The following is a 57671-nucleotide window of genomic DNA, read 5'->3' as shown; positions in this document are numbered from 1 at the left end:
ACTACTGGTTTGTTGGACTTGTATGTGCATTAGGTTCTATATTTATTGCCAGACCATTGGGTGTGCTTATTGCAACATCATTACCGCCCAGTAATCCATTAAAAGAGAGATTATATTTTGCATTGGAAGGTCCAAGAGGAGTAGTTCCTGCTGCATTATCCGCAACAGTATCTGCTGAAATTATGAAAAATCCTCATATAATTCCACAAGAAATCCTAAAATACATGCCAGCACAAGAGATTGCAGGTTCTATACTTGTGGCAACATTTATGACAATATTATTAAGCGTTGTTACGGAGGCTTCATGGGCAGAGACCTTAGCTAAAAAACTTTTCAAAGAATAAGGTTCAAAGAATAACGCTAATATATCTAATGCATATCTATTTATTTTTTCAATACCCTTTAATTTTGATATAATCAATAATGATAATAATAATACGCATAATTTCATAATATATCGTTTAATAAATTATTTAGTAAAATTATAGTAAAATTATTTTTAATAATATTGGTGATTAAATGAAACAATTGGAGAATATTGGAACTAAACAGAAAAATATTAACAAAATTTGTGTTATTGGGTTAGGCTATATTGGATTACCAACAGCTTCAATGCTTGCAAATCATGGCTATTATGTTGTAGGGGTAGATATTGATGAAAAAAGGGTAGAATTAATAAAAAACGGAGAATTAATAATTGATGAACCGGGCTTAATGACACTTGTAAAGGGTGCTATAAACTCTGGAAATTTAAATGTTAAAACAGAGCCTGAAGAGGCTGATGCCTTTATAATTTGTGTTCCAACTCCTGTAATCCATGATAAAAATAATAAAGATAATAATAAAAATAATAATAAAGATAATAATAATGAAACCCCAAAGTGCGATTTGACCTATGTTCTAAGTGCTGTTAATGGTATAAAACCCTACTTAAAAGACGGAAATCTTGTGGTAATAGAGAGCACAATCCCTCCCAAAACAACAGAAATGATTTATAAATTAATTGATAAAAATATACATATGGCATACTGTCCAGAGAGAGTGCTACCTGGAAAGATATTAAAGGAGCTCGTGGAAAATGACAGAATAGTTGGGGGTATAGATGAAGAGTCATCGGAGTTAGCAAAAGAGGTATATAAATCTTTTGTGGATGGAGATATATATTTAACAAATTCAACCACAGCAGAAATGGTAAAATTAATGGAAAATACATTTAGAGATGTAAATATAGCACTTGCAAATGAATTTGCAAAGGTATGTACTGAAATGAAAGTTAATGTTTGGGATGCCATAAATCTTGCCAACAAGCATCCAAGGGTAAATATACTAAATCCTGGACCTGGAGTTGGAGGGCACTGTATAAGTATAGACCCATGGTTTATAGTGGAAAAATCTAAAAATGCCGAGCTCATAAAGAAGGCTAGGGAATTAAATGACAATATGCCAAAATATGTTTGCAATTTAATAGTAAAGGAATTTAAAAAATTAAATATCAATAATCCAAAAGTAAGTATTTTTGGAGTTACCTATAAGGGAAATGTGGATGATACAAGAGAAAGTCCTGCAAAAAAAATAATAGAATGTCTTTTGTCAAATGATTTTAATGTTTCAATATATGACCCCCATGCAAAGGTATTTGAATATCCATTGAATAAATTAGAGGATTGTATTAAGGGTTCAGACTGTATTATAGTCTTAACAGACCATGACGAATTTAAAAATTTTGAAAAAGAGGACATATACGAAATATCCAAATTAATGAAACACAAAATTGTAATAGATACCAAAAATATTTTAAATCATAATCTTTGGAAAGAGTCTAAATTTGAGGTTAAGTTATTAGGCGATGGAACCACATGGAACGTTAAATAATTTGGTGCTAATATGAAAATTGGGGTAATACTTGGAACTCGTCCAGAAATAATAAAATTATCTTCCATCATAAGGGAATTGGAAAGATTGAAGAATTATAAAGAATTAAATAGTATTTACAAAGACATTGGCAGTATAAATTATTTTATCATCCATACAAATCAGCATTATTCTGAAAATATGGATAAAATCTTTTTTAAAGAGTTGAATCTCCCCATTCCAAATTATAATTTAAATGTAGGTTCTGGAAGTCATGGGAAACAAACGGCAAAGATGCTTGAAGGTATTGAAGAGGTATTGATAAAAGAAAAGCCTGATGTGGTAATTGTTCAGGGGGACACAAATACCGTTCTTGCAGGAGCTCTTGCAGCATCAAAATTAAAAATAAAAGTAGCCCATGTTGAAGCAGGTTTAAGAAGTTTTGATAAAAACATGCCTGAAGAAATAAATAGAGTTCTTACTGACCATTTATCCGATTATCTATTTGCTCCAACGGATATTGCAAAAGAGAACTTATTGAATGAGGGTATTAAGGAAAAGATTTTTGTTGTGGGTAATACCATAGTAGATGCCACCCTCCAAAATATTGGAATTGCTGAGAGAAGGGAAGATATAAAAAAATTCGTAAAACTATTATCCAATGGAGATGAATATTTTTTATTAACACTTCACAGGGCAGAAAATACCGACAATAGGGAAAGATTAAAAAGTATAGTCGAGGCAATAGTTGAAATATCAACAAAATACGATAAAAATAAAATTATATTTCCCATTCATCCAAGGACTAAAAAGAGGTTAAAAGAATATAATTTATTTGATAAATTAAAAAATGAAAACATAAAAATAATCAAACCAGTAGGATATTTAGAATTTTTAATGCTTGAAAAAAATGCAAAATTAATTTTAACAGATAGTGGGGGCGTTCAGGAAGAGGCTTGTATTTTAAAAGTTCCATGTATTACATTGAGGGACAATACAGAACGACCTGAAACAATAAATGTTGGATGCAATATTTTAGTTGGTGCTAATAAGGAAAAAATTATAAATGGGATTGAATCAATGTTAAAAAACGCTGGAAACTGGGAGAATCCATTTGGTGATGGAAAAACTGGCAAAACTATTGTTAAAATACTTGTAAATCAAATATAAAATTATTTTTTGTTATTTTTATTTATTATTTTATTCACAATATAAATGCTCAATACCAATAATATAATTGTATATACAAATATAAGAATGTATTATATAAAATATTATGTATGGTTGTGTCAATATAATACATATATCCAAAAACTTTATATATTTTAACACATATGTGTTATATTGAATATAATAACTATAATTAAAAAATATAAAAAATTAAAAAGGTGATAATAATGTTTGGATTTGGAAGAGGATTTGGATGCAGAGGATTCTTTGGTAGAAGATTTTTTGGTAGAGGATGTTATGCAGAAGATAGCTATGTTGCAAGAGCTCCTTTATCAAACGATAAATATGAATATGTTGGAACATGCAGATGCGGACTTGGACCACATGCATATTACAGGGATAGAGAAACTGGTAGAGTAGTTCCTGCTGCGGCAATGGTATATGGCTATAATGAACCTGCAACAGTTCCTGAAACTGATTTATCAGATAGATTGAAATACTTAGAAGAAGAGAAAAAATATTTAGAAGAAGAAATAGCCAACTTAAAAAAATCTCTAAAAAAAGAATAAATAATTATATTAATTATTAAAAGGCGATATTATGACAGATATGAAAAGATTTAAATGTGCAAAATGTGGCAAAATTATTGAAGTTCCTTATGGTGTTCCAAAACCTGAGGTATGCCCATATTGCGGAGCTCCATGCACCTATATCCACAGAATAGATGAGGGGGGAAGAGGTTGTGGTCCTGGAAGAGGTAGAAGATGTGGAGCAGGAATGATGAGGAGAATGTAAGAGTTAAATAACCGTAATTCTTTTATTTTTATATTTTTTTAATTTATATAATTTTTTTATTATTTTTTATTATTTTTTATTATTTTTTATTTTAGGGTATTTTAAAGCTAATGAAATATATTTATATAATGAACAATAATATTAAACAAAAATTATTTTTGGTGATGTGATGGCAGAATGTGATGGAAAATGCGAATCCTGCTCTTCAAGTAGCTCATGTTCGGATGCTAAAAAAGCTATGGAGATGCAGAACGCAAAAATAAGAGAAAATATGGGAAAAATAAAGCATAAAATAGCTATATTAAGTGGTAAAGGTGGTGTAGGTAAATCAACCGTCACAGTAAATTTAGCAGCAACATTGAATGCCATGGGCAAAAAGGTTGGTGTATTGGATGGTGATATCCACGGTCCAAATATCCCAAAAATGCTTGGTGTAGAAAATGTGCAGCCTATGGGTGATGAAAATGGGATATATCCTATTACTACAAAAGATGGAATAAAAACCATGTCTATTGGTTATTTTTTACCAAATAAAGATACCCCTGTAATTTGGAGAGGTCCAAGGATAAGCGGTGCAGTTAGACAGTTTTTAAGTGATGTTATTTGGGGAGACCTTGACTACTTATTAATAGATACCCCACCAGGAACAGGGGATATTCAAATCACAATTATGCAGGCAATTCCAGATATAGATGGGGTAGTTATTGTTACAACACCTGAGGATGTGGCTGTTCTTGATGCAAGAAAATCCGTAGCAATGGCAAAAACCACAAACATTCCAATTATAGGCATAATTGAAAATATGGGCGGTTTTGTATGTCCGCACTGTAATAAGGTTGTTGATATATTTGGAAAAGGTGGCGGTGAAAAAGCTGCTAAGGAACTTGGTGTTGAGTTCTTAGGTAGAATACCACTTGATGTAAAGGCTAGAGAGGCTTCTGACAAAGGAATTCCTATGGTATCTCTTGACTGCACAGCAACGAAAGAATTTAAAAAGGTTGTTGAGAAAATCGTTGAAAAAATCGAAAATAAATAATTATTTCTATCATTTATTTTTATTTTAATTTTATTTTTTAAATAAATATATCTTTTTTAGTTTTATTTTTATAGGTGTAATTTAGTTTTATTTTTTTATTAATTTTATTAATTTACATACAGGTGTAATTATGCTTCCAAACAAAACTGCACTGAAATTAATTAGAAAATATATAACCATATTTAAGGAACAGAGAGATATTGAAGAATTTAAAGAAGAATTAATAAATAATCTTATAAATAATAGAATGCTTGTTAAAACTGACGATGGAACCTATACTTTGGTATCAGAAGAAAAAGATGAGCTCATGCACTCACGAATCGGAGCTCTGACTGAAAGTGTAGAGAAATTTGTAATACCTTCAAATTTAAAAGACATGGATAATCCAAAAATACTTGATTTATGTAGTGGAATGGGGTATAACACAATAGCGGCACTCCATTTTAATAAAAATTGCAATATTGACATGGTAGAATACAGCGAAGAAACGCTTTTTCTATCATTATGTTTAAATATACCTTATAAAGAGCATGAATTAATAAAAGAATTAATAAAAGATTATTTTTTAAAAAATAATAATTATAACAATAATAAAAATAATTTAAACAGGACAAATAATGTGGGTGCATGCAGTAAAAACGATAAAATAACACTATATTTGGGAGATGCTAGAAAAATCGTTAAAAATCTAAATAAAACATATAATATCGTATTTCATGATGCATTTTCACCGCAGAGAGACGCCGTTTTATACACTGTGGATTTTTTGAAGGAAATTTATAAAAAAATGGACAATAACTCTGTTTTAATTTCCTACTCTTCTTCTATTCCATTTAGAAGTGCTTTGGTGGAAGTTGGCTTTGTGTTATCAGAAGGAGCTCCTATTGGAAGAAAAAGAGGTATAACACTTGCATATAAAAATCCTTCATTAGATAGGGATTTAAAAAGAATTTCTGAGGTTGATGAGAGATTAATAGCTTTATCAACTGTTGGTGTTCCTTATAGAGATGATAACTTAAATTTAGACCATGATGCAATAGTAATAAATAGGGAAAATGAGAGGAAAAAATTAAAAGAAGAATTATCTAAAATAAATAAATACTATTCTACAAAAAAGGTAAAACTTGGCAAAATAGACGAAAAATTTCTAAATATTCAAAAACTTGATTTAAATTCCTCAGAAATAATAAAGAAGATGAAAGAAGAATTAAAAAACTAAAAAGTATTATATTAAAAAATTAAAAATTAAATTAAATTATTTAAAACATAATCTATTAATTTCTCAGTTATATTTACATCTGAAACCCTTGAAAGTCCTTCCCATGAAGGAGCTCCATTAACTTCAATTACCTTCAAACCATCACTACTTTCCATTAAATCCACTCCACCATATACCAATCCAGTTGCATTTTTTGCTTTAACTGCGAGCTCTATTATTTCATCGGTGAGCTCACATTTTTCTGCCTTTCCATTTTGGTGAATATTTGTTATCCAATTGTCAGAAACTCTATACATTGCAGATACTACTTCATCTCCAATAACAAAAGCCCTAATATCCCTATAAATATTATTTGGATTATTTATAAATTCTTGGATATAAAATACACCATATTTCTTTTTAAATTCGTTTAATATATTTATCTTAGAAATTAGATTTTTATTATTTAATCTAACAATGCCCTTCCCTTGATTTCCAAATAATGGTTTTAAAACACAATCATTTAACTTTTCTGACCATATTAATGCCTTATCAATATCCTCTGTAATAACTGTTTTTGGGTGAGATATATTATTTATATTTAGCAGTATGGAAGTTCTATATTTATTACCTGCATTTTCAAGTCCTTCTGTTGGATTTATTAATGGAATATAATATTCTATATATTTGAGAACATCGAATCTATAATAATTGGATACATTACCGAGGTTTCTAACAAATGCACATTTTAAATCCATGATATTTTCTTTGTTATGCTTAAATTTAATATCCATTCCTGTAAAAGAAGCAATTTTGGATGGTTTAATATATATGGGGGTTATATCCTTTTTTATCATCGCCCTTTCTAATTCGCAGGTAATCCAATCTTTTTCTTCTGATATTATTCCCATTTTCATATTTTCACATTAAAATATTTTTATAAAATTTAAATAAAATATTTAAAATAAAGTATATATAAAACATATTGTTGATATAGGATAATAGCTATAATGATAACATAATAATATCTTTAATCCTATATCAATAACACTTAAAAAATAAATAAAAATAGAAACATATATATAGTAAATTATAGATTATACTAATAGTAGTTATTGAACGAAGAAATTATATTAATAAAATTATATTAATATTATATTAAACACGGGATAACATAAGTAGTAACGCGTAAATAATGTTGTCGTTATTACATCTATGTTTATTTAACTAAAAGTATATATAGGAGTAATTGATATATTGGTTTAAATTTTTTGCAGAGGTAGTCTAGCTCGGAAAGGCGTGGGACTGGAAATCCCATGGGGCTTTGCCCCTCGGGGGTTCAAATCCCCCCCTCTGCGTGTTTTATTTTTTTAATTAATATTATTGCTAATGGCAAATAAGAATATATGCTAATATGGCTAATGACCTTAGCAGTGCTATAAAACACGATTATCTCTCGGAGGTGCAGACATTGACTCAAACAGAATTCAAACACAGAATTAGAATATCAAAGACAGATATTACTGGTGAATTTCCATTGGAATATGCCTTACAAGATATAAAAGGAATTGGTAAGGCAATGGCCAAGGCAATATTGAGAATCACCAAATTAGATGGAAAACAACAGGCAGGTTATTTATCAGATGAAGATGTTCAAAAAATAGAGGAAGTTTTAAACGACCCTGCAAAACATGGGATTCCATCATGGATGTTCAACAGAAAAAAAGATACCTATACAGGTGAAGATAAACATCTTATTGAAACAGATTTAATGCTCACAGTTCAAGAAGATATAACAACTATGAAAAAGATTAGATGTTATAGAGGAATAAGGCATGAATTAGGATTGCCATGCAGAGGACAGAGAACAAGAGGTTCATTTAGAAGAGGTTCCATAGTAGGAGTTAAAAGAAGAAAATAAAATCATAATATAAATAATATAATAATATTGCCATAAAAAACTAAAAATATTAATTTCAAAACTTTATTTTCATTTAAATATTATCAACTAAAAAAGGTGAAATAATGGGTGACCCAAGAAAATTGAGCAAAAAATACGATACCCCAAATCATCCATGGATTGGAGAAAGAATTAAAAGAGAAAGAGAATTGGCAATAAAATATGGATTATTGAATAAGAAAGAATTTTGGAAAATGGAAACACGATTAAGGACATTCAGAAGACAGGCTAGAAAATTGATAAGTGATACAACAGAACAGGGTGCAAAAGAGGCTGTTCAGTTATTTGGTATTTTAAAAAGATACGGTATATTGATTAAAGAAGATGCCTCATTGGATGATGTTTTATCCTTGAATGTAGAAAGTATCCTTAATAGAAGATTGCAAACACTTGTATTTAGAAAAGGACTTGCAAAAACACCAAAACAAGCTAGACAATTTATAGTTCATGGCCATATTGCAGTAAATGGAAGAAGAGTAACTTCACCAAGTTATTTGGTTCCTTCTGATGAGGAAGATTTAATAACATACATGCCAACATCACCTCTAGCTTCTGAAAGTCATCCTGAAAGAACAAATGTAGTAAGTGAAGATAACTAATTTATTTAAAAATTTATTAAAATTTATTTAGGCATATAATCCATATATAGTCATGACTGATATAAAGTAAAATAAGGTGATTTAATGAGTGAGAAGTGGGGCGTAATCCATATTTATGCGTCATACAACAACACAATTATACATGTTACAGATATTACAGGAGCAGAAACAATTGCAAAAATTTCTGGTGGTATGATTGTAAAAAACCAGAAAGATGAATCTTCACCATATGCTGCTATGCAAGGTGCATTTAAAATAGCAGATATGATAAGAGAAAAAGGAATAGAAAAAGTTCATGTAAAGGTAAGAGCTCAGGGTGGAAATAAATCAAAGAATCCAGGTCCAGGAGCTCAGGCAGCCATTAGAGCATTGGCAAGAGCAGGGATAAGAATTGGAAGAATAGAAGATGCAACACCAATTCCACACGATGGAACAACTCCTAAAAAAAGAAATAGATAATTTAGCACATTTCCTGTGGTTTGAGGATGATAAATAATATATACCTCACATAGGATAATGAAACTTGGTGGTATCTTTGATAAATAACATTCAAAAAGAAAAGACAAGGATTGGGGAAAGACTTAAATTTAACTTAAAAGCCCCATTATCTTTTTCCAGTGCATTGAGGAGGATAATGATTTCAGAAACTCCAACTTATGCCATTGAAAATGTATATTTTTATGAAAACACGTCCTCAATGTATGATGAATTAATTGCACATAGGTTAGGGTTGATACCTATAAAAGGAAAACCAGTTAGCAATGATGAGGTAATAATTTTTGCACTTATAAAAGAAGGTCCTTGTGTGGTTTATTCTGGTGATTTAGAGTCAGAAACTGGGGAAGTGGTATTTAAACATATACCAATCGTTAAATTAAAAGAAGGGCAAAAATTGGAATTGGAATGTGAAGCTTTAGTAGGGACAGGAAAAACCCATGCAAAATGGCAACCATGTAATGCAGTTTATAAACTACTAAATAATGATGAAGTAGAGTTTTTAGTGGAATCTTATGGAAATATGGATTCTGAGGACCTCTTAATATCATCGGTAGAAATATTAAAAAATAAGGCTGAAAAATTTCTATATGAATTAGAAAGTCTTGAAGTAAATGATACAGAACAGGCGTAAATATAACATATAATAAATATAAAATATATATAATAATGGTGAAATCATGAGAAAATTGATGGCTACCAATCCAAAAATCGTTGAATTGGTTCAAAATCTTAAAGTAGAATCCTACAAAAACGATGCGAAAATTTGGAAAGACATAGCTAAAAGATTGTCAAAACCTGCTAGAAGAAGAGCAGAAGTTAATATAAGTAGGATAAATAGATATACAAAAGAGGATTATGTTGTAATCGTTCCAGGTAAAGTTCTTGGAGCTGGAAAGTTAGGACATAAAGTAACTGTTGCAGCATTTTCATTTTCAGAAAGTGCTAAGAAAGCAATTGAAGAAGCTGGCGGAAAATGTTTAACCATTGAGGAGTTAGCTAAGGAAAATCCAAAAGGTTCATTAGTAAAAATCATGGCTTAAATATTAAATTATTAGATATATTAAACACGAAAAACCAATTAGGTGAAATTATGGTTGTTATAGATGCAGAAAATGCAGTTGTTGGAAGATTGGCATCTTATGCGGCAAAATTAGCTTTATCAGGGGAAGAAGTAGTTATCATAAACGCTGAAAAGGCAATAATGACAGGAAATAAAGACTATATATTTGAGAAATACGCTCAAAAAAGAAATAGAAAAAGTATTACAAATCCTAAAAGAATGGGTCCAAAATTTCCTAGAAGACCTGATGATATTGTAAGAAGAATTATAAGAGGAATGGTTCCATACAAAAAACCAAAAGGAAAAGACGCCTTTAAAAGAATTAAAGTTATGGTAGGAGCTCCGAAAGATGTAAATATTGATATAGTATTAAATGAAATGCCAAATACAAATAAATATGTAACAGTAGGGGAGCTCAGTAAATACTTAGGAGCTAAATTTTAATTGAGGTGATTAGGTGAAAGTTATTCATACAGTAGGTAAAAGAAAAACTGCTATTGCAAGAGCTACTGCAAAGGAAGGTAAAGGCAGAATTAGAATAAACAAAAAACCAGTAGAAATAATCGAACCAAAATATGTCAATGCAAAGTTGATGGAACCGGTAATATTAGCTGGGGATGCCATTGACAATATAGATATCGATATTACAGTTAAAGGTGGAGGTATTGCAGGTCAGATGGATGCAGCAAGAACCGCCTTAGGTAAAGCAATTGTGGAATATACTGGAAGCATGGAAATAAAAGAAAGATATTTAGAATATGACAGGACTATTCTTGTTAGCGATGCAAGAAGAACAGAGCCACACAAACCAAGTAAATCCACAAAAGGACCAAGAGCTAAAAGACAGAAATCATACAGATAAAATTATAACTTTTATATATTATCTATTTTTAAGAATTCTTATTTATTTATTATTGATTTAATAATTATGGATATATATGGTTATTTTAGTATTGGTGATATATTATGGTAATGTTCCCAATTAGATGTTTTTCATGTGGTAATGTAATATCAGAGGTGTATGAAGAATACATTTCACGATTAAAAAATGGTGAAAAACCAGATGAAATATTGGATGATTTAGGAATTAAAAAATACTGTTGTAGGAGAATGTTTATATCCCATAGAGTAGATAAAGACGGAAGGGAATTGTTCGATGATATTATGGAATACTAAATATATATTATTTATTTATTATTAGGGACTGTGGGGTAGCCTGGTCCATCCTGTGCGTCTGGGGGGCGTGCAACCCGAGTTCAAATCTCGGCAGTCCCACCATTTATAATAATATTATAGTTTATTTTACTACTGTCCATAATATACTATTTATATGTTTAAAATAACATAATTATTTATAAATATGGCAATATAAAATAAAAGCGTGATTCTATGAAATGCACAAAATTTGAAAAGGCAAGAATAATTGGTGCAAGGTCTTTGCAGATTTCTGATGGAGCTTTTTTGACAATAGATACAGAAAAATATTCCTCTTTGGATATAGCTATGGAAGAATTTGAAAAAGGAAAAATTCCACTGAAAGTTAAGTCCAATAAACAATAAAAAGTTTTACTATTTTATATAATACATATATATCTACTTTCTAAAATATGTAGGGGATTTTTGTGGAAGATGAGACCACTATTGAAAGAATTACTGCAAAAAAAGTTTTTAAAAATTCAAAAATAAGCGTGAAAATAACAACCCTAACAAGGACTGGAATAGGCTATGATATTATAGATGTGGAAAATCCTGATTATGTTATTTCAGATATAGAGAATATAATAGCGCCTGAGCTCTTAGGATATCCTGCATCAGACCAAGATTTTATAGATTCCATTATCTGCGATACCTCAATAGATAGTCCCAACATTACAATGGGAGTTTCTATAAGCATATCACGAGCTGCTGCCAATAGTCTTGGTATGCCTTTGTTTAGGTATATTGGGGGACCATTATCCACAGAATTACCAGTTGTAGGCTGTTCTCTTTTAACAGATAAAAATAACAACGAATTAATTGCTATACCTATGGCTGAATCCATTGATGAGATGATAACCTGCTATGAGAAAATACTATCGGAGCTCTCTTTAAAATATGATATAGTAAATATCCATGGTAAATATGTATGCAATAATATTTTCGATGAGCTAAATAATTTTAGGGATGTATTAAATTATGTATCGGAGGAAGAAGATATTAAAATACTTATTGGAGCTTCGATACTTAATTATACTAATATCAAAAATCAGAACATTTATGAAAAAATTTCTAATTTGGATTATATGGAAAGTCCCGAGCTCGTGGAATTTGACGGCACACTTGCCATCGATGGTATAGATGAAGCAGCAGATTTTTCTAAGATAGAGCCATATACAATGGGAACACTAACTGAAATGTATCATTATATAAATTATATACTTGACAAAGGACTTACACCAATAATTGTAAGCAATAATACTTCATTCTCTCATATAGCAGTAGGATTGAGAGTTCCATTTTTAAGAAGCAATATAAACTCAAATGTTTTGAATGAATTATGGGACATTGAAAGGATATTGAATAATCCGAATATAAACAGATTTTAAAAAATAAATTATAAAACCATAAAATAAAAAAATATAAATACCAATATATTATATGGGAATATATTTCCTATTTATTAAAAAATAAGAGGTGTATTAATGAGTGTAACAATTGATTATAATAAATGTAATGGTCCAGAATGTGCAGAATGCGTAAATGCATGCCCAATGGAAGTATTTGAAATTCAGGGCGACAAAGTAGTGGTAGTTAGAGAAGAAGACTGCACATTTTGTTTAGTATGTGAGGATGTATGTCCAACAGGTGCAGTAAAGGTTAAAGAAGATTAAATTTATTTTTAATTTTAATTTAATTTTAACTTATTCCGCAAGAAGTCCCCTTCCGTAAGGGAGGGGATGAATCCTCAAAATCCCTTCGGGATTTATACGGTTTCCTCGCTATTGCTCGGAAATGCGGGCAAAACATTTATATAGTAGTATTATCATATATAACCATGTAATTATAGAAGTATCTACACTATTATCATTTGAGAAGGCTGAGAGTGCTACTCAGATGATAAATTATTTTATAACCATTCTTTGTTTGAGTTCTCTAAAACGGTATTAAGTCAGGGCTGGGAGAGTCCGTTGTGCCTGCGGAGGGGAAACCTCTACTCAGAGTTATATCTTATATAAGGGTAATCTCTGGGCAAGTATCCCCTATGAGTCAGGAAGCCCCTCCCGTAAGGGAGTGGTACTTCACGTTTATATTAATTATTTTTTTATTAAGTTATTTTTTATTTTTTTAGTTATTCCACATTCTATATTATTATTTTTAAATTATAATATTATACATCCTTTAATTATTTTTCTTCTGCTTTAATTTTATCCATTTCATCAAGGGCTTCGAACAGTTCTTCCCAAGTATCTAAGCTTATTTTTGCATCCTCTTCACTCATAACCTCTAATGCATATCCTGTATGTATCAACACATAATCCCCTATATGGACATTTTCAAGAAGTGCCAATTTTGCCTTTTGTTTAACACCTTTATATTCTGCAATGGCGTATTTTTCTCCATCTTCTTCGTATATTTCTACAACTTTGCAAGGTATTGCCAAACACATAAATTATCACCAAATAAATGTAATAATACAGTAATATAATGATTTTATATATATGGTATTTAATTATTTATCTAAATATTTTTATATTGATATGAAGTTAATTTATTAGAGTTAGTTATATTTTTTAATTATATTTCATAGTATAAATATTATAATTTACCAATAATTCTATAAGTGTATATGACCTAAAATATATTTAAAAATATCGGATATATTTGTAGAACCCCATAATACGAATGGTAATACAATTAAACCATGTTTTATTACCCTACTCAAAAATACCGCTAAAATGTATTTTTTAAAGGGCATTTCAAAAGCACCGCAGACCCAGCACATAATTTCAAATGGTAGTGGTGTGAAACTTATGACTATAAATCCTAAAATCCCATATTTTTTAAAAAAATTCTCTCCTTTCCTATATTCTTCTTCTTTAAATAATTTTAATGCTAATTTTTCCCCATATTTAGAGGATAAATAATAAGTAACCACAGAACCTGCAACAGTGCCACATGCACCTGCAAGTAAAACATATATCCAATTAAGCCCAAGGGCTATTCCTGCTATCATGAATATTTCAGTTGGTAATGGTTGGAATATTGGTTCTGAAAATCCTATTAAAAATATACCTAATATTCCATATTCATTAACAAGTTTAAACCCTATGGCTTTGAATATTTCAAAATCTACCATGTTTTTCCTTTTTATATAATTTCATACTTTTAAGATTTATTATTTATTCCATATTTTATTATTTTGTATAAAATATTATAGGATATATTTATAAAATATGTATTAATTCATATAAATGAATATTATTATCTCCTAAATATGCTGTAAAATGGGTCAGTTGATGGATGAATTTCCACAAAATCTTTATAAATATCAATACCTTTTAGATACTGTGCAAAATATGGCATTATTTCCATAGAGGGAGACATGGAGATAGCACCAACTACCCTATTATTTTCATAGTATATTTTATTTATTCCAATATGGTTTGAAACTCTGAAAAAATCCCCTTTTCCAACACTATTTGGAATTATTTTATAATTATTTGTCTGTTTCCCGACATAGGATATATTTAAATCCATTCGTATTGTATGAGGTATAAGCTCATATTTTGGTTTTATAAGGGGTTTGTTATTTAATTCATTATATATATTCTCAGCCACAACCCTTCCTTCCATTCTTGCTATTGGAGTAATCCCACCTTTTCCAGCAACACAATCACCACAGGCATAAATATTTTTTTCTATTTCATTGGTTTTTTCATTAAAATTTTTGTTTTTATTATTATTCTTATTATTACTTTTATTCCCATCATTATCTATCTTATTCTTATCATTTTTACCATTATTATTGTTTTTATTAGTTATTATCCTCATATAGTCATCTGTTTCAAATTTAGGTTTTCCACCAATTGCAAGTATCTTTGTATAGTCTTCATCATTTAATAATTTAGTTAATTCGCTGTTGTTATTTGTAATCCTAAAATCAATAAATTTATAGATGTATTCCCTAATATCTTTATCTTCTATCATCTTTAAAAATTTAGAACGGACATATACAACAACCTCACTTCCAAAGTTTGAAAATAGGGAGGCATATTCCGCAGCCACTGTTCCTCCACCAATTATCAATATCTTATCAGGGAGCTCCTCCAAATTTACAATATCGTAATAACCCAAACATTTTATTCCATTATACTCTGAGGTATAGGTTTTTCCAGTGGCATAAACTACATAATCATAGTTATTTTCATATCTATCCTTAAATTCTTTGTAATATATATTTATATTTGGGAGCTCCGTTACACTGTTTTCAAGTTTTAATCTTATTTTGTTTTGAATATCTGAAATCTTTCTTTGGAGTTCCTTAAATGAAATAATATCTTCTAAAACTATTTTTTTATTTTTATCATAATTATTATTTTTTATTAAATTCAAATTATTAATTATATCAGCCATTTCCCGCAATCCATTTATATATGTGCAGCCGTAATTTAAACAGGTGCCCCCTACCTTGTTTTTTTCATAAATATCTACATCAAAGCCTTTTTTTGCCAATTCAATAGCACAGGATTTTCCAGCAGGACCGCAACCTACAACAGCTATTTTTACATTTTCCATATTTTTCATATATCCCACCAAATAGGTATATTCATTAATAATCGTATTCACTAATTATATCCATCTCCATTATATTTATTATATTTAAGTAATAATGTATTAACCTAAAATATGAATATATTAATTTAAAATATGTATTAACCTAATAATATATTAATTTAGTAGTTTGATATATAAATTGCCTATAAAATGATATAAAAAATTAAAAAGTGATTATATGCACCCTACAAAGAAATTAAAAGGTTCAAAATCGAAATTACTCTATGGAAAAAAGATAGTAGTTGCAGTATCTTCATCCATAGCTGCAATAGAAACCCCAAGATTGATGAGGGAGCTCATACGACATGGAGCGGAAGTGTATTGTATAGCCACGGAAGAAACTAAAAAGATTATTGGAGAATGTTCATTGGAATTTGGTTGTGGAAATAAGGTATTCTACAATATCACAGGAAGTATAGAGCATGTGATGTTATACGATATATGTGATGCCATGGTAATTTACCCTGCCACTGCAAATACAATAAGCAAAATATCATTAAATATTGCAGATAATATTGTAAATACCACATCTACAATGTTTTTTGAAAAAAAACCTATATTTATAGTTCCAGCAATGCACCAAAATATGCTTGACACTATAAGTAATCATTTAACCAATTTAAAAAATAAAAAAAATGTATATATTGTATCCCCAAAGATGGAGGAAGAAAAGGCAAAGGTTCCCTCTATTGAGGAGGTTGTATTGGAAGTAATTAAAAAATTAAATGGAAATGAAAAGAAAAATAAAGATGGTAATAATAATTATAAAAATACTTATAAAAATACCAATAAAAAAGTTTTAATATTGTCAGGAGGAACTACTGAATTCATAGATAAGGTTAGGGTTATAAGCAATCTATCCTCTGGAAAAACAGGCTATCTACTTGCAGAGGCATTTTGTAGAGATGGCTTTGATGTGGAAGTAATATATGGTTCAGGGATAGAACCACCATATTATATAAAATCTCATAAAGTTCTTACTGCAAAAGAAATGCTAAATAATGCCTTAAAATATGGAAAGGACGCCGATATTATTATATCTTGTGCTGCAATATCTGATTTTATACCTGAAAAGCAGATTGAAGGAAAGATTAAATCAGATAAGGACATTGTGATAAAATTAAAAAGAAATCCAAAGGTATTATCGGAGCTTCGAAAGGCATTTCCAAATAAAATTATAGTAGGATTTAAGGCAGAATATGGACTTAATAAGGATGAATTACTAAATATATCTACAAAAAAACTAAAAGAATATAATTTGGACTATATTGTGGCTAATGATTTATCTAAACATTATTTTGGAGATGACTCCAACGAAGTAATATTAATTGGTAAAAACACACTAAAAGAATTTAAAGGAAAAAAATCAGAGATTGTGGAAAAAATTAAGGATGAATTGGTTAATAACTTATAATTTTATATATTTTTTTATTTATTGTTATAACGATAGCCAAAATATCAATAAAAAATAAAAAAATAATTAAAGAATAAAATTAAATTAAAATTAAATTAAAATTAAAAAATATACAGAAATATACTTAATTAATTAAAACATTATAAAAAGTCTAAGTCATAAATAATGATATACGGTGAAACTGTGAAAAACATTGGTGTAGGATTATACGGTGATTTTAAAGATGCAGGAAAGAACTTAGGAAAAAAGGGAACTTCAACAGATATTACAATGTATAACTACAAACAGGGTGATGATGCAGTATTTTTTGTAGAACCTACAAAATACCCTGAGAAAATTACACCATTGCTATATACCATAAATATGACGGATTATGCACTTGTGTTTATCGATGAGATAAAACCTGAGCTCGCAGAAACTTTACTTTTATTGGACATGATGGGTGTAGATAAGGGTTCTTTTGTTGTTGGTGAATATGTGGATATAGAGCAATTGAAGGCTATAATATCCAATACATCCATGAAAAATTTTGAAATTAGAGATAAGGATTATATCAAAATAAGGGAAGATATGATAACACTTCCACAGGAAATTGCAGGAAAACCAGATTTGAGCTTTACAAAAATACCAATAGATAATTTTTTCACAGTGAGAAGTGTGGGGACTGTTATATTGGGTAGAGTTAAAAAAGGGATTGTAAAGATTCACGATAATTTGAGGGTTTATCCAATGGAGCATAATGTAATGGTAAAAAGCATACAGGTAAATGATAAAAATTACGACGAAGCACCAACATTTTCAAGGGTGGGGCTTGCATTGAAGGGTATAAAATCCGAAGAGCTTGAAAGAGGTATGATATTATCAAATGGCGATTTAGGGGTATCCGATGAACTTACACTTAATATGAAGTGGAATCCTTATGTTAAAAAGGAGCTCGGTGTAGGTGAAGGTTATCAGGTAGCAATTGGATTACAGGTTGTAAGCTGTAAGGTAATAGAAAAAGAAAAGGATAAAATTACATTAAAATTAATTAAACCAGTAGTTTATGAACTAGGGGAAGAAAAAGCTGTTCTTATAGATGGAAGTGCAAAAATTAGAATAATAGGAGTGTCTGAATTGATTTAATTTTTTATTTAACAATTACATATCACATTTAATTATATTAATATTTTTATCATAATTATTATTTTTTATTTAAATTAATACTTATATTAATTACTTAGATTATTTTAGAAGGTGATATGATGTTTCTTACAAAGGAAGAGGAAAAAATATACAACGGAGAATATGGTGAGGTCCTTGAAACCTGTATGAATCTCCTGGTATCTCTTGGGGATATATACGGTGCAGAAAAATTAATTCCCATATCATCTGCTCAGGTTTCTGGCGTATCCTATAAAACAATAGGAGAAAAAGGTTTAGAGTTCCTAAAAGACATATCTAGTAGTAATGTTAAGGTATCTGTTCCCACAACATTGAATCCTGCTGGGATGGACTTAACCAATTATGAAAAATTGGGTTTTCCAAAAAAATTTGCTAAAAAACAGCTTGAAATAATTAAATGTTTTAAGAGAATGGACATAGAATTAGGATGCACATGCACACCTTATTTATCAGGAAATGTTCCATTATTTGGTTCTCATATTTCATGGGCTGAATCCTCAGCTGTGGCTTATGCAAATTCAGTAATCGGAGCTCGCACAAATCGTGAGGGGGGACCTTCTGCACTAGCATCCGCCATAATTGGAAAAACTCCATATTATGGGTATCATCTTGATGAAAATAGATTGCCCACACATATAGTTGAGGTAGAGGCAAACATAACAAAATCATCCGATTACGGAGCTCTTGGTTCTATCGTTGGAAGAATTGTAAAAAATGGGGTTCCATACTTTAAATTTAAAAAGTTAGATATTAATAATGTGAGCTCATACAAATCATATAAATTAAAAGCTCTTGGAGCTGCCCTTGCCGCAAGTGGTGGTGTTGCTCTGTATCATATTGAGAATATCACACCAGAAGCCAATATTGTATTAAAAAGGATTGAGAAAATTGAAGGAAATAATTGTAATATTGAAAAGATAACCATAACTGAGGATGACATTAAAAATGAATATGAATCATTAAATTCTGCTGAATGTCCAGATTTAATATGTATAGGATGCCCACATTGTAGTTTGGAGGAAATAAAGGAAGTTGTAGATTTTATATTAAAAAATAACCTAAATAAAAATAATAAATTTAAATGCGATTTATGGATATGCACATCGATTTACATAAAATCCATATCCGATAGAATGGGATATACGGAGATTATAGAAAATGCCGGTGGAAAAATTGTATGTGATACCTGCATGGTCGTGGCACCAATTGAGGATATGGATTATAAAAACATTGCCACAAACTCTGGAAAAGCTGCAAAATATCTACCTAATTTCTGCAATAGTAATGTGATTTATGGCGATATAATAGAGATATTAAAAAAAGGATTGTAATTTTATAATTTTATAATTATATATTAATTTATATAAAATCATCATTATTTCTTCCTAATATTTAAAACTTCATATAGAATATTCTTAATCTCTTCATCTTTGAGTTTTAATTTAGTTTCAGATTTTAATGATTCAGGAGATTTACCAAGAATTTCCTTTAAAGTTTTCTGTCTTGCCCAACTATCCAAATATCTAAATCCAAAGTAAAAACCAAAAACAGACATTATAACCCAATGTAAATTGTTAATAATCTGAGTATTTATGTTATTATTTAGTAATGTTGTATTAACTCCACTTAATATTAAAGACATCGTTAAAAAGTAAAAAGTTGTTATGGATATAGCCAATGACCTTCTAACCTCCCCTTTTGTTAATACAAAACCTCTTTCAGATTTATTAAGATACCCCTGAACTACAAGAGACATCAACATGATAACTACTGAAATAATCCCGCAGTATATATAGGTATTGTTGAAATGGGCAGCTTGTGATATGCAACATATTTGTAATATACAATGTATAACCACACATAAACATATTGTCATTGTTGTTATCAATATAATACAAATAATACAGTCATATTTTGGAGAATTTTGCTGACCCATTTTATAACCCCCTTATATTTTTTTAACATGTATTTAATATTCATATTTTGTTAAAAATAATTAAGGTTTCTCAGGTTTATCATCAATAGGAGATACCAAAACCTTTTTTAACGAATACCCCTTTGGACATTTTACCTTTTCGTCGAACACTTTCAATATCTTGTATTTGTTGCAAATACCCTCTGGATGACACAACATATAATTTTTACATAAGATATTATTGCACTGTATGTCTCTATGGGATATGGTAAGCCCTTCTAATGCTTTTTTTGATTCTATTAATATAATAATATCTTTTACAGGCTCCACCTCCACGACCTTAACCCCTCCCTCATGAACCTTACATGGATGGTTGGCAGACCTCACACTTACAATTCTATATCTTCTTCCTTTCACCAACCCATCATGACAGATTTTTTTAAATCTGCACGATTCACATTCTTTTAACAAACCACAATAAATAAATTCATTTCCTGTTTTTGCTATATTGCTACCAATCAATGTAATCCTCTTTTTCATAATATCACCTAAATATCAAGGTGAGCTATAAAACTTAGAGTTTTATTCAATCACCTGAATGAAATGAAGGTGAGCTATAAAATCCCATAGGATTTTATTCAATCACCTGAATGAAATAATAAGTTTTTTAATCATTATTTAATAATAAAAAATAAATAATAAAATATTTAAAAGTGTAATATTATATAACTACATTATAAAACTATATTTAAAAGTATAGAATTTTTATTTAATTTTTATTATTATTATTTTATTTAATTTATATGGTGTAAAAATGTGCGGAATAATTGGATATATTGGAAACAGAAAAGCGTCTGAAATCCTATTAAAAGGATTAAAAAGATTGGAATATAGGGGTTATGATAGTTGCGGAATTGGAATAATCGATAACAATAACTTAATTATAAAAAAGGATGTGGGAAGGGTAGAAGAAGTTGCTAAAAAAGAGGATTTTTTGGGATTAAATGGAAATGTTGCCATAGGTCATAATAGATGGGCTACGCATGGACATGTATCAAAAGAAAATGCCCACCCTCATACCGATTGCAAGGCTGAGCTCTGTATTGTTCATAATGGAATTATAAGCAACTATAAAAAATTAAAAAAAGAACTTATAAGCAAAGGTCATAAATTTAAATCCCAAACGGATAGTGAGGTAATAGTCCATTTAATCGAAGAAGAATTGAAAAAGTATAAAAATCCATCAGAAGAAGATTATATAAATGCAGTCAAAGAAGTTTCAAAAAAATTGGAGGGTTCCTATGCAATATTAATATTAAATAAAAACTTTCCACATTTACTTGTTGGATTGAAAAATGAAAGTCCTCTTATTCTTGGAGTAAAAGAGGATGAATGCTTTTTAGGAAGTGATATTTCGGCATTTTTAGAATGGACAAAAGAAATAATACCTTTGGAAGATGGAGATATAGTAGTTTTAAGAAAATATAATCCAAACAATAATTGTAATAGTAGTAAGATTAATAATAAAAGTATTAATAATAAAAATAATAATAAAAGTGATAAAATAGGGGCAGTATCAGTATCATATAGTATATACAATAAAAACAACAATATTACAAATGAAAGAAAAAAAATTACCATAAATTGGGATATAGAAAGTGCAGAAAAAGCAGGATATGACCATTTTATGTTAAAAGAGATTATGGAGGAGCCTGATGTTGTTAAAAATTCTTCAATAATATGCAACGATGAAATAAAGGAACTGGCAAAAGCACTTCATGAATACAATAGGATATATATCGTTGCTATGGGAACTTCACTTCATGCTTCAATGATAGCAGAATACTGGTTTTCAAAATTAAATAAATTAGTAATAGCCTGTGATTCATCTGAATTTTTAATAAAAGGTATAGTTGATAAAAACACCTTGGTAATAGGCATAACCCAAAGTGGTGAAACATACGACACAGTAAAAGCTATAAAATACGCCAAAGAAAAAGGAGCTAAAACTGCCACAATAGTAAATGTATTAGGTTCCACAGCAACAAGAGAGGCTGATATTACCATTATGATGGGCTCGGGTATTGAAATATCCGTCTGTGCAACAAAAACCTACCTATCCCAATTGATGATACTGTATAGATTATTTATTGAGTATGGGGAAATAATTGGAAAAGATATGAGTCTGTATAGAAATGAACTTAAAAATATCCCAGAATATATAAAAGAAGTTATATCTGAAAAGGAAAGAATAAATATAAAAAATATAGCCAAAAAACTAACAGCCAAAAACTACATCTTTATATCCAAAGGAATAAATTTACCAAATGCATTGGAGGGAGCTCTGAAATTTAAAGAAATTACCTACTTACATGCCGAAGGTATGAGCAGTGGATTTTTAAAACACGGCACAATATCGTTAATCGATGAAAATATGGATACCATCGCCTTAGTTCCACCTTCAAATTCAAATTTATTCAATTCTGTGGTGTCAAATATTGAGGAGATAAAGGCAAGAAATGGAAAGGTAGTCGGTATATCACCAGTGGATATCGATATGGTTGATTATTTAATAAAAATACCTAATGTATTGGAAGAAGTAAGTCCTTTTGTTTATGCTCCTGCCTGTCAATTATTGGCATATTATAAAGCAGTAGAGCTCGGAAGAGATGTGGATAAACCAAGAGGTCTCGCAAAAAGTGTCACGGTTGAATAGTTATAAAAATTATTTTAAAGCTCCATATAAACCCTTTTTAAAATCAATGCATCATATTCCATTCTTGGACTTTCACATATTACCGTTCCTGAAGTATTAAAATCCTTTAATATCTTTAATACATCTTTATAGTTAAAATTGGAGTTATCCAAAGGAAGATGGTTTTTTTCTCCACCTTTTCCAAACTCTATACCAGATAAATGGACATGCATATCATTTATGGCTTTTTTTCCAAGGGTATTTTCCATGTTTTCCATGATTTTATAAAAGGAATCATAGTCATTTATTTTTCCCAAACTTCTCGCATATATATGGGCAAAATCTATGCAGGGCAATATGTTTAGTTCTTCGGATAATCTTATTAATTCATCTACATTTCCAAATTGACTTATTTTTCCCGTAGTTTCTGGTCTTAACATTGCATTTATTTTATTTTCAGTCAAATAACTTAATATTGTGTTTATATTTTTAACCATGGTTCTATATACTTTGTTCTTATCCTGTTTAAGATAATACCCTGGATGAAAAACTACATTTTTATTTTTTTTGGATTTTTTTCCGAATATGCTTATTATCTTTGCCGAATTTATTATTCTATCCATGCTACTTTTAACCTTTTCCGGCTCTTTTGCATTTAGATTTATATAATAAGGGGCATGAACACTTAATATGATATCGTTTGAATAATCTTTTAATTCTTCCGCCTTTTCTTCTTTTATATTAACCCCCCTTACAAATTCTATTTCCATGGCATTTAAACCTATTTTTTTTAAAAAATCAAAAGCCCCAATGGTGGTTCTTGGTTTTACATTTATGGGTATCCCCGCTGTTCCAAAGTTTAGCATATTATCACATTTATATTATAATAGATAATAGGAATTAAAAATATCTACGGAAATTTTATGAACTATTTTATAAACTATTTACTAAATATATATGATTACATAAATAATAATTCTAAATTATAATTTTAAAATAACTATTAACAGATATAACTTTTAAAATTAAATTAATTTATAAATTTAAAATTTAAAAAATATAGATTGGGGTATGTATGAAACATTTAAAATATTATTTAGATTTAATGCGAGCAAAAAACTGTTTAACGGCATCGTTTGGAACTATTATTGGTGGATTAATAGCCTCAGGTTTTAACTTAAATTTAGTGAATAATAATATATATTATATACTTATTGCATCATTTATCGTATTTCTGATATGTGGATTTGGGAACGCCCTTAACGACATATACGATATTGAAATAGATAAAATAAACAAACCTTTTAGACCACTTCCATCAAATAAAATATCCTTAAAAAATGCTAAGATATTTTCATGGTTATTGGTATCTTTTGGTATAATAATCTCCATATTCAATAGGATATGTTTTGTAATAGCTATTATTAATGCCATTGCACTATATCTATATGCTAAAAAATATAAAAAAAATAAAATAATTGGAAATTTAATAGTGGCTTATCTTACTGGTTCGGTATTTATATTTGGTGGTGCATCCGTTAATAATGTTGGTATTACTTTGATTTTATTTTTATGTGCAATGTTTGCGACATGGAGTAGGGAGATAATAAAGGATTTTGAAGATACAGAGGGGGATTTAAAAGAAGGGGTAATGTCTCTTCCAATAAGATATGGAGATAAATCATTATATATTGCAGGGATTTTTTTAATAGTTGCAGTTATTTTAAGTCCATTACCTTATATTATGGGCATGTTTGGAGATATTTATTTAATCGGAATAACTATTTGTGATATATTGTTTATATACTCAATACTTAAATTGATAGGAGCCCCTTCAAAAAGTGGTGCTAAAAAATCATCGAAAAATATAAAGTATATTATGAATTTAGTGCTTTTATGCTTTGTAATAGGTTCAATTTTAAAATAATATATTATATGATGTTTTATTTTATTATTTATTTTTATATTTTTTATAAACTGTCTAAAAAATGTTCTATAAATTATATATATTTTCTTAAATTATAATTAAATAAAAGAAAAATATATAGCGATAAGAATATATAAAAAGATTAAAATATTAAAATTTAATATATTTATTTTAAAAAATTATTTATCCATCAATATTACTTTTTAATTAAATTTAGGGTGTGTTTTATGAAATTTCAAATATCTGCTTTGATAGTGGTATGTTTATTGTTAATATCAACTTTTGCAACAGGGGATAATTTATCAAGCTTATACAATATATCGGATGATAATTATTCCAATTTTACCAATTTATGCAATAATGCCTCAATATCTTTTAACAATAATAATAGTTTAGAAAATAAAAATATTACAGAATTAAACAATCATAATAAAAATTTCACTTCAAATTTAGTCAATTTATCTAAAAATATTACCAATATTTACAATAATATTAACAACAGTAATTTTACTAAAAATTATACTATAAAATTAACTTCAAAAAATTTAAATAATAATGTCACAATTAATAGGAGCTCTAAAATTAATAACTCTGAAACTAATAAAACTAATAAAATCAACAAAAATAATGCCCTAAAAAGCACACATTATTTAAATATAAAAATTGATGGATATAAAGTTGTAGTAAAAACTAATGGTGAGCTCTGTGGAGTTGCGAATAACATCCCCTTAAAATTTATTAGAATAAACAATAGTGATGAGTATATATTATCCCCCGTGATTTTAAATAATGCTATTAAAATTTATTCAAGATTTGGAAATGAAACACTAAATAAAACCATATTTTTAAATTACACCCAAAATAAAACAGTAAAAAATAAAACAATAATAGTAAAAGATATTTATTTCCCATCAGAAAAAATAATTATAAAAACCAACTTTAAACCAAATAACGCATACATAATAGCTCCAAATAATGAAATTATTGATTTAAAAATCCATAAAAAAGGAAAAAATTACATTTTATCGACAAAAATAAATAAAAATATTATATTGGGAAATTACACAGTGATAATTGATGGAATTAAAAAATCGTTTGTTGTAGATTACTACAAAATTAACGCTAATTTTAACAATAGTTGTATTTTTGGTAATATATCCTATTATTATATTATGCCAAAGACTGTTAAATATAATATTATGCCGATAAATTTAAGTGGAAATGTCTCTATTAAAAATGGTAGTTTCTGCATACCTATAAATCTTACAAATAATAATTATAGTGTAATTTTAACCTGTGGAAATGCCAAAACTATCGTTTTAATAAATAATAAGAAAGAGAAAAATAAATCAATAATATTAAAAAATATTTATTTCTTATTAGAGAATATAACCACAAAAACCAACTTTAAACCAAATAAAGCATTTATTATAACTCCAAACAATAAAACCATAACTCTAAATTTCTCAGGGGATAAAGATAATTATATTGCAGAATTTGAAGCTAAAAATGTAGGAGTTTATAAAGTAGTTGTAGATAACTTAACAAAGGATATTTATGTTGATGATTATAAAATAAATGTATCCTTAAACAGCTCTATAATTATTGGTAATATTAGTTGGCATCTAATTCAGCCAAAGTATGTTAATTATACCTTATTGCCTAAAAATATTAGAGGAAGAGCTGAAATAAAAAATAACAGCTTTAAAATAAATCTTACAAATGATATAAAAGTTGTAAAAATAAGATGTGGTAATGCCTTTGTTAATTTGTCAGTAGTAAATAACAAAACCAAAGAGAATAATAAAAAATCAAACTTTGAAACCATAAATATTTCTAATGGAAATAGAAATTATTCAATAAACTTCACTATTAATAGAGGAAAATTTGAGCAGTTAAAATTTAAAGATAAGAAATTATATCTAAATATTACCAACATAACCAATGGGAGCTCTGTAAATATAACGGTTAAACTTCCTTTTAAAATCCCTGAAGGTATGTATATCTATTATTGGAAAAATGTAAGTGGAACATTAAAAGCTGTTAATTATAGCATAAGTAAAGATAGAACAAAGATAACATTTACATTGAAAGATGGAGTTTTAGATGAAGATGGAAAAAAGAATGGAAGAATTATAGACCCGATGATGTTTTATATTCCAAGATATAATGTAAAAACAGCATTTAAAAATAATAAAACTGGAATTTTGCATGTTTATGATTATTCAACTGAAAATGAATTATACAATATAACTGTAAAAATCAGTAAAGGAAGATTAAATTATTTGGCTTTTGTTGATAAAAATAATATTCCTATTAAACCACATGCCAATTTGCCATTTAACTTAATTAAATTTAGAATATCAAACATTTCAAAGGGAGAAAGTGTTAATATTAATATAACCTATTCTAAGGATATATTGAAAATTCGAGATAATAGCAAGATTTATTATTATAAATTTAATCCTAATAACTTAAAACAGTATTCAATAAATGCAACATTAATTAACAACAATACAATTTCATTTACTTTAACTGATGGTAAATTAGGGGATGATGACAATAAAAGCAATGGAATTATTGCAGATGATGGAGGTGTAGGGTGGGTAGGATATTATAGTGAATGGGATGCTGTAATAGGTAGTTTATTTAACCAGCAAATACATACCTATTGGCTCTATGTTCCAAAAAGTGTTGAAAATTTTAGTTTTGGGGTTTTTGATGGAGATGGTTTTATTGTAAATATCTATTCTCCAAATGGAACATTATATACAACATTAAATGAATCTGCAAATGGTAATTGGAATTATACACAAATATATACAAACGGAAATTATGGTCTTTGGAAAATTGTTATTAATAATACCAAGTCTAATTATCCGGGAGGGAATTATTATAATCTAAATATTAGTGGGGATGATAGATTAAATCTGAAAGTAAATATGACCTATACAATAAAAAACGGAGAAACATATTATGGAACACCTAATGCAACATTGTTAAATCATTCTTCTGATATAGTTTCTTCAACTCATGAATTTTATGTTTATGCTACATCAGATTTTAATATATCTATATTTGACCCTGATAATTACAATTATTCAGGGTATGGAGATAGACTAAATGTTAGTATCTATTATCCAAATGGAACATTATATTACTCATTTTATCCCTATGATAATAATTATACAATAATAAGGTGGGGGTGGTGGTCTTGGTTGATAGAACAAGATAATCCAGTATGGGTTACTAAGCATATATCAATTAATGGATATAAAGGATGGTGGATGATAAAATTAACTCAGGAGAAGAACTATGGCGATAATGAAACTGGAGAAAACCAAATAATTCTTGCAACAAATATATCAGATGGATTATGGTTTAAAAGGCCAAAATCATTAGCAGCGGATTCAGGAACTGCAACAATATGTAGAGATTCTCAAACTAACATGGTGCATAGATACTATACTATAATACCTTATGGAACTTCAAATTATACTATTGGCATTTGTGATGGGGATGGTTTAGGTGTTAATATATCTTATCCAAATGGAACATTATATGGTAGTTATACTGCACCAAATAACGCACAAAATGGGGAGCCTCCAAATTACTTCCAAATTGATACAAATAATAAATATGGGTGGTGGATTATAAACATCTCTGAAGACAGTTGGCCATCTAAAAATGGCAATTATTATTCATTATCAGCTATAAATTCCCCAGTTTTAAAATTGAACCATACATATACGAATCATAGCGGATACTATGGAACTCCAGATGCAATGATTGTTGGTGATAATACATCTACCTTGGGAAGTAAAACATGGTATATATCAACACCAAAGGGTCTTTCTTCATTTAATCTATCTATTTATGATGGAGATGGAGCAATAAATGTTTCAATATATTTCCCAAATGGAACTAAATATAAAGAATTTACAGCAATTGGAGATGAAACTTGGGATAACTATACCATTAATATAAGTAATCCAAATCAAACTTATGGTATCTGGGAGATTGTTGTTCGGGAAATAAGCGACTATGACGATTACTTAACTGGGGGAAATATGTATAAAATAGCTACAACAACAAAAACAGGCATTCTTTCTGGTAATCCTCGGTATAATCTATCAATAGTTGATACCAGTACCAAATCTTCGGTTAATACATCTGAAACATTTAATATTACCGTATATGTTAAAGATACAGGAACTATGGACATGTCAAATATATCTGTAAATATAACACTTCCAAATGGTTGGAGTGGGGAAACTAACAAAGTTATTCCACATATATTACCAAATCAAACAGTTGTATTAAACTTTACATTAACTGCTCCTTCAAGTCCTGGAAATTATATAATAACTGTAAATACAACAAATGATTATGTCCATTGGGATTTTGATGATTCTAAAAATATTAATATTACAGTTGTAAATAATTTATTAATTAAAAAAATAAATATCTCAGCTGGACTTTCTGCAATTTGGGAAAATAACAGTTTAAATATAACAATAACGGTTAAATCATATAACAATGCAAGAGATGTCTATGTTTATTGGGTAAAACCAAATAATTCAAATGTAACAAATATTTCTGGAGATTTCAATGCTTATGGTAATAATACCAACAATGTCTATTGGTTTAAGTTCACCAGATTAAATGCTGGAGAATCGAAAAATATAAATATAATTCTCAATATATCAAATAACTGTGAGCTCTCTAATATATACAATATAGGTATAGACCCTAAATAACTATTTTTATAATAATTATTAAAAATAAAAATGTCTAAAAAATGTTCTATAAATTATATATATTATAATCACATTATATTTCTTTGTAATGAAAAAAAACTTATAAAACTTATTTATTTTTTTAATATATTTTTTAATCATAGTTAATTATCTGTTTGAAATATATACAATATATAAAAAATCTTACCTACATATTTACCTACATATTTACTTACATATTTATTGAGGTGAGCTCTAATGAAAAAATATATTGCATTAATAAGTCTATTGTGCATCATAGGGGCAATATCTGCGGTATCTGCCTATGGCACAAATGGACCACTAAAAGTAACCTATGAAGAGAAATACAATATAACTGGAAATGCCACAGCAAATGGGATAACTTCAAATATTCATAATATTACAGCATACATCATCATAAACAACACTGCAACTGATGTAAATGATACATTAAATGATGTATGGGTTGCAGTAAATATGCAAAACAATAACATAACAGGTTTAGAATATTATAACAAATCTGGAATAGTTCTTGGAAATAATGTAGCAGATTCTCCTGACCCAAAAACTAATCTTTCAGGAGGTAATAAATATATACATATATGCACTCTTGGAAATAACAGCTGGATTATATACAAATTTAGCTACAATGTATCCAATGTGCCTAATGTAGGAGCTCCTATTATTGTAAATGAATCTTACTCAACAACAAAAGTTTCTGCCAATGAAATAGTAAATTGGACCGTGCACATGACATTACAAAGAAATACAACATCAGATGTGAGTGTAAAGATAACAAAATATTTGAGTAATGACTATAATAACTATGGAAATAGCACTTGGACATTATTAAACATATCAAAAAATGAAAGCAGTACTGGTTCAACAGTAGTTTGGAATGGACCATATACATCAAATAACAATGATGCTTTAAATTGGACGGATATATTATTATCTGATAATTCTATACAGCAGTTAAACTTTACAGTAACTGCAAATAGTTCATATAGTAATAGAAATGCATCAGAAATACCTTATGGATTTGCAGTAATTTACTTTAATTATAGCAATACACATTACAATGCAACTGATGTAATTCCTGGAATATTTGCATCGGGTTATGGACAAATCAGTGCAGATAAGCAAGGTCCTGAACAAGACGCAAATGGAAACTATGTCGTATGGTATGAAAATGCAACATTTAAAAATAAAGCAAAATCATATTCATTCAATCTAACAAATGTCAATATTTGGGCTGTAAATGGAAGTAATCCAACAACATTGGACCCATTCAATACCACTTATTTAATAAATGGTTCAAATCATACTTATGGTAGTCCATTGCCCACATCACTTGCACCAGGAGCTCATTGGAATACATCCAAATATAACTTCACATTTAGTAATGTCCCAGTAGTTTGGGCAAACTGCACATTTAAAGTAGCAGATAATAATATTACAATATTAAATAGATCAGTAAATGAATACAGCACAAAGTATGGTAGTACATATATAATTACCGAATATATGCAAATTGTTGGAGGTTATTTAATCAAGGTAACAAAACACATCATACCAAATAAAGATGGAACTTACGATATATACATTGTAGTAGAAAACATTGGAAGTGCAAAATCACCTTATATATATGCCTATGATTTAATACCTCAAAACTTTTCAATTATTGGCAATATATCCGTAAATGAATCATACATGTTAAACAACACTGGAAATCATTCAGTATCTAACCCAAAATATAACATGAGCATATATTGGGCATTGAATCCTCTTAATGGAGGAGCAGATGGTGATGGAAGTTATAACGATTCAACTGGGATGCAAAATAATGAAACAGTTGTAATACACTACAAACTTAACGGAACTGGTACATTCTATCCATCAGATGCATTCATTGTAGGTATCGACCCTACGCATTCATTACTTCCTACAACCTCTCCAAAGATAACACTTGTTAGTGGTGCAATAGCAGAGAACTACGAACCGTTATTGATGTTATTGAGTGGTTTAGTTGGTATAGGTTGTATAATAAGAAGAAGGAAAAATAACTAAATAAATAATAAATTTTTTATTTCTTTTTTTTTAATTATTTTAATTTTATTTTGTAGTAATAATTTAAAATTTAGCTGTATTAGAAATTTATAGAATATTATTTAAATATGTTTTATAATATTATTATTAATGTTAGTTTTATTTCACCATAATATTTGGAATTTTACAATAATAATGATATATATGTAAAATTTTATAAATAAAATTAAAATAAATTAAGGGCTGAGGGAGAGTATGAAAAAAATAGGTTTAGTATTTTCACTATTATTGCTATCTACACTGTCTTACAGTTATGCCGATGTTGAAAAAATTACCAATTATACTATGGATGTAAATGTTAATAACGGAGCTCAGGCCAATATTAAAAATACTTTTGTAATAAAAAACCTCGTATCCTACCCATTAGTCCCAGGTATTGGGGAGTTGAGATTGCAGGAGCAGGGACCTAAAAAAATTTTAATTGTACCAATTCCTTTTACAAAAGAGGTTAAATCTATTGATGTAAGCCATTTAAAAGGATACTACAAAATTGGAAACGGAAAATTAACACCTATGAAGTTATATGTGAAAAATAACAATGGGGCTAATTTTACAACTATATGCTATGAAATATGGGAACCAATTGATAAACATTCCAATGTAACGGTATATTTAACTTATGATGCCGATATCGTTGATAATGGAATTTTATTTAAAACTGTATCCTTGCCAATAGGTTGTGATATGGATATAGATAATTTAAATATAAAGTTCGATTCACCCTATCACCTAACATACTTAAAACCAGAGGGAAATAACTTTAAAGTTCCAAAAAATACATTGTTTATTGTAAATGCGGAGTTTTCAGTATTGCCATTACCAAAATTGCCAACTTATGGTTATGTGATATTTTGGTTAATAATCCTTGTAGTATTGATTATAATATTTATCTACTTGGAGATTAGAAGAATGGGGAAAAACGACGATAATAAGGAATATGAAAAAAATAATAAAAGCGACACCAAGTAATATAATAATAAAATAATAATAAATAACTAAAACAATAACTATTTTTTTAAAGAAATTAAAATTCTATTTTTATTTTTTTATTGTCCAATAAATGTTCTATAAATTATATATATTATACCATCTAATTTTATTATAATAATATGTAGTGCTGAGTATTGCCTATTTGGTGTTATCTATGAAATATTACAATTCTATAATAGTTTTACTAATAATAATTTTAATGTTTATTTCCTTACCAAAAGGTTTTCCTAAAATATATAGCTACGAGGATATAATTTTTTATCCAAATGAAACTCAATCGATAAATATTTCCAAACTTTATATCGATTACAGTAATCCAAATGCATTTAGTATATACTTATATTACAACAATGCAACAAATTATATTCCATATCCAAAAAATATAACGGTTGATGTCCCGCCTAAGAAAATAAATATATCAATAAATATATCGGCAAGTAGAAACAACAATATATGGACTATATATTACAAAATATATAACAATTATAATTTTAATATATCTATCAATGTATCATTTCCAGAAGGTTATGATATTAAAAATGTTAGTATTAAAATTCCTCCGAGCTCATATAAATTAATTAAATTAAAACGATATTTAAATTCGGATAAACTACATTTCAATGATAGCAATATCAGTTTCAAAGTGCCTTCAAGGATTAAAGTAAGATATTCAAAATCCATCCCATTTTCAATAACAAAATCATCTCGTCCTTTAAATAACGGAACAACGAAATGGATTGCTACTTATAATATAAATAACACCCAAAGTATAACATTAAATACCAATATTACCTACTGGGCTGTTGTAAATAACTCAAAAATTAATCTTGGAAATGAGAGCTCTATATTAAAACCAAATCAAAGTATCATTAGGACATTTAATGTAGATATACCTAATGGTGGAGTTCCTGTATTTTATATAAATTTTAAAGCATGGCATGATACTTATGAAAATATTACTATAAAGCCTGCATTTAATATTAATAATAAATATATCATTGGAATAGCCAAAGTTAAAGGTTTGGATTTTTACATACCCTATAATACATATCCTCCAAGTCCTCCCCAAACTACTTACATACCAAGTCCTCCCAAACATCACATAACTACTACTCCCTCAAATAATCCACATAACACTATAAATCCTCCAAATAATAAAAATACGCCATCCCACCAGCATACAAAAACCAAAGAAAATAATAATAAAGATAAAGAAACTTCTGAAAATACAGAACACGAGGAAGTTAAACCAAAAGAATTAAAACTATTTGCTGTGGTAATAAAACATCCTAATTCACCAAAAAAAATAAAATCCGCAGTTGTGCTTAATGGTGTTATATCGCCAATTATATTGGCATTATTGCCGTTGCTATACCTAAATCGAAGGAAAACTTTAATCATTAGTGGCGAATTGCCCGATGAATTGGCAGAGCTAATATACTTAGAATTCAAAAATATATATGTTCCTGAGGGTTGTAATTATAAAAATCTATACAATCCTATAATATATAAATTTAGTGACGAAGAACGAATGGATATTAGGGATTTGCATGAATTAAAGGATATACCACTAAATGATGCAAAGGCAATTATATCAGCATTAAATACTACTCGAACTGTTGTATATTTGTCAAGTAAAAAATCCTATGAAATTGCAATTAATATAGGCTTGGAGGTGCATTATAATGATGGAAAACATGGCAATTGGTGAAAAAATGGAAGATGATAAAAAACATAAAATTGAATTGAATAATGAGAATTCCCCTGAATTGATAAGTATCGAAGATAAAGAAGAGGATATTGTCGTAAAATTAGAAAAAAGATATAAGAAAAGAAGAAAAAATACATTATTGGGTTCTTTATCAATAGGTATTTCAATAATATTTTTAGAGATTTCTTTAATGATATTTATGGGTGGTATTAATACCAATATGTCATTTGGAATTATAAGCTTAGTAATGGCTTCAATTTTAATATCTGTCGGTATTTTTCTAAATAATCACTGATTTTATTATATCCCTAGGGGATTATTATGAAAAAATTTTATGGCATAATAGTTACTATACTAATTGCAATGTATTTACTTAGTGGCACCTATGCATTTAATAATTGCACACATCATACTATTGACGGCGTAGATATTAATATTTACAATAATACAGTTTATTTGGATTATGTAAATAACAGCCCTGTATTCTATGTAGGAGAAAAAAAGGAATATATTATAACACCACCCTATATAAATGCAGATATAGAAATTCCTTTGATTAAAAAACTTAAATTTAAAATTACAAATAATTCCAAACTAGTAAATTTAATTATATCTCATAAAGATATTAATACATCAACCAATGCCATAATATTTGCCCCATTGCCAAGCTCTAAAAAAATCAATACATCAACTACAATATATTGGGTAAAAGACCCTTTAAAACTCAACAAAACCCAAGTTATTGGTTATTACACCTATCCTAAAAAGGGAGAAATTATTGCAACATATTCAAATGGAGAACCTGCTGCGATAAAGATAGGGAATAAAATATATGCGGGATTTAAACCAGACAAATTAAGTTTGGCTAATTTTATATATATTTTCATGATTAAAAAGGTTTTTACTCCCCCTATAACAATGATTTTGCTTATATTAGCCTCATTATTATCCATTGTAAGCATTTTTGAAGCTTTAAAAAAGAAATTAGCAAACTTTCTATTACATATGGCATCCACATCGGTATTTGTAATATTGAGGATAAACACAAATAGCAGAGATAAGGTTCTTTTAAATACAAAGAGAAAAGAAATTTATGATTATATAATAGATAACCCCGGGTGTCATTTAAGAAAATTATCGGAAGAGCTAAATACGCCATTATCAACATTATCGTGGCATTTAAGAATATTGGAGAAGGCAGAATTAATAAAAAGTAAAAAGATAGGCAATAAAATAATATACCACCCGGTGGGAATGGATAAAAATGATTTACTTTTGTTATATCTAAATGATACTCAAAATGAGATATACCAATACCTGTTAAATAATGATGCCCATTTAAGAAAAATAGCCAAAGATTTGGATATGAATGTTGAAACTGTTAGATACAATCTAAGAAAAATGGAGGAATTGGATATTATCGGTGCTAAGGAAGATGGAAATAAAATTGTATATCATATCAATTCCCATTTAGAATAATAATAGTATTTATAATAAAATTAAAAAATATAAATAACAAAATTAAAATATAAGCAATAATTAAAAAATAATATAGTTTTAAATAATTTAAAAAATAAAATAAATTTAATCAATTTCACATTTAACATTTAAAAATACGGGACCTCGTATATCTATGACCTTATTGTTTCCCATTACCTGCTTTAAAGCCAACTCATCTATTTTTAAATTTACATCGCTTAAACTTCTTACAATCGGAGCTCTGATTTTTAACTCTTTGGTATTTGAGATAAGAGCCTCTTCTATTTTTGATGTTATTTTAAAGCATAGTGCGTCAATATATCTTATACCTGTTGAAATACCATTTTCCTTTGCATTTTTAAGAAGTTCCAAATATTCCTCTTTAACGCCTTCAAAAGATGCTGGAACTCCAAGAATATTTCCATCATATACATAGATTTCGTTTAATATTGAAGGTCCAAGTAATTTTTTATTATCTTCCCTTTCAAATACTGTTATTTTTATGGTTTTTTCTGCATTGTAAAATCTTATTTTCTTTTCTACTTTGATTTCACATGGGGATTTTTTGTCCCTGTTTTTTATACAAATATCTATTAAATTATATGTTAAATTATACAATTCGTCGGTTATAGGAACTTTATCAACATTAATCATGGATGCAATATCCCTATCGCTTAATATATATTCATAGAACTGTGGATAAACCATTTTTCTTACATCGTCATAATTGTAAGTTATCATGGCGAGCCTTTCAACACCAAGCCCCAAATTCATAACTGGCACATTTATACCATATTTACTTAATGCAATAGGAGAATATACCCCAAATGTTGCAACCTCCAACCATTCCTTTAATTTTGGATGATAGGCATAAACCTCAGTTTGAGTTTCTGGCGTATAATATTTACTTTTTTTCTCATCTGGTCTAAATTGAAATTTTGTAAATCCAAACTGCGATAAAAGTCCCTCTGCAACAACCTTCCCATCATCGATGGAAACATCCTCACCTGCTATTACACACGATGCGGAGTGATATGTCATAAGATGGCTTTTATCCTCTTTCTGCTCCCTTCTAAAACATCTATCTATTGAGAATAATTTAAATGGTAATGGTTTTTTATGTATGAGCTCCGATACTGTAATAAACCATCCAGATGTCATGTGGCTTCTTAGAGTAAGGGTTGATGGTTCTGGGATGAGCTCCTTGAATTCAGGAAATACCTCTTCCAATATTTTTAATCCCATTTCATTGGATGTATTTAATGCATTTCCTATTTCAAATACTAAATCGTCACCATCAAGGGTTCCTTTTTTATATTGGTGAAGTATTCTTCTTAAATTTTCCTTTTTCTCTTCATTGTCTATTTTTATTCCAAGTTTTTCTATTTTTTTTAGTTTCTCATCACTCAATCCAACATCAGGTCTTGGAAGTCCCGCTAAATAAAAACACCTATCAAGCACAGCCATAGCCTCAGGTCCAAATTGCTTATATATTTCCTTTTTATCCACTATTACAGGGTTTATATATTCTTCAAATCCCATTCTCAAATATGCCTGTCTTAATCTTTCTATCGTATCAATTACAGGATGAGATTTCCCAAATTCAGGTTTTATTCTGGGGTGCTTTCTATCGATATGTTTGTTTGGTATGAGCTCCTTTGTTTCCCGCCATGCCTTTTCAAAATCTTTATTAGCCATCTTTAAAATATCGTCTGTATTGAACATGTTATCCTCATTTATTTTTTATTACTCCATTATTCTATCACTTTATTTATTATTACTTTATTATTTTTTTAATTTAATTTTTTAATATTTATTATCTATGTTTATCTTTATTTATCATTTAATACTTCCTTTTTTATATTTTTTATATCTTTTTTATATTATTTTTTATTATAAACTTTATTACTCAATTTTAAGTAGTAATTGCTTAGTTCTTTCCTAAATTTATCCATGTCTAAATATTTTGCCTCATGCTCTTCTAAATATATGCCTCTATCACCAGATGCCGTTAATAAATCTAAACTACTTGTAATAATTATAAAAGCGCTTGTTAATTTCTCCCTTTCGTTCATTATAATTTCAGAAAGTGGTTTAACTCCTTCAAACCAATTGGATAATAACCCGCTTACAAGCAAATTTACAGCAGAATTATCTTCATCGATTAATATTAAATCTACACCTGTGGATAATGCTTTCTGAATTTGGTATGCCATAGTCATAGAGCCTGATGCTGTTCCATGAACATCCTTTGGGGTGCCAGCTATTCCCTTTGGCAGTTTTTCAAAAAACAGGCTAATGTCATTTCCATACATTTGCATACTTCCAGTGGTTGCCTTTGATAAGTTTTTTGTAGTGATGATATATTCCCGCCCATCTCCTATTAAATGGTCATCTTGTCCGCTGTCAATAGCCTCAATTAATGTCGTTTTTCCCTGAGCGTTTCTTCCAGTAATAATAAATATTTCCTTTTCTTTAATACCAAGCCCTGTAATAATATTACCATCGTAGAGCTCTACCTCTATTGGATTCAATTCCTCAGGAGTTTTAAATGGAACATTTATGCCGTTTTTTGGTCCTGCAATTCTATAATGTCTTCTCACCTTTGTATAACTTCTCGCAGGTTTTGAATTATCACCTATAAATGATACAATACCTAAATCCTTTAATTTATCCCTTAAATCCTTTTGATTTATTGTATTTATATTTTCTTTTTCAAGAAGTTTATAGGGTATTTTTTGGATAAAATCATTTAATTCATAAGATAGTTCATCAATTCTTTTCGACATTATTTTCGGAGCTTTGTCTTTAAATATCATCCTTAAAAGTAAATGAATTTCAGCAGTATTGTTATTACTATTACTAATATTATTATTACCATTATCAATAAAATTATAGCTATCCGCCCTCCATAAATCGCAACCTATATTTAAATCACTATTTATTACTGTTATAGGTTCATACAATGCAGCATATCGTTTTCCAAGATTTCCTGACAACTCTAAAAATTTTTTCTTTTTCATTTCCTCTTTAATGCATTCAATAATCCTTGCCGTGCTTCCCTCCAATCCTCTTTTGTTTAAATCTATTAAATCGTCCCTTTTAAAGATAAACGGCAATACCACCTTTATATTTTTATCAGCCTGCTGGGATGTATAAAAAACCTTATTTTTATTGACTTTTGTTAAAATTTTACGATTTAGATATGGAGATTTCACATTTTTTATAATCTCATCAATCAATGAAGTTCCCATAATTTCACTTTTAAAACTTAATGTTAAAATAAACTATATGTAAATAATAACTTAAAGATAAAAAATAAAGAGATAATAAATAAAAAATATATAAATAAATTAAATGGAGTAAATAATCTAAAAAATTTTTATAATATTATAATTTTTTTATAATATTTTATATTATTTTATATATTATTTTATCACTTCATTCTAATAGCATCTAAATTCATAGGAGCTCTTGTTTCTTTCTTAAATAATTTATAGGCTGTGCTTGCCAAATCCACACATTTTGAAGCTTCACCATGAACGGTTAATATTCTCTCGGGCATAGGTTTAAGTTTTCTCAAATATTTTATAAGCTGTTTTCTGTCGCTATGTCCCGAGAATCCTTCCAATGTATGAACGCTTAAATTTACCTTTACAGCCTTAGATTTTCCATTTCTATTCATTATAGGGATTTCCTTCCATCCCCTTTGAATCTTTCTTCCAAGGGTGCCCTCTGCCTGATAACCTACAAATACTATGGCATTTTTTTCGTCTTCTGCAAGGGATTTAAAGTATTCTACACTTGGACCTCCGCTAAGCATACCTGAGGTGGTTAATATTATACAGGGTTCATTGCTATCGATAATATTTCTCCTGTTGTTTGTGTTTTTTACCTTTCTAAATACCTCAGACAAAAATGGATTATCTCCCTCATGGAAAATCCTATTTCTTATGTTCTTTGAGAGGTATTCTGGATATGCCGTATGAATTGCAGTAGCCTCCCAAATCATACCATCCAAATAAACTGGGGCATTAAATATACCTTGATTGTATCCTTCCTCCAAAACAAGCATGAGCTCCTGAGCTCTACCTATACCAAACACTGGAATTATTACCTTACCTTTTCTTTTTATGGTTTCTGCAACAACATTTAAAAACTCTTTTTCTGTTTCTGCCCTATCTGGAAGCACATCATCATATCCGCCGTATGTGGATTCTATTATAATGGTTTCTAATCGTGGAAATTGGCATACAGCCGGTTCTAACAACCTCGATGCTTCAAATTTTATATCCCCAGTATATGCCACATTATATAATCCATCTCCAATATGACAGTGAGCTATTGCAGAACCTAATATATGCCCAGCATTGTGCATTGTTAATTTTATAGCTGGTGCAATATCAGTAGTTACCCCGTAATCTATTGGTATTGTATGTTTCACACATTTTTTAATATCTTTTGAAGAATATGGCATCACTTTACCTTCTTTTTCTGCAATATCCAAATAGTCCTTTTGTAAAAGAGTCATTAAATCCCTTGTAGGTTTTGAACAATAAACAGGACCATCATATCCGTATCTAAAAAGTCCTGGAACAAACCCGCAATGGTCTAAATGGGCATGGGTGATTACCACTGCATCGATTTCCTCTATTGAAAATTCAGGGGCATCAAAATGTGGAAATGCCTTATCCCCATCAATAGCAACATTAATTCCGCAATCTATTAAAATTCTACTTTCTGGTGTTTGAAGATAATTGCAGGTCCTTCCAACTTCCCGAGCTCCGCCTAAAAAAGACATCCTTATCCAGCAATCTTCTCTTAGTTTAACATCCCTATGTATTCTTCTACCTATTCTTCTCAGGATTTCTTTTACATCAGTTCTTTCCCTATACATTGTAGCTCTTATGGCTTTAATCGTTTCAGAAGATATTGGGGGGGTTCTTACTGGTTTGGGTGCCCATTTTATAGCTTTTTTTATCTCTTCCAGTGTGCTTCCATCTTTTCCAATTACCAGTCCAGGTTTCTTTGACTCTATAATAACCTCACCCGTATTTGCATCAAATATACAGTTGGTTATTTCAGCATCTTCTGGAACGATTTTTAAAATTTTATCCTTGGCAATCTCAGGTTCCATTAAAACAGATGGGTCAGGCCTTATAGCTATCCTCTTTCTGAATATTCTTGCAAGCTCCTTAACAAAAGAATTGGAAAATATCTCAGGATTTTTCGCGTATATCACTACCTCAGGACCTTCAAATTGCACATCAGTAATTAGTGCATTCCCCGGCGAATTTTTTATTACATACTGTTTTATCTCGTTTAATATATCCTCTGCTGACAAAATAGACCCTCCTATTAAAATTATATAAATTCTTAATAAATTATTGAAATTGTTGAAAAATTGAATATCATTTAAAATAACTGCATATATTATTTCTTTTATAATAACATATTTTTAAAAATCATAACTTTTTATAAAATAATAAAAAAATAATATATTATTTTAGATGTTAAAACCAAAAGGTTTTATTAATTTCAAATAAGAAAAATGATTAATTTAATGCTTTTATTTATTTTAATTACTTTTAATTAATACTTTTATTATTATTTTTTATTTAATTTTTTATTTTAATTTCTTTTAATTTACTATATCTGTTATTTTTTATTTTACTTTCTCCTATTTTTTCTTATTTTTTCTACCATTTTTTCTATTTCTTCGTCTGAATAGATTTTTACTCCGTTTTCATCAATTACTGCGAGAGAAATACCATTTCCAGAATATGCATCTCTCTCCATGGCAGATATAAGTGCTTTAACTGCAAGCTCTTTTCCTTTATTTATTGTCATATCCTTTTTATACTCTGCCTCTAAAACACCAAGGGCTGTTGGTGAGCCAGAACCTGTGGATGTAAATGAAGTTTCTTCATTTAATCCTCCAACAGGGTCAAGTGAAAATAACTTTGGACCGTGTAGGTTGTCATATCCGCCAATTATTAGCTGAGTTAAAAAAGGAAAATGTCTATTCCCATGTAATATATTGCTCAATAATGTTGCACAGGAATGTGGAGGCATATTGTTTCCTGTTCTCATCTTATATATTTTTGTTTCTGCTGATATCATTCTAACAAGAGATTGAGCATCTCCAACACTTCCTGCTATGGTCATTGCTATGTAGTCATCTATCTTATATAACTTTTTCGCTTCTTTGTCTGCTATAAGGTTACCCATTGTAGCTCTTTTATCGGTGGCCAATACTACTCCGTCTTTACATACCATGCCTATGGTGGTAGTCCCTTTCATGTATTCTTTGTAGTGGTCATTGTTTATCATATGAGCTCCTCCTCTATCCTATAATATATATTGTTTATTAAATATGTTAATATTATATTAATTATTAATTATATATTATGATTTTAAAAAAGTAATTATTTACTTTTATTTATTTTTATCATTTATATACTTTTAAGATTTTTTAATATTTTTATACTTAATCAAATTTATCTCCAACTGTATATATCCTGTTATTCTCCAAATCTAATTTATAGTGAAAACATGAGTAATAGCCTTCATGACATGCCCATCCAGTCTGTTCCACAACAAATAATAAGGCATCTCCATCACAATCTCTGTAAATTTCTTTAACTTTTTGCACATTTCCACTTTCTTCCCCTTTTTTCCAAAGTTTTTTTCTACTGGTTGAGTAATAATGCATATACCCTGTTTCAAAAGTTTTTTTTAGAGATTCTTTACTCATAAATGCCGTCATTAAAACATTTTTATCTTTATCTGTGGCTATGGCAATTAATAACTTATTTCCATCGATATTTCTAAATTTTAAGTTTAAATTTTTAATTATAGCATCTACATCCATAATTTACCTCTATCTAAATTTTTCCCTATAATTATCCTGCATTTATTATTAATTTTAATATTATTATTTTTTATTTTTATTACTTTAACGATTTTTTTACCCGTATAATTTTTTGCATTTATTTATAATGCAAAAAATTATATATATTAGCAATTGATAATATAAATGTAGTAATAAATATGTAAATATATAAACTATTTTAGGAGGGGCAATATGAAAACTTCATTGGGTTTGGATGAAAATATTGAAGGTTTGTTATGTTATGTTCTTGGCTGGATAACTGGCATTATATTTTTATTGATAGAAAAAGACAGTAAATTTGTTAAGTTCCATGCAATGCAATCCTTAATAACATTTTTAAGTTTAAGTATATTGGCATATATATTGGGTTATATATCCGGAGCTCTTGCATGGTTGGTAAATATATTAAGTTTTATATTGTGGATATTGGGTATGTATAAAGCATATAAAGGAGAAATGTATAAATTCCCAATATTTGGAGATATAGCTGAAAAACAGCTAAAATAACCATAATAGTAAATATAAACGCTATTTTTATATTTTAATTTTTTTAACTTTTTTTATTTTTATATTATATTTTTAATATTATTTTTAAAGATTTATTGATTTCTTTTTGATAATATATTTACAATGTTTTTAATAGTATTTTTTTCAATATCTTCATTATATGCCAATTTAACGAAATCATGGATTATTCTTTTTGCAAAAACTTCTGAAAATTTTTCTAAAACTTTTTCTGGTTCTTTACCATTATCCACCATTTTTAGGGCTTTTTTAAGCTCTTTTTTTCTGATACATTCAATATAATTATCATAATTCTTTATAACATCTTCAACATCAAGTTTTTTAAGTTGCTTTGAAAGAGCTCTGAACTCATCTTCAATAATAGCTTCGACAATAGGTATCTCATTTTTTCTCTTTTTTAGATTTTCATCCGATACTAATTTTAAATCGTCGATGGTATATAGCACAACATTTGGGAGCTCCCTCACATTATCATCTACATCACGAGGATTTGCAATATCCACAATTATCTTTTTTCCCACAATATTTTCAAGATGGGATTTATTTAATATATAATGCGGAGAGGATGTAGCACAAATGATTATATCACTAAAATTCAAAGCCTCGTTAAGTTTGTCAAAATGAACTGCCATGCCCTTTAACTCATTTGCAAGCCTTTCTGCCCTTTCATAAGTTCTATTTGCAACTACTATTGCCTTTACATTCTTTTCAATCAGTGCCTTTGCCACAAGCGTTCCTATTTCTCCCGCCCCTATAACCAATATATTTTTGTTTTCCAGACCCACAGTTTTTTCAACGAGCTCAACAGCAGCACTTCCTATGGATATCCCTCCTTTGTTTATCTTTGTTTTTCTCCTAACCATCTGACCTACATGCACAGCCTTTAAAAATATGGTATCTAAATATTTTGTGGTTTTTCCAAGTTTTTTTGCATTATAATGACTCTTTTTTATTTGACCGATAATTTGGTCTTCACCAACAATCATTGACTCAAGTCCTGATGCTGTTCTTAAAAGATGAATTATAGCATCATGACCTTCTAAAACCTTGAAATCTTTAAAATCATTCTTTAATCCATTCAATTCTCCCCCACAATATGATTTGTCAAAATAAGCTTCTATTCTATTACAGGTTTGGAGCAAGATACAGTTATCATATTTTTTGTAAAATTCTTCTTCATTAAACCTTAATCTTTCGAGCTCAGGTATAGAATATTTTTTATAATCGGCCATGAACAACAACATAATTACACCAATTTTATTTGTATTTATCAACCAATTCTAAAAATTCTCTTTTAAAATCTTTATTTTTAAATATCTTTTCAAGAATCCTTTTTCTATCCTTCTGCGAAGAAATATTATTTTTTAAAAAATCTCTTATACTATTTTGGGCATCTATGTCATACTCATGATTTTTTAGGTAGTTTTCAACAAGTTTTCTTATATTTTTAGCTATTAAAGGGCTTTTTCCTTGCGTATATACTGTAAAATATATATCATCCACATTGCAGTAGGCAGGTATTATTAAATTTATATTCTTTTCAAAAGTAGAGGAACTGATAAATTTATTTAATTTTTTTGAAATATGAACTATTCTTTTATTATTTTTTTCATCGATTGCAGAAATAATAAAATCGTATTTTTGAATAATATTTTTTAAATCGTCATTGGATAGATTGTTTATATCGCATGTTATAAATTCAACATTTCTATAATTATTTTCATATTTATTGATTTCCTCTTGGTCAATATCTTTTGAATAGATGGTTATTTTATAAGGATTGGCATTTAATAGTTTATTAAATCTCCTTTTCCCAACATCTCCAAATCCAAAAATACATACTTTAAATTTCTCTAAATTAACAAATATCGGTATCATCATATTAATCATTAACTTTTAATTTTAATTTTTAATTTTAATTTTTTAGTTATTTTAGTTTATTATAATTCTTATTTTTATTTTTAGTTTATTTCTTTATTTATTATATTTTTTTATTATTTATTATTTATTAGATATTTATTATTACTCAATTACTAAATTATTATATATTTCATTTACTCTTTTTGCAGATTCTTTCCATGAAAATCCTTTTGAAAATCTTTTCCCATTTTTTCCCATTTCTCTTCTTAAATCTTTATCATTAATTAGAATATTTATTTTTTCCCTTAATACATTTGGATTTTTTGGTTCAATTAAAAAACCGTTAAAATTGTCTTTAACTAGTTCAGGAATTCCCCCAACATTTGTGCCAATAACAGCTTTTCCCGATGCCATGGCTTCAAGCAATACCATTCCAAGACCTTCTGAAATGGATGGAAGCACTAAAAAACTGCATTTTTTAATATATTCTGCTACTTCTTTCTGATTCTTTTTCCCAAGAAGTTCGATGTTTGATATATTTTCCCTATCAATTTTAGTTTTAATGATATTAAATAAAATACCATCCCCAATGAGTTTAAAATTGAAGTCGATATCTTTAACAGCATCAATTAAAATATCGATACCTTTCTGCGGAACAAATGAACCAACAAAAAGTCCATAATTTTCATCCCTATTGATATCATAAAATAAATCAAAATCCACGCCATTATATATCACTTCTGTTTTATTTTGATAGGCTTTTGGAAGTTGATATTTTAAAAATTCACTTACACAGATAATTTTATCGCAGTTTTTTACGACATAATTAAAAAATAGTTTTCCTAGGGGATTTTTTGATAATCTCAATATATCGCTTCCATGAAGTGTCAATATATGTGGAATATTGTATTTATTTTTTAAAATAGCTCCTAAAAACCCCTGAGGAAATGCATAATGACTGTGGATTATATCGATATCCTTATTATGTAGGAGCTCCTTTCCAATGTTATATCCGTTATAAACATAACTTATCCCCCTAATTTTTGGGATGTAGGGAACATTATGTATGCAAATATTGGAACTATTGAAGTTATAGCTGTTATTATCTCTATTATTGCTATTATTACTATTGATTTTTGATTTATAGTTTAGAATATGGAATTCATAATCACTATTATTTAGTTTATTTAGTTTATTCAATTCTTTTATTATGTTTTCCACATGAAATGTAATTCCTCCTATATATGGGTGAAATATTGTAGGCATTAGTATCTTCATAATATCCCTTAAAAATAAAGCTAACAATAAAGTTATAAAGTTATAAAGTTATAATAGATTAATAAAATTAAAAATAATAAAACTAAATTAAATAAAATATAATATAAAAATATTTATTCTATTGTTGATGTTCTTTCCACTGCACAAATAAATAGTATTTTTGAGGTTCTTTTAATTCTTCCTCTATCCTTTTTGATATGGCGTCTAATAAATTTCTATGAACCCTTTTTTCAACATCTTCAAAACTTTCAAAAGGTTTGGCTTCCCTTTCCTCGATTATTTTCCACATAGTAGTTTTACCGATACCTGGAAGAAGTTGAAGAGAGTGCATTTTATTCGTTATTGGTCCGCATTCATTTATAAATTGGATAAATTTTTTTTCATTCCTTTTAACTGCCTCTTTTATAACATAAAATAACTCTGTTTTTGCAGTGGGTGTTAGTTCTTCATATTTTAACATTCTTGAAATATATTCAACCTTATCCCTCTTACCTTTTCCAATATACACCCTTTCCCCTATTTCAACAGTTTTATCATCTTTTAACACCAATTCCATTAGAACAAACTGTTTTTCACCAAAACCCTGTGCAATAGGCTTTCTTTGATGAAGAGGTCTTTTATCATCGGGATAACCATATTCAAGGAAATCCAAGACATAGGCATAATTCTCAAATTTTCTTTTTTTAGATTTATATTTTTTCATACTATACACCCTGTAAATTAAAATTATAAATTATAAATTAAATGTTATTAAAATTAAAATTATATATATTTTTATTTAATATGGATTTAAAATTTTAACAGCAATCTTAATAATGGAACTAAAAAGAGAAATTATATAATTATTATGTTTTTATTAAATTATATATTATTATTTTATTATTTATTTATATTGGCTTACAACATCCAATATTTCTTCCGAATTCTTTGGAATATCGGATTTATAGAATATTAACTTTAAATCTTCCTCATCATCTGGAAGTATATCAGCTATTTTAATTGCTGTTTTTTCATCTAATCCAAGATTGATTAATTCTTTAACGAGATTTTCTGCATCTTCTGCACTCAACTGTGCAAATTTTTCTAAGTAATCCAATGCACACCCGTGTTCATAAGATAACTCGCTAACATTTGCCTTATTCGTCATTATCTCTTTGGCATGAGATATTGTAACATACCTTTCAGAGATTAATTCTTTTCCAATCATAATAATACCCATCTTAAAAAAGATTTTTATAAATTAAAAATTAATAATTATAAATATCATAAAAATTATATTTAAAATAATTATGCTTTACATTCTCTAAGGTGCTGTGGTCTAACAATTATGTCTTTATATTTATTTCCATCCTTTACCTTAACAATAAATGCATTTCCTCTTTGACCAACAACAGTTCCTGTTTTTCCGTGGAATTTTGGATGAGGCATGCCTTTTTGAACTGATGGGTCAATTATAACATGAACTATTTCTCCTTCTTTATATTCTTTCAGAGCTCTTGTGATTGGAAACAATCCTTTTTCTCTTGGGTGTTTTTTAAGTTTGTATCTTGTTTTACTTCTAAATCCTTCACTTTTTTGTGCCATAATCATTCCTCCTATATTTTATGTTTAATGTGTTTCAGTATAAACCATTTACGATATATAAATATAATGTTATTAACATATATCGTTTTATATATAAATATATTTTATATAATAACTATATACTATCTTATAAATAATTTCACTATAATATTTATTTTAACTATAAAAAGTTATTGTTTTAAAAGTTATTATTTTATTCTATATTTATTCATAAATTTAATTATATTCATAATAAAAACTTAATTTTCTTCATTTTCTATATCATGAACATTTAACACATCGAGCATTTTGCAGATGCATTTTTTATTTAATAACTCTGAAACCGATGGAGATGTTCTTCCTTCGTCTCCACTTATGAGCTCCTTTATATATAATCCACCATCACAGTATAATGTGAGCTCGAAGGTTTTGGCATCTATCCTTTTAGCATCTGCTTTATATACTTTACGAACCCTTACCAAGTCTGCTCTTCTGTGAGATACCCTTATAGGGGTTCTTTGATTTATGGTTAAATTTTCAAGTTTATTCACGAGCTCTGAAATTTCATCATCACTTATTTCTTCTTCGCATTCTACAACAGCGAGATAGGTTTTTTTATGGGGCTCATTTTTGAAGAAAACAACATCTTTTCTAACGCCGTAATCTAAATCAAGAATTTCAACCTTTCCACTTTTATTTACTTCTTCTTTGAGTTTTTCTAAATCTGCCTTTCTTATTTTTGGTTCTTTTATTTGAAGAACAAAAGGTCTTCCATTTCCAAGCATCCTAACATCAATATCTTCCCTACCAGCACCGTGAAACGCTTCATCTGCTCCTTTAAATACCTTCATAAAAGGTTCTGCTATTATCTCCTCCACAGAGGTTGGATACTGTTTTCCAGTGTAATTACATTTTTCGCATCCTTTTCCCTTACAATTCCTACAAGGCCAATGTGTTTGTGGAATTCCCCTTTCAAGCTTTTTATATCGTCCTTTTATAAATATTGGATTTACTTGCAATTTTATTTTTTTATTGTATGGATTTATCATAACAACGATATCGGGACTGATTTTATCAACGATTTTTCCAGTTTTTTCAACCAATATCTTACCCATAATTCTGTTGAATTCCTGTCTTATACTTTCCATATAAGGTGTTTCAAGTTCTTTTTCAAGTTGTTTTATGCTCTTTGGGAGCATAGTTCCCACTAAAAATTTTTCATATTCATAATCATTTAATAAACTCATTACCTTTTCTGAAATGATTTCTAAATTTTCCTTATCAAAAATATTTTTACACCAAGGGCATGGTTCTACATTTTCTTCCTTTTTTTCATCTATTTCTTCGCTTATTTCTTCTTCTAATATATCCATTAATTTTATTTCAGTTAATCCACTTTTATAGAGATATTTTAACTGTTCTTTTATTTCGGATATCTCTGATTTTAGTCCTTTTATCCCATTATTTTCTAATTCTTTTAATTCTTCGTTATTTTCTTCTTTTTTATTATTTAATTTATTGTTATAATTTTCCATTAGTATTCGTAGTTTTGATTCCAATTCAATAGCTTTTGCAATTTTTAGCGATTTCCCTCGTTCATAGTTTGATGTATGGAGTAATTTTGCATAGAGTCTTCCAAAACATCGATGACATAACGGATATTTTTTTAATATGTTTGTAGTATTCATTAAATGACCTCCTTTATTGCTACTGTATAATAGTAGTTATCCTTAAAAATATATAATAAAAGATAAAAATAAAAAAATAATAAAATAGAAATAATTTTGATTTTTTTATTTTTAAATTTTTATAAAATAGAATAGAAATATATTTAACACTAAATTATATATATAAAGATATATAATACATCAACATATTAAACATGGATGATTATAAAAAGATTTCATTTATAATATTTAATTTATCTTATTATACTTAAACATGTGAAAATTTATCTTATTATACTTAAACATGTGAAAATTTATCTTATTATACTTAAACATGTGAAAATTTTCATTTTTTAACTATAATTATTATTTTATTATTTTTTTCATGTTTTATATCGAAGTGATAAAATGCATAAAGAGCAACTTATGGAGCTCCACCAATTCTTTGTTCATGTATATAGGGAGCTCGTCCCAAGTGAATATTCCTGTGAATATATAAAGATTTATGAAGAATTGGATGTTAGACCTCACCATATCCATAAATTAAAGACTGAACAGAGAGCTGCTATTTTTTTATTATCTGCATGTATTGCCAATTATCTCTCTCATGAGGATGATGCAATTTCAAAAAATTTATCTATGAAATTATTGGAAAATGCATTTAAATACATAAATCCAAAATCTGAAAACATGAAAAGATATATCGAGCATTTAAAGGTATTGGAAAATAAAGAATCAGATGATATGGAAAGTGCCATCTAAATTTTATCTTTTTATAGTATATTATTGATAGCTTTTTATTCTTTTATTCTTTTACTTTCTTATTTATTATTTTTATTTTTTATATCAATATCGAGGGATTCACTATGGATAAGGAAAATTTTGAATTGGAGGATGTTAAAGAAGTATTGGATGGATTATTAAATGATATATCTCCTAGTAAAGAAGAAGAAACGAAAATAAAGGAATTCTCTAAAAAAATAATAAATGAATTATATGATGAATTAAACAATGAAAAATTAAGGCATTTAATTGTGGATATAGTTCAAGTAGGCTCTACTGCTCGAAATACCAATTTAAAAAATGATTACGACATAGATATTTTCATAAGATTCAAAAAAGGTGTAGATAAAGAAGTATTAAAAGAGACTGTTTTAAAAATAGGTAAAAAGGTAATAGAAAAATTAAACGGTAAATATTGGATAGAGTATGCAGAACATCCATATATATCAGCAAAGATTGGAAGGTATGACATAGATATAGTGCCCTGTTATAAACTGAATTGGGGGGAAAATATAGTGTCTGCTGTGGATAGAACGCCCCTACATAACGAGTTTTTAAAGAAAATGCTGAAATCAAACACATTAAATAATGAGGTTAGACTTTTAAAAAAATTCTTAAAAGGTATTGGTATTTACGGCTCTGATTTAAAAACTAAGGGATTTTCTGGATATCTATGTGAGCTCCTAATAATACATTACGGTGGATTTATAAACACATTAATCGGAGCTCAGAAATGGAAACTTGGAAAGAAAATAATATTAAATGAAATATACAATATTTATAAATTAAATAAAGATTACAAATTTGCCGATTTCAAAGACCCGCTTGTAGTTTATGACCCTGTGGATTTAAATAGAAATGTAGCCGCAGCCCTGAGTAAAGAGAATTTTTGCAAATTTATATTTTATTCATATCAGTTTTTAAAAAATCCTTCAAAAGACTTTTTTTATGATTATCATAAAAATTTAAATGAAAAACTTGGCAATAGAAAAAAAGGAATGCTATTTACATTGGGTATTAGAAGAAACAAAGATATTGTTGATGATGTAATATATCCTCAAATGGAAAAACTACAAAAAAGTATCAATAAAATTTTAATTGAAAATGATTTTGAATTTTTAAGATGTGGAAATTATGCAGATGATGATATGTGTTATCTTTCGTGGGAATTTTTAGTATGGGAACTGCCAAATATTAAGCTTAAAATAGGTCCTCCCGTATTCAATAAAAAAGGCGTAGATAATTTTATAAAAAAGAATGACAAATATTTTGTTAAGGATTGCAATGTATGTGCCTATGTTGAGAGAAACTATAAAAATGTAGATGAGCTCTTCGAGGCTATTGCAGAAGGTAAATTAAAAAAGAAAATTTCGTATCCTAAATATGTTTCTCCTGAAAATGCCGTAATATTCAAAGGCATATATAAGGAGTATGAATAAAATAATTTTTTAATATTTTTATACTAACTAAATTATAATTATATTATGCCTTATAATTATCTTATTTATATCTTATTTTATAGATTATTATTTATTTTATTTAATATATATTTTATTTAATGTGGTGATATTATGAAATTCGGAGTATCTTCTCTTGTATTTTTACCTGAAACCTTGCAATCATCCATAGAAAAGGTTGCTGAAAATAAATTTGATTGTTGGGAAATCGTATGTGAGGGAAGTCATCAATTAACCCCAAAAAATATAAAATATCTTATGGAGTTAAAAAACAGGTATGAGGTAGAAATTGTTGTTCATGCTCCATTCTCAGATTTAAATCCTGCCTCAATGAACGCCAAAGTGAGACAATTAACTACTGACTGTATAATAGAAGCAATTGAGGGGGCATTTGAACTTGACGCAAATGTTGTGACAGTGCATCCTGGATATATTCCACCTTTGTGGTCAAGCTATGTGGAGGAGCTCCTGGATAACAATTTTTCAACATTAAATGATATAGTTGAAGTAGCGGAAGATTATGAAGTTATGATTGGTTTGGAAAATATGCCAAATTATATGGGGGTTTTAGGCATAACTCCTGAGAGTTTGAAAGAGATTATAAAGGATATAGACTCTAAATATTTAGGCATCACCTTTGATATTGGTCATGCAAATACTGCCTGCGGAAATCCAAGTAAATATGTTAAAGAATTGAATAAAATAGGACAGGGTATTGTTCATGTCCATTGCCATGATAATAGTGGAAATGACGATGAACATTTGGCTGTTGGAGAGGGGAATATTGATTTTTTCAGCGTATTTGGGGAATTAAAGAATATAGACTATGAAGGCGTTATATCATTTGAATCTAAAAATATAAGAGATGCAGTTAAAAGTAGAGAGATTGTTAAGGAATTAATATTTAATATAGAATTGGATAAAAAAGGCATATTGAATATAAAAATATAAAATAATTAATAACTCAATAACATATAATTATACTTTATAAATTATATCATAAACTATATATCTTAATCTATAAAATAATAATAATCTATAAGATTATAATTAATATGGGTATAACCCATTTGGTGATAAAATGAAAATAGCAATTTTAGGAGGAACAGGAGACCAAGGTTTTGGTTTGGCACTTAGATTTGCTAAGAATCATGATGTTATAATAGGTTCAAGAAAGAAGGAAAAGGCAGAAGAGGCTTCAAATAAAGCAAAGGAGATATTATCTTCAAAGGGATTAACCTACAAAAATATAATAGGTTTGGATAATAAAGAAGCTTCAAAAGAGGGGGATATTGTTATATTATCATTGCCATATCAACACATATTATCAACATTAAAAGACTTAAAAGAAGAACTAAAAGGTAAAATAGTTGTATCCATTGGAGTTCCACTGGCAACTGCAATAGGAGACAAGGCAACAAGGGTAGTTTTACCACCACAGGGCTCGGTGGCTGAAATGGTTCAAGATTATTTAAAGGATTCAAAGGTAGTAAGTGCATTTCAAAATGTATGTTGTAAGGAGCTCGAAGACGTAGGTAATCCAGTGGACTGCGATATACTTGTATGTGGAGATGATGTTGAATCAAAAAATATCATAAAGTCTCTTGCGGAGGAAATAGATGGAGTTAGAGCCATAGACTGCGGGAAATTGGAATTATCAAAATACATAGAACAAATTACACCGTTATTAATTGGATTAAATATAAAATATAAATTAAAAGGTTCAGGAATAAGAATAACAGGATTAAAAGAATAAATTAATAATTAAAAAATTAAATATTATTTTTTAAATCTTCGGCAAACTTTTTTGCATTTTCAATATCCTTTTTATTTGGATGTCCTTTATTTATACCCCCTATTAATTTAAATATCGTCCAGTTATGAAATCCTTTGCAGTTAAATTCCCCCAATATGTCATATCCCTTGGATTTTAATCTATCCACAAGGGGCTTATGAAATTTATTCAACCAAAAGCCACTTGTTGAAAAAATAAATACGGGTTTATGCCCACATGGAAGGCTATCCGCGAGTTTTAAGAGTTCTTTATTATGTTTTCCGAAGTATATTCCAGAGCCAAATCCAATCAAATCGTATTTTCCAATATCTTCCAAATTTACATTTTCAGGGGCAATAACCTCAGCATTTAATATTTCTGCCATGGCATTAGCTATTTTTTTGGTGTTTCCATGGTGTATGGATTTGCAAATAATCAATGTTTTCATAATATTCCCCTTTTATCTGTTATTTTATTCTTTAAACATTAACTGCCTCATTATTTTGCCCATCGGACCTCCCATTTTAAGCATTTTTCCTCGTTTTAAATTTTGGAATGCATTTTTGGTTGTGGCGTAATATTTTAGGAGCTCCTTTATCTCTTCCTGTTTAACTCCTGCACCTCTTGATATTCTTTTCATTCTTGAAGTTTTAATTATTTCAGGATTTTCTTTCTCTTCCTTAGTCATAGAATCCATTATAATCTTATATTTTTTTAATTTCTGTTCTGTAAGATTTGCAGCATCTTTTGGAATAGCCCCTCCAAATCCTGGAATCATACTCATTATTTGTTTCATAGGTCCCATTTTAGATATAGCCTCCAACTGAGAGTATAATTCATTAAGTGTGAATTTTCCTTTTAATATAGCGTCTATACTTTCCTCCGTATCTTCATCTATTAAATCCTCAGTTTTTTCAAGAAGAGCTTCTAAATCCCCCATTCCTAAAAGTCTTGAAATAAATTTATTTGGGTCAAATGGCTCCAAATCATCTACATTCTCACCGGTACCTATAAATTTTATAGGTGCATTTATCTCAGCCACAGCACTTAGAGCTCCTCCACCCTTTGCAGAACCATCCAATTTTGTAACAAGTATGCTCCCTATTTCGCCTACGGCATCTTTAAATGCCTTAGCCTGATTTTTTGCCTGCTGTCCAAGTGTTCCATCAATTACAAGTATAATTTCGTCAGGATTTACAACATCTTTTATTTGTTTCATTTCCTCCAAAAGTCCAGTTTCTTCCTTATGCCTTCCTGCGGTATCTATTATTAAAACATCCATCTTTTTAAGGTTTTTAATACCTTCTTTTGCAATTTCCATTGGAGTTTTTGTTTTAGTTTCATCACCATATAATGGAACATGTATCTTCTCTGCAAGCTGTTTTAACTGCTGGTATGCCGCAGGTCTGTATATGTCCGCTGCTATTAATCCAGGTTTTAAACCTCTTTTTTGAATATATCTTGCCAGTTTTGCAGCACTTGTAGTTTTACCACTACCTTGAATACCCACGAGTAATATGATATTTTGTTTTTTTGGATTTAACTCCAATTTTTGCCCTTCTTCACCAAGTAATTTTACGAGCTCCTCATAGACAATTTTAATAATATGTTCTTTTTTCGAAAGCCCCTTTGGTATATCCTCATTTATTGCCCGCTTTTCTATTTCTTTGCTCATTTTAAATACGAGTTTTACATTTACATCAGCCTGGATTAGTGCCTTTTGAATGTCTTTAATTACCTCTTTTATGAGTTTTTTATCCACAAATGTAGCATTTTTTATTTTATTTAATGCACTACTAATATTTTGTCCCAATTTATCAAGCATAATTCCACCTAATACCATAAAGTTCTAATATCATAAGTTAACATTTTAATATTTTAATATTTTTAATTATCCTTTCCATCTTTTAAATAAATTGTTTTTTATTCCTAAATTATCCAATATTCTTCCAACTACAAAATCAATAATATCATCTATTGTTTTTGGTTCATTGTAAAATCCTGGAATTGGAGGCATTATTAAAACCCCCAATTTTGAGAGTTTTAGCATGTTTTCAAGATGTATGGCATTAAAAGGCATTTCTCTTGGCATTATTATTAATTTTCTCTGCTCTTTTAAGGCTATATCGCAAACCCTACATATCAAATTGCTAGTGTATCCATTTGCTATTGATGATAAGGTTTTCATGGAACATGGAACTACAACAGCAGCATCAAATATATTTGAACCTGATGCAACAGGTGAAAAGAAATTGTTATTTTCATAGTATTCATCCGATAATTTTATAAAATCATCGACTGTAATATTTAGCTCATGCTGTATTATTTTCTTTGCCGAATTGGAAATTATTAAACAGGTTTTTACATTTTCATTATCCTTTAAAACTTCAAGAAGTCTTTTAGCATAGTGAGCTCCGCTTGCACCACTTACACATATTATTATTTTTTTCATATCAATTCTCCATTATTATTATTGTATTATATTTAGAGAATTATTATTTATATAATATTTTAATTAAAAATAATAAAAATCTTAAAATTCAATTCATCCTTTAAAAAAATGCTACAAAATAACCTTGTTTTGCTTCGGTCGAGACTTGAAAATAATATATATAAATTAATGGATTTATAATTAAAAAAATAGTGCGGGGGAATGGATTTAAACGCATCCTTTAAAAATCTCAAAATTCACTTCGTGAATTATACGATGCCTTAGGCAGTAAAAAAATCCGTAGGGTTTTTTTCTGATTTCTCGCTATCGCTCGAAAAGGATGCTACCGAAAGTCTAAAACGAACGAAGTGAGTTTTGGAGCCTGATAATTATCAAAATAAAATTAGTGCGGGGGAAGGGATTTGAACCCTCGAACCCCTACGGGACTAGGCCCTCAACCTAGCGCCTTTGGCCAGACTTGGCAACCCCCGCTATATACTATTAATTTATAGTTTAAAAACGCATAGTGTAGTTTTACATAATGCTATATAAATCTTTCGGCGAAAAGTATATATATGAGATACTATTATTTAGTGATGCATTTAATAATATTACAGAATTAACAGTGCCGAGGTGGCTTAGGCTGGTTATAGCGCTCGGCTCATACGGATATTCCCAAGGAGCAAATACTCTCCTTGGGTCCTGGGAAACCGAGAGGTCGGGGGTTCGAGTCCCCCCCTCGGCATTTTTTATAGGTCTATTAATTTATATATGTATATATTAAAATTAATTTTTTTAAAATAAAAAATATAGAAAAAATGTTATATAAAATATAAAAAATAAATCAAAATAGGATTAAATAGGTTTTCCAAAGAAATTTATCTTTTCAATTAGTTCTTCAAAAGCATTTTTTTCGAATTCTAAAACCTCTTCTTTTGTCAATATTCCACTTACTTCTCCATCCACCGATAGTTTATCAATGCCCCTTAAAATCATCCTATCTTTTCCATCCCTATTCAATATTTCTTCTGCAATTCTGTCATGAACAAAGGCCATTGGGGGTATAAATACCGTATCTTTTAGTTCATTTAAATCAACAGTTTTTAAATCTTTTGCAGTAATTAAATCTGAAATATCTTTATTAACCTTAACTACATTAATTGGAGTATCTTTAAATATATTTTTTAAAAATGGATAAGATATATTTCCTGTAATTATGGTAGCTTCCGATTTTATTTTATTTCTTAATTTTTTCAGTAATCTCTCTTCATAAGATAGAGCAAATGGTGCATT

General features: G+C 28.6%; 57 protein-coding genes and 4 tRNA genes (2 of these 61 running past the window's edge). 37 read left to right on the top strand and 24 right to left on the bottom strand.

Translation table 11 applies throughout. The annotated features are described in order from the left end of the window. The 7 genes from METOK_RS05200 to METOK_RS05170 form a co-directional block, all read left to right on the top strand. Nucleotides 1-344: the end of a cation:proton antiporter gene (locus METOK_RS05200; protein ID WP_013867171.1), read on the top strand. The gene continues 913 nt to the left of window position 1, outside the view; 344 of the gene's 1257 nt are visible here — the last part of the coding sequence; its start codon lies beyond the left edge, outside the window; its stop codon occupies nucleotides 342-344. Between the two features lie 175 nt (nucleotides 345-519). Further along, a complete protein-coding gene (locus METOK_RS05195) occupies nucleotides 520-1872 on the top strand; it encodes a nucleotide sugar dehydrogenase (RefSeq protein WP_013867170.1) in 1353 nt (450 codons plus the stop codon). Between the two features lie 12 nt (nucleotides 1873-1884). Further along, entirely contained in the window at nucleotides 1885-3021 is a 1137-nt protein-coding gene (gene wecB / locus METOK_RS05190) for a non-hydrolyzing UDP-N-acetylglucosamine 2-epimerase (protein WP_013867169.1), read from the top strand. A gap of 227 nt (nucleotides 3022-3248) precedes the next feature. Next, nucleotides 3249-3590 carry a hypothetical protein gene (locus METOK_RS05185; protein ID WP_013867168.1) on the top strand — a complete coding sequence of 114 codons (342 nt, stop codon included), beginning with the start codon at nucleotides 3249-3251 and terminating at the stop codon, nucleotides 3588-3590. Nucleotides 3591-3621: 31 nt separating this feature from the next. Then, nucleotides 3622-3816, top strand: coding sequence for a hypothetical protein (locus METOK_RS05180; RefSeq protein ID WP_013867167.1), 195 nt, complete (start codon nucleotides 3622-3624; stop codon nucleotides 3814-3816). Nucleotides 3817-3985: 169 nt separating this feature from the next. After that, on the top strand, nucleotides 3986-4852 hold the full coding sequence (locus METOK_RS05175) for an Mrp/NBP35 family ATP-binding protein (RefSeq protein WP_013867166.1): 867 nt from the start codon (nucleotides 3986-3988) through the stop codon (nucleotides 4850-4852). Between the two features lie 130 nt (nucleotides 4853-4982). Next, nucleotides 4983-6071, top strand: coding sequence for an MnmC family methyltransferase (locus METOK_RS05170; RefSeq protein WP_013867165.1), 1089 nt, complete (start codon nucleotides 4983-4985; stop codon nucleotides 6069-6071). Nucleotides 6072-6097: 26 nt separating this feature from the next. Here the strand turns inward: METOK_RS05170 and mptN are convergent, their stop codons facing one another. Then, complete coding sequence (mptN, locus tag METOK_RS05165) at nucleotides 6098-6967, bottom strand: tetrahydromethanopterin:alpha-L-glutamate ligase (protein WP_013867164.1); 870 nt, start codon at nucleotides 6965-6967, stop codon at nucleotides 6098-6100. A gap of 356 nt (nucleotides 6968-7323) precedes the next feature. On the opposite strand from mptN, the gene METOK_RS05160 reads away from it, so the two are divergent. The 13 genes from METOK_RS05160 to METOK_RS05100 all read left to right on the top strand — a co-directional run bounded on the left by METOK_RS05160 (nucleotide 7324) and on the right by METOK_RS05100 (nucleotide 13037). After that, nucleotides 7324-7408: transfer RNA gene (locus METOK_RS05160), tRNA-Ser, on the top strand. A gap of 113 nt (nucleotides 7409-7521) precedes the next feature. After that, a complete protein-coding gene (locus METOK_RS05155) occupies nucleotides 7522-7971 on the top strand; it encodes a 30S ribosomal protein S13 (protein ID WP_048057897.1) in 450 nt (149 codons plus the stop codon). Nucleotides 7972-8075: 104 nt separating this feature from the next. Next, nucleotides 8076-8609, top strand: coding sequence for a 30S ribosomal protein S4 (locus METOK_RS05150; protein WP_013867162.1), 534 nt, complete (start codon nucleotides 8076-8078; stop codon nucleotides 8607-8609). Nucleotides 8610-8693: 84 nt separating this feature from the next. After that, on the top strand, nucleotides 8694-9068 hold the full coding sequence (locus METOK_RS05145) for a 30S ribosomal protein S11 (RefSeq protein WP_013867161.1): 375 nt from the start codon (nucleotides 8694-8696) through the stop codon (nucleotides 9066-9068). Between the two features lie 76 nt (nucleotides 9069-9144). Beyond that, nucleotides 9145-9738: a DNA-directed RNA polymerase subunit D gene (locus METOK_RS05140; RefSeq protein WP_013867160.1), complete on the top strand. Its 594-nt coding sequence runs from the start codon at nucleotides 9145-9147 to the stop codon at nucleotides 9736-9738. A 46-nt stretch (nucleotides 9739-9784) separates the two neighbouring features. Continuing rightward, the gene (locus tag METOK_RS05135; RefSeq protein WP_048057896.1) at nucleotides 9785-10147 is read left to right on the top strand and encodes a 50S ribosomal protein L18e; all 363 of its coding nucleotides are present in this window, start codon (nucleotides 9785-9787) and stop codon (nucleotides 10145-10147) included. A 50-nt stretch (nucleotides 10148-10197) separates the two neighbouring features. Then, nucleotides 10198-10611 (top strand): 50S ribosomal protein L13, encoded by a 414-nt coding sequence (locus METOK_RS05130; protein WP_013867158.1) that lies wholly within the window; start codon nucleotides 10198-10200, stop codon nucleotides 10609-10611. Between the two features lie 13 nt (nucleotides 10612-10624). Continuing rightward, nucleotides 10625-11029: a 30S ribosomal protein S9 gene (locus METOK_RS05125; RefSeq protein ID WP_013867157.1), complete on the top strand. Its 405-nt coding sequence runs from the start codon at nucleotides 10625-10627 to the stop codon at nucleotides 11027-11029. A 104-nt stretch (nucleotides 11030-11133) separates the two neighbouring features. Then, complete coding sequence (locus METOK_RS05120; protein ID WP_013867156.1) at nucleotides 11134-11343, top strand: DNA-directed RNA polymerase subunit N; 210 nt, start codon at nucleotides 11134-11136, stop codon at nucleotides 11341-11343. Between the two features lie 24 nt (nucleotides 11344-11367). After that, nucleotides 11368-11445 (top strand) — tRNA-Pro (locus METOK_RS05115). 111 nt (nucleotides 11446-11556) lie between these two features. After that, nucleotides 11557-11727 carry a DNA-directed RNA polymerase subunit K gene (locus METOK_RS05110; RefSeq protein WP_013867155.1) on the top strand — a complete coding sequence of 57 codons (171 nt, stop codon included), beginning with the start codon at nucleotides 11557-11559 and terminating at the stop codon, nucleotides 11725-11727. Nucleotides 11728-11789: 62 nt separating this feature from the next. Further along, nucleotides 11790-12752, top strand: a complete 963-nt coding sequence (locus METOK_RS05105) for a hypothetical protein (protein ID WP_013867154.1) — start codon at nucleotides 11790-11792, stop codon at nucleotides 12750-12752. 96 nt (nucleotides 12753-12848) lie between these two features. Next, nucleotides 12849-13037, top strand: coding sequence for a 4Fe-4S dicluster domain-containing protein (locus METOK_RS05100; protein WP_013867153.1), 189 nt, complete (start codon nucleotides 12849-12851; stop codon nucleotides 13035-13037). A gap of 512 nt (nucleotides 13038-13549) precedes the next feature. Here METOK_RS05100 and METOK_RS05095 read toward each other — a convergent pair. The 3 genes from METOK_RS05095 to METOK_RS05085 form a co-directional block, all read right to left on the bottom strand. Beyond that, the gene (locus METOK_RS05095; protein WP_013867152.1) at nucleotides 13550-13813 is read right to left on the bottom strand and encodes a HypC/HybG/HupF family hydrogenase formation chaperone; all 264 of its coding nucleotides are present in this window, start codon (nucleotides 13811-13813) and stop codon (nucleotides 13550-13552) included. 168 nt (nucleotides 13814-13981) lie between these two features. After that, nucleotides 13982-14503: a YqaA family protein gene (locus tag METOK_RS05090; RefSeq protein ID WP_013867151.1), complete on the bottom strand. Its 522-nt coding sequence runs from the start codon at nucleotides 14501-14503 to the stop codon at nucleotides 13982-13984. A gap of 125 nt (nucleotides 14504-14628) precedes the next feature. Continuing rightward, on the bottom strand, nucleotides 14629-15951 hold the full coding sequence (locus tag METOK_RS05085; RefSeq protein WP_013867150.1) for an FAD-dependent oxidoreductase: 1323 nt from the start codon (nucleotides 15949-15951) through the stop codon (nucleotides 14629-14631). 208 nt (nucleotides 15952-16159) lie between these two features. Here METOK_RS05085 and coaBC point away from each other — a divergent pair, with 208 nt between their 5' ends. The 3 genes from coaBC (at nucleotide 16160) to METOK_RS05070 (ending at nucleotide 19890) form a co-directional block, all read left to right on the top strand. Further along, entirely contained in the window at nucleotides 16160-17395 is a 1236-nt protein-coding gene (gene coaBC / locus METOK_RS05080) for a bifunctional phosphopantothenoylcysteine decarboxylase/phosphopantothenate--cysteine ligase CoaBC (RefSeq protein WP_013867149.1), read from the top strand. A gap of 183 nt (nucleotides 17396-17578) precedes the next feature. Further along, on the top strand, nucleotides 17579-18520 hold the full coding sequence (locus METOK_RS05075; RefSeq protein ID WP_048057895.1) for an EF-Tu/IF-2/RF-3 family GTPase: 942 nt from the start codon (nucleotides 17579-17581) through the stop codon (nucleotides 18518-18520). Between the two features lie 119 nt (nucleotides 18521-18639). Further along, a complete protein-coding gene (locus METOK_RS05070; protein WP_048057894.1) occupies nucleotides 18640-19890 on the top strand; it encodes an aconitase X in 1251 nt (416 codons plus the stop codon). A 44-nt stretch (nucleotides 19891-19934) separates the two neighbouring features. Here METOK_RS05070 and METOK_RS05065 read toward each other — a convergent pair whose 3' ends face one another. Together METOK_RS05065 and METOK_RS05060 are read right to left on the bottom strand one after the other, a co-directional pair. Continuing rightward, a complete protein-coding gene (locus tag METOK_RS05065; RefSeq protein ID WP_013867146.1) occupies nucleotides 19935-20495 on the bottom strand; it encodes a hypothetical protein in 561 nt (186 codons plus the stop codon). Nucleotides 20496-20555: 60 nt separating this feature from the next. Beyond that, entirely contained in the window at nucleotides 20556-21014 is a 459-nt protein-coding gene (locus METOK_RS05060) for a UPF0179 family protein (protein ID WP_013867145.1), read from the bottom strand. A 274-nt stretch (nucleotides 21015-21288) separates the two neighbouring features. Here METOK_RS05060 and METOK_RS05055 point away from each other — a divergent pair, with 274 nt between their 5' ends. Continuing rightward, nucleotides 21289-23190 (top strand): glutamine--fructose-6-phosphate aminotransferase, encoded by a 1902-nt coding sequence (locus tag METOK_RS05055; RefSeq protein ID WP_013867144.1) that lies wholly within the window; start codon nucleotides 21289-21291, stop codon nucleotides 23188-23190. A gap of 14 nt (nucleotides 23191-23204) precedes the next feature. Here the strand turns inward: METOK_RS05055 and METOK_RS05050 are convergent, their stop codons facing one another. Further along, nucleotides 23205-24035 carry a TIM barrel protein gene (locus tag METOK_RS05050; RefSeq protein ID WP_013867143.1) on the bottom strand — a complete coding sequence of 277 codons (831 nt, stop codon included), beginning with the start codon at nucleotides 24033-24035 and terminating at the stop codon, nucleotides 23205-23207. A gap of 209 nt (nucleotides 24036-24244) precedes the next feature. Between METOK_RS05050 and METOK_RS05045 the strand changes: the two genes are divergently transcribed. From METOK_RS05045 to METOK_RS05015, 7 genes are all read left to right on the top strand, one after another. Beyond that, entirely contained in the window at nucleotides 24245-25096 is an 852-nt protein-coding gene (locus METOK_RS05045; RefSeq protein ID WP_013867142.1) for a UbiA family prenyltransferase, read from the top strand. A 227-nt stretch (nucleotides 25097-25323) separates the two neighbouring features. Further along, nucleotides 25324-29856: a choice-of-anchor U domain-containing protein gene (locus METOK_RS05040; RefSeq protein WP_013867141.1), complete on the top strand. Its 4533-nt coding sequence runs from the start codon at nucleotides 25324-25326 to the stop codon at nucleotides 29854-29856. Between the two features lie 237 nt (nucleotides 29857-30093). Continuing rightward, nucleotides 30094-31926: a hypothetical protein gene (locus tag METOK_RS05035; RefSeq protein WP_013867140.1), complete on the top strand. Its 1833-nt coding sequence runs from the start codon at nucleotides 30094-30096 to the stop codon at nucleotides 31924-31926. A 234-nt stretch (nucleotides 31927-32160) separates the two neighbouring features. Beyond that, nucleotides 32161-32934, top strand: coding sequence for a hypothetical protein (locus tag METOK_RS05030; RefSeq protein WP_013867139.1), 774 nt, complete (start codon nucleotides 32161-32163; stop codon nucleotides 32932-32934). Between the two features lie 175 nt (nucleotides 32935-33109). Continuing rightward, nucleotides 33110-34666 carry a hypothetical protein gene (locus METOK_RS05025; protein ID WP_048057893.1) on the top strand — a complete coding sequence of 519 codons (1557 nt, stop codon included), beginning with the start codon at nucleotides 33110-33112 and terminating at the stop codon, nucleotides 34664-34666. Beyond that, nucleotides 34641-34961, top strand: coding sequence for a hypothetical protein (locus METOK_RS05020; protein WP_013867137.1), 321 nt, complete (start codon nucleotides 34641-34643; stop codon nucleotides 34959-34961). Before METOK_RS05025 ends, METOK_RS05020 begins: the two co-directional genes overlap by 26 nt. Before the next feature lie 26 nt (nucleotides 34962-34987). Continuing rightward, complete coding sequence (locus METOK_RS05015) at nucleotides 34988-36145, top strand: winged helix-turn-helix transcriptional regulator (RefSeq protein ID WP_013867136.1); 1158 nt, start codon at nucleotides 34988-34990, stop codon at nucleotides 36143-36145. A 105-nt stretch (nucleotides 36146-36250) separates the two neighbouring features. On the opposite strand, the gene sepS is transcribed toward METOK_RS05015, so the two are convergent. From sepS to hisI, 5 genes are all read right to left on the bottom strand, one after another. Continuing rightward, entirely contained in the window at nucleotides 36251-37870 is a 1620-nt protein-coding gene (sepS, locus tag METOK_RS05010) for an O-phosphoserine--tRNA ligase (protein ID WP_013867135.1), read from the bottom strand. A 158-nt stretch (nucleotides 37871-38028) separates the two neighbouring features. After that, nucleotides 38029-39399, bottom strand: coding sequence for a P-loop domain-containing protein (locus METOK_RS05005; protein ID WP_013867134.1), 1371 nt, complete (start codon nucleotides 39397-39399; stop codon nucleotides 38029-38031). A 182-nt stretch (nucleotides 39400-39581) separates the two neighbouring features. Then, complete coding sequence (locus tag METOK_RS05000) at nucleotides 39582-41489, bottom strand: beta-CASP ribonuclease aCPSF1 (protein WP_013867133.1); 1908 nt, start codon at nucleotides 41487-41489, stop codon at nucleotides 39582-39584. A 326-nt stretch (nucleotides 41490-41815) separates the two neighbouring features. After that, the gene (psmB, locus tag METOK_RS04995) at nucleotides 41816-42478 is read right to left on the bottom strand and encodes an archaeal proteasome endopeptidase complex subunit beta (RefSeq protein WP_013867132.1); all 663 of its coding nucleotides are present in this window, start codon (nucleotides 42476-42478) and stop codon (nucleotides 41816-41818) included. A 157-nt stretch (nucleotides 42479-42635) separates the two neighbouring features. Further along, nucleotides 42636-43019 carry a phosphoribosyl-AMP cyclohydrolase gene (gene hisI, locus METOK_RS04990; RefSeq protein WP_013867131.1) on the bottom strand — a complete coding sequence of 128 codons (384 nt, stop codon included), beginning with the start codon at nucleotides 43017-43019 and terminating at the stop codon, nucleotides 42636-42638. Nucleotides 43020-43232: 213 nt separating this feature from the next. Between hisI and METOK_RS04985 the strand changes: the two genes are divergently transcribed. After that, complete coding sequence (locus METOK_RS04985; RefSeq protein ID WP_013867130.1) at nucleotides 43233-43547, top strand: DUF4870 domain-containing protein; 315 nt, start codon at nucleotides 43233-43235, stop codon at nucleotides 43545-43547. A gap of 92 nt (nucleotides 43548-43639) precedes the next feature. On the opposite strand, the gene hemA is transcribed toward METOK_RS04985, so the two are convergent. The 7 genes from hemA to METOK_RS04950 form a co-directional block, all read right to left on the bottom strand. Further along, the gene (gene hemA, locus METOK_RS04980; protein WP_048057892.1) at nucleotides 43640-44809 is read right to left on the bottom strand and encodes a glutamyl-tRNA reductase; all 1170 of its coding nucleotides are present in this window, start codon (nucleotides 44807-44809) and stop codon (nucleotides 43640-43642) included. Nucleotides 44810-44822: 13 nt separating this feature from the next. After that, a complete protein-coding gene (locus tag METOK_RS04975; protein WP_048058052.1) occupies nucleotides 44823-45443 on the bottom strand; it encodes a precorrin-2 dehydrogenase/sirohydrochlorin ferrochelatase family protein in 621 nt (206 codons plus the stop codon). 144 nt (nucleotides 45444-45587) lie between these two features. Further along, nucleotides 45588-46703, bottom strand: a complete 1116-nt coding sequence (locus METOK_RS04970; protein WP_013867127.1) for a glycosyltransferase family 4 protein — start codon at nucleotides 46701-46703, stop codon at nucleotides 45588-45590. Between the two features lie 118 nt (nucleotides 46704-46821). Continuing rightward, nucleotides 46822-47406, bottom strand: coding sequence for a DUF655 domain-containing protein (locus METOK_RS04965; RefSeq protein ID WP_013867126.1), 585 nt, complete (start codon nucleotides 47404-47406; stop codon nucleotides 46822-46824). 180 nt (nucleotides 47407-47586) lie between these two features. Continuing rightward, nucleotides 47587-47910, bottom strand: coding sequence for an RNA polymerase Rpb4 family protein (locus tag METOK_RS04960; protein WP_048057891.1), 324 nt, complete (start codon nucleotides 47908-47910; stop codon nucleotides 47587-47589). A gap of 80 nt (nucleotides 47911-47990) precedes the next feature. Continuing rightward, a complete protein-coding gene (locus METOK_RS04955) occupies nucleotides 47991-48287 on the bottom strand; it encodes a 50S ribosomal protein L21e (protein ID WP_013867124.1) in 297 nt (98 codons plus the stop codon). Nucleotides 48288-48526: 239 nt separating this feature from the next. Further along, entirely contained in the window at nucleotides 48527-49954 is a 1428-nt protein-coding gene (locus tag METOK_RS04950; protein ID WP_013867123.1) for a tRNA pseudouridine(54/55) synthase Pus10, read from the bottom strand. 387 nt (nucleotides 49955-50341) lie between these two features. On the opposite strand from METOK_RS04950, the gene METOK_RS04945 reads away from it, so the two are divergent. The 4 genes from METOK_RS04945 (at nucleotide 50342) to npdG (ending at nucleotide 53929) form a co-directional block, all read left to right on the top strand. Then, nucleotides 50342-50695: a UPF0058 family protein gene (locus METOK_RS04945; RefSeq protein ID WP_013867122.1), complete on the top strand. Its 354-nt coding sequence runs from the start codon at nucleotides 50342-50344 to the stop codon at nucleotides 50693-50695. A gap of 104 nt (nucleotides 50696-50799) precedes the next feature. Then, nucleotides 50800-52155 carry a CCA tRNA nucleotidyltransferase gene (gene cca / locus METOK_RS04940; protein WP_013867121.1) on the top strand — a complete coding sequence of 452 codons (1356 nt, stop codon included), beginning with the start codon at nucleotides 50800-50802 and terminating at the stop codon, nucleotides 52153-52155. Nucleotides 52156-52287: 132 nt separating this feature from the next. Beyond that, complete coding sequence (locus METOK_RS04935) at nucleotides 52288-53124, top strand: sugar phosphate isomerase/epimerase family protein (RefSeq protein ID WP_013867120.1); 837 nt, start codon at nucleotides 52288-52290, stop codon at nucleotides 53122-53124. Nucleotides 53125-53254: 130 nt separating this feature from the next. After that, the gene (gene npdG, locus METOK_RS04930; protein ID WP_013867119.1) at nucleotides 53255-53929 is read left to right on the top strand and encodes an NADPH-dependent F420 reductase; all 675 of its coding nucleotides are present in this window, start codon (nucleotides 53255-53257) and stop codon (nucleotides 53927-53929) included. Between the two features lie 16 nt (nucleotides 53930-53945). On the opposite strand, the gene METOK_RS04925 is transcribed toward npdG, so the two are convergent. The 4 genes from METOK_RS04925 to METOK_RS04910 form a co-directional block, all read right to left on the bottom strand. Further along, nucleotides 53946-54395, bottom strand: a complete 450-nt coding sequence (locus tag METOK_RS04925) for a flavodoxin family protein (RefSeq protein ID WP_013867118.1) — start codon at nucleotides 54393-54395, stop codon at nucleotides 53946-53948. A 24-nt stretch (nucleotides 54396-54419) separates the two neighbouring features. Next, a complete protein-coding gene (locus tag METOK_RS04920) occupies nucleotides 54420-55772 on the bottom strand; it encodes a signal recognition particle protein Srp54 (protein ID WP_048057890.1) in 1353 nt (450 codons plus the stop codon). Nucleotides 55773-55838: 66 nt separating this feature from the next. Then, the gene (locus tag METOK_RS04915) at nucleotides 55839-56399 is read right to left on the bottom strand and encodes a UbiX family flavin prenyltransferase (RefSeq protein WP_013867116.1); all 561 of its coding nucleotides are present in this window, start codon (nucleotides 56397-56399) and stop codon (nucleotides 55839-55841) included. Between the two features lie 386 nt (nucleotides 56400-56785). Continuing rightward, nucleotides 56786-56870 (bottom strand) — tRNA-Leu (locus METOK_RS04910). Between the two features lie 135 nt (nucleotides 56871-57005). Between METOK_RS04910 and METOK_RS04905 the strand changes: the two genes are divergently transcribed. Beyond that, a tRNA-Met gene (locus METOK_RS04905) sits at nucleotides 57006-57123 on the top strand. Nucleotides 57124-57233: 110 nt separating this feature from the next. Here the strand turns inward: METOK_RS04905 and mmp10 are convergent. Further along, on the bottom strand, nucleotides 57234-57671 hold the 3' portion of the coding sequence (gene mmp10 / locus METOK_RS04900) for a methyl coenzyme M reductase-arginine methyltransferase Mmp10 (protein ID WP_048058051.1). The gene runs 840 nt beyond the window's last position; the window shows 438 of its 1278 coding nt (coding positions 841-1278); its start codon lies beyond the right edge, outside the window; the stop codon is at nucleotides 57234-57236.

Source organism: Methanothermococcus okinawensis IH1, assembly GCF_000179575.2.
Taxonomy (GTDB): domain Archaea; phylum AGJL01; class Methanococci; order Methanococcales; family Methanococcaceae; genus Methanofervidicoccus; species Methanofervidicoccus okinawensis.
This window is presented reverse-complemented; position numbering and strand designations above follow the sequence as displayed.

Bases quoted from the DNA above. Each gene is read 5' to 3' on its own strand.
- METOK_RS05195 (WP_013867170.1), top strand. From the start codon at position 520: ATGAAACAATTGGAGAATATTGGAACTAAACAGAAAAATATTAACAAA.
- wecB (WP_013867169.1), top strand. From the start codon at position 1,885: ATGAAAATTGGGGTAATACTTGGAACTCGTCCAGAAATAATAAAATTA.
- METOK_RS05185 (WP_013867168.1), top strand. From the start codon at position 3,249: ATGTTTGGATTTGGAAGAGGATTTGGATGCAGAGGATTCTTTGGTAGA.
- METOK_RS05180 (WP_013867167.1), top strand. From the start codon at position 3,622: ATGACAGATATGAAAAGATTTAAATGTGCAAAATGTGGCAAAATTATT.
- METOK_RS05175 (WP_013867166.1), top strand. From the start codon at position 3,986: ATGGCAGAATGTGATGGAAAATGCGAATCCTGCTCTTCAAGTAGCTCA.
- METOK_RS05170 (WP_013867165.1), top strand. From the start codon at position 4,983: ATGCTTCCAAACAAAACTGCACTGAAATTAATTAGAAAATATATAACC.
- mptN (WP_013867164.1), bottom strand. From the start codon at position 6,967: ATGAAAATGGGAATAATATCAGAAGAAAAAGATTGGATTACCTGCGAA.
- METOK_RS05150 (WP_013867162.1), top strand. From the start codon at position 8,076: ATGGGTGACCCAAGAAAATTGAGCAAAAAATACGATACCCCAAATCAT.
- METOK_RS05145 (WP_013867161.1), top strand. From the start codon at position 8,694: ATGAGTGAGAAGTGGGGCGTAATCCATATTTATGCGTCATACAACAAC.
- METOK_RS05135 (WP_048057896.1), top strand. From the start codon at position 9,785: ATGAGAAAATTGATGGCTACCAATCCAAAAATCGTTGAATTGGTTCAA.
- METOK_RS05130 (WP_013867158.1), top strand. From the start codon at position 10,198: ATGGTTGTTATAGATGCAGAAAATGCAGTTGTTGGAAGATTGGCATCT.
- METOK_RS05120 (WP_013867156.1), top strand. From the start codon at position 11,134: ATGGTAATGTTCCCAATTAGATGTTTTTCATGTGGTAATGTAATATCA.
- METOK_RS05110 (WP_013867155.1), top strand. From the start codon at position 11,557: ATGAAATGCACAAAATTTGAAAAGGCAAGAATAATTGGTGCAAGGTCT.
- METOK_RS05100 (WP_013867153.1), top strand. From the start codon at position 12,849: ATGAGTGTAACAATTGATTATAATAAATGTAATGGTCCAGAATGTGCA.
- METOK_RS05095 (WP_013867152.1), bottom strand. From the start codon at position 13,813: ATGTGTTTGGCAATACCTTGCAAAGTTGTAGAAATATACGAAGAAGAT.
- METOK_RS05090 (WP_013867151.1), bottom strand. From the start codon at position 14,503: ATGGTAGATTTTGAAATATTCAAAGCCATAGGGTTTAAACTTGTTAAT.
- METOK_RS05085 (WP_013867150.1), bottom strand. From the start codon at position 15,951: ATGAAAAATATGGAAAATGTAAAAATAGCTGTTGTAGGTTGCGGTCCT.
- coaBC (WP_013867149.1), top strand. From the start codon at position 16,160: ATGCACCCTACAAAGAAATTAAAAGGTTCAAAATCGAAATTACTCTAT.
- METOK_RS05070 (WP_048057894.1), top strand. From the start codon at position 18,640: ATGTTTCTTACAAAGGAAGAGGAAAAAATATACAACGGAGAATATGGT.
- METOK_RS05065 (WP_013867146.1), bottom strand. From the start codon at position 20,495: ATGGGTCAGCAAAATTCTCCAAAATATGACTGTATTATTTGTATTATA.
- METOK_RS05060 (WP_013867145.1), bottom strand. From the start codon at position 21,014: ATGAAAAAGAGGATTACATTGATTGGTAGCAATATAGCAAAAACAGGA.
- METOK_RS05055 (WP_013867144.1), top strand. From the start codon at position 21,289: ATGTGCGGAATAATTGGATATATTGGAAACAGAAAAGCGTCTGAAATC.
- METOK_RS05050 (WP_013867143.1), bottom strand. From the start codon at position 24,035: ATGCTAAACTTTGGAACAGCGGGGATACCCATAAATGTAAAACCAAGA.
- METOK_RS05045 (WP_013867142.1), top strand. From the start codon at position 24,245: ATGAAACATTTAAAATATTATTTAGATTTAATGCGAGCAAAAAACTGT.
- METOK_RS05040 (WP_013867141.1), top strand. From the start codon at position 25,324: ATGAAATTTCAAATATCTGCTTTGATAGTGGTATGTTTATTGTTAATA.
- METOK_RS05035 (WP_013867140.1), top strand. From the start codon at position 30,094: ATGAAAAAATATATTGCATTAATAAGTCTATTGTGCATCATAGGGGCA.
- METOK_RS05030 (WP_013867139.1), top strand. From the start codon at position 32,161: ATGAAAAAAATAGGTTTAGTATTTTCACTATTATTGCTATCTACACTG.
- METOK_RS05025 (WP_048057893.1), top strand. From the start codon at position 33,110: ATGAAATATTACAATTCTATAATAGTTTTACTAATAATAATTTTAATG.
- METOK_RS05020 (WP_013867137.1), top strand. From the start codon at position 34,641: ATGATGGAAAACATGGCAATTGGTGAAAAAATGGAAGATGATAAAAAA.
- METOK_RS05015 (WP_013867136.1), top strand. From the start codon at position 34,988: ATGAAAAAATTTTATGGCATAATAGTTACTATACTAATTGCAATGTAT.
- sepS (WP_013867135.1), bottom strand. From the start codon at position 37,870: ATGTTCAATACAGACGATATTTTAAAGATGGCTAATAAAGATTTTGAA.
- METOK_RS05005 (WP_013867134.1), bottom strand. From the start codon at position 39,399: ATGGGAACTTCATTGATTGATGAGATTATAAAAAATGTGAAATCTCCA.
- psmB (WP_013867132.1), bottom strand. From the start codon at position 42,478: ATGATAAACAATGACCACTACAAAGAATACATGAAAGGGACTACCACC.
- hisI (WP_013867131.1), bottom strand. From the start codon at position 43,019: ATGGATGTAGATGCTATAATTAAAAATTTAAACTTAAAATTTAGAAAT.
- METOK_RS04985 (WP_013867130.1), top strand. From the start codon at position 43,233: ATGAAAACTTCATTGGGTTTGGATGAAAATATTGAAGGTTTGTTATGT.
- hemA (WP_048057892.1), bottom strand. From the start codon at position 44,809: ATGTTGTTGTTCATGGCCGATTATAAAAAATATTCTATACCTGAGCTC.
- METOK_RS04975 (WP_048058052.1), bottom strand. From the start codon at position 45,443: ATGATACCGATATTTGTTAATTTAGAGAAATTTAAAGTATGTATTTTT.
- METOK_RS04970 (WP_013867127.1), bottom strand. From the start codon at position 46,703: ATGAAGATACTAATGCCTACAATATTTCACCCATATATAGGAGGAATT.
- METOK_RS04965 (WP_013867126.1), bottom strand. From the start codon at position 47,406: ATGAAAAAATATAAATCTAAAAAAAGAAAATTTGAGAATTATGCCTAT.
- METOK_RS04960 (WP_048057891.1), bottom strand. From the start codon at position 47,910: ATGATTGGAAAAGAATTAATCTCTGAAAGGTATGTTACAATATCTCAT.
- METOK_RS04955 (WP_013867124.1), bottom strand. From the start codon at position 48,287: ATGGCACAAAAAAGTGAAGGATTTAGAAGTAAAACAAGATACAAACTT.
- METOK_RS04950 (WP_013867123.1), bottom strand. From the start codon at position 49,954: ATGAATACTACAAACATATTAAAAAAATATCCGTTATGTCATCGATGT.
- METOK_RS04945 (WP_013867122.1), top strand. From the start codon at position 50,342: ATGCATAAAGAGCAACTTATGGAGCTCCACCAATTCTTTGTTCATGTA.
- cca (WP_013867121.1), top strand. From the start codon at position 50,800: ATGGATAAGGAAAATTTTGAATTGGAGGATGTTAAAGAAGTATTGGAT.
- METOK_RS04935 (WP_013867120.1), top strand. From the start codon at position 52,288: ATGAAATTCGGAGTATCTTCTCTTGTATTTTTACCTGAAACCTTGCAA.
- npdG (WP_013867119.1), top strand. From the start codon at position 53,255: ATGAAAATAGCAATTTTAGGAGGAACAGGAGACCAAGGTTTTGGTTTG.
- METOK_RS04925 (WP_013867118.1), bottom strand. From the start codon at position 54,395: ATGAAAACATTGATTATTTGCAAATCCATACACCATGGAAACACCAAA.
- METOK_RS04920 (WP_048057890.1), bottom strand. From the start codon at position 55,772: ATGCTTGATAAATTGGGACAAAATATTAGTAGTGCATTAAATAAAATA.
- METOK_RS04915 (WP_013867116.1), bottom strand. From the start codon at position 56,399: ATGAAAAAAATAATAATATGTGTAAGTGGTGCAAGCGGAGCTCACTAT.